This is a genomic window from Anabaena sp. AL93, assembly GCF_001672085.1.
In the GTDB taxonomy this organism is placed as follows: Bacteria; Cyanobacteriota; Cyanobacteriia; order Cyanobacteriales; family Nostocaceae; genus Dolichospermum; species Dolichospermum heterosporum.
Window position 1 is genome coordinate 1 of sequence record NZ_LJOU01000041.1, and the last position, 46972, is coordinate 46972.

At 38.8% G+C, this 46972-nt stretch carries 37 protein-coding genes and 1 pseudogene; 23 read left to right on the forward strand and 15 right to left on the reverse strand.

The genetic code is table 11. The features are described from left to right. Positions 1 to 399: 399 nt before the first annotated feature. Both AN486_RS12405 and AN486_RS12410 read left to right on the forward strand, forming a co-directional pair. Positions 400 to 708 carry a hypothetical protein gene (locus AN486_RS12405; protein WP_290600877.1) on the forward strand — a complete coding sequence of 103 codons (309 nt, stop codon included), beginning with the start codon at positions 400 to 402 and terminating at the stop codon, positions 706 to 708. Positions 709 to 781: 73 nt separating this feature from the next. Beyond that, positions 782 to 1141, forward strand: coding sequence for a hypothetical protein (locus AN486_RS12410; RefSeq protein ID WP_053540561.1), 360 nt, complete (start codon positions 782 to 784; stop codon positions 1139 to 1141). 182 nt (positions 1142 to 1323) lie between these two features. On the opposite strand, the gene AN486_RS12415 is transcribed toward AN486_RS12410, so the two are convergent. After that, on the reverse strand, positions 1324 to 3414 hold the full coding sequence (locus AN486_RS12415) for a serine/threonine-protein kinase (RefSeq protein ID WP_290600880.1): 2091 nt from the start codon (positions 3412 to 3414) through the stop codon (positions 1324 to 1326). A gap of 20 nt (positions 3415 to 3434) precedes the next feature. Here AN486_RS12415 and AN486_RS12420 point away from each other — a divergent pair, with 20 nt between their 5' ends. Beyond that, the gene (locus tag AN486_RS12420; protein WP_290600882.1) at positions 3435 to 3560 is read left to right on the forward strand and encodes a hypothetical protein; all 126 of its coding nucleotides are present in this window, start codon (positions 3435 to 3437) and stop codon (positions 3558 to 3560) included. 32 nt (positions 3561 to 3592) lie between these two features. Here AN486_RS12420 and AN486_RS12425 read toward each other — a convergent pair whose 3' ends face one another. Beyond that, on the reverse strand, positions 3593 to 5302 hold the full coding sequence (locus AN486_RS12425; protein WP_053540563.1) for a serine/threonine-protein kinase: 1710 nt from the start codon (positions 5300 to 5302) through the stop codon (positions 3593 to 3595). A gap of 478 nt (positions 5303 to 5780) precedes the next feature. Here AN486_RS12425 and AN486_RS12430 point away from each other — a divergent pair, with 478 nt between their 5' ends. Then, positions 5781 to 7283: a phenylacetate--CoA ligase family protein gene (locus AN486_RS12430; protein ID WP_053540564.1), complete on the forward strand. Its 1503-nt coding sequence runs from the start codon at positions 5781 to 5783 to the stop codon at positions 7281 to 7283. A 161-nt stretch (positions 7284 to 7444) separates the two neighbouring features. On the opposite strand, the gene AN486_RS12435 is transcribed toward AN486_RS12430, so the two are convergent. The 3 genes from AN486_RS12435 to AN486_RS12445 all read right to left on the reverse strand — a co-directional run bounded on the left by AN486_RS12435 (position 7445) and on the right by AN486_RS12445 (position 9475). Continuing rightward, on the reverse strand, positions 7445 to 8377 hold the full coding sequence (locus AN486_RS12435) for a cobalamin-binding protein (RefSeq protein ID WP_053540565.1): 933 nt from the start codon (positions 8375 to 8377) through the stop codon (positions 7445 to 7447). 374 nt (positions 8378 to 8751) lie between these two features. Continuing rightward, a complete protein-coding gene (locus tag AN486_RS12440) occupies positions 8752 to 9276 on the reverse strand; it encodes a hypothetical protein (protein ID WP_290600885.1) in 525 nt (174 codons plus the stop codon). Beyond that, positions 9266 to 9475 (reverse strand): hypothetical protein, encoded by a 210-nt coding sequence (locus tag AN486_RS12445; protein ID WP_053540567.1) that lies wholly within the window; start codon positions 9473 to 9475, stop codon positions 9266 to 9268. The genes AN486_RS12440 and AN486_RS12445 overlap by 11 nt, the downstream gene beginning before the upstream one ends. Before the next feature lie 204 nt (positions 9476 to 9679). Between AN486_RS12445 and AN486_RS12450 the strand changes: the two genes are divergently transcribed. Continuing rightward, a complete protein-coding gene (locus tag AN486_RS12450) occupies positions 9680 to 10021 on the forward strand; it encodes a hypothetical protein (protein WP_081424301.1) in 342 nt (113 codons plus the stop codon). Between the two features lie 56 nt (positions 10022 to 10077). Here the strand turns inward: AN486_RS12450 and pruA are convergent, their stop codons facing one another. After that, positions 10078 to 13056: an L-glutamate gamma-semialdehyde dehydrogenase gene (gene pruA / locus AN486_RS12455; protein ID WP_053540568.1), complete on the reverse strand. Its 2979-nt coding sequence runs from the start codon at positions 13054 to 13056 to the stop codon at positions 10078 to 10080. A gap of 246 nt (positions 13057 to 13302) precedes the next feature. Between pruA and AN486_RS12460 the strand changes: the two genes are divergently transcribed. Further along, positions 13303 to 13521 (forward strand): hypothetical protein, encoded by a 219-nt coding sequence (locus tag AN486_RS12460; RefSeq protein WP_053540569.1) that lies wholly within the window; start codon positions 13303 to 13305, stop codon positions 13519 to 13521. An 806-nt stretch (positions 13522 to 14327) separates the two neighbouring features. Here AN486_RS12460 and hisIE read toward each other — a convergent pair. Then, positions 14328 to 14978, reverse strand: a complete 651-nt coding sequence (gene hisIE, locus AN486_RS12465) for a bifunctional phosphoribosyl-AMP cyclohydrolase/phosphoribosyl-ATP diphosphatase HisIE (RefSeq protein ID WP_053540570.1) — start codon at positions 14976 to 14978, stop codon at positions 14328 to 14330. 137 nt (positions 14979 to 15115) lie between these two features. Here hisIE and hemL point away from each other — a divergent pair, with 137 nt between their 5' ends. The 4 genes from hemL to devC all read left to right on the forward strand — a co-directional run bounded on the left by hemL (position 15116) and on the right by devC (position 21533). Beyond that, a complete protein-coding gene (gene hemL / locus AN486_RS12470; protein ID WP_053540571.1) occupies positions 15116 to 16414 on the forward strand; it encodes a glutamate-1-semialdehyde 2,1-aminomutase in 1299 nt (432 codons plus the stop codon). 293 nt (positions 16415 to 16707) lie between these two features. Next, positions 16708 to 18315 carry a serine/threonine-protein kinase gene (locus tag AN486_RS12475; RefSeq protein WP_053540573.1) on the forward strand — a complete coding sequence of 536 codons (1608 nt, stop codon included), beginning with the start codon at positions 16708 to 16710 and terminating at the stop codon, positions 18313 to 18315. Between the two features lie 788 nt (positions 18316 to 19103). Beyond that, positions 19104 to 20321: an ABC exporter membrane fusion protein gene (locus AN486_RS12480; RefSeq protein WP_053540574.1), complete on the forward strand. Its 1218-nt coding sequence runs from the start codon at positions 19104 to 19106 to the stop codon at positions 20319 to 20321. A gap of 36 nt (positions 20322 to 20357) precedes the next feature. Next, positions 20358 to 21533 (forward strand): ABC transporter permease DevC, encoded by a 1176-nt coding sequence (gene devC, locus AN486_RS12485; protein ID WP_199924318.1) that lies wholly within the window; start codon positions 20358 to 20360, stop codon positions 21531 to 21533. A gap of 76 nt (positions 21534 to 21609) precedes the next feature. Here devC and AN486_RS12490 read toward each other — a convergent pair whose 3' ends face one another. Next, the gene (locus tag AN486_RS12490; protein ID WP_290600893.1) at positions 21610 to 22221 is read right to left on the reverse strand and encodes a hypothetical protein; all 612 of its coding nucleotides are present in this window, start codon (positions 22219 to 22221) and stop codon (positions 21610 to 21612) included. Between the two features lie 382 nt (positions 22222 to 22603). Here AN486_RS12490 and AN486_RS12495 point away from each other — a divergent pair. Next, a pseudogene (locus AN486_RS12495) lies at positions 22604 to 22756 on the forward strand (ABC transporter); the annotation flags it as partial. A gap of 25 nt (positions 22757 to 22781) precedes the next feature. Here AN486_RS12495 and AN486_RS12500 read toward each other — a convergent pair. From AN486_RS12500 to AN486_RS12515, 4 genes are all read right to left on the reverse strand, one after another. Further along, positions 22782 to 22967 carry a hypothetical protein gene (locus AN486_RS12500; protein WP_053540576.1) on the reverse strand — a complete coding sequence of 62 codons (186 nt, stop codon included), beginning with the start codon at positions 22965 to 22967 and terminating at the stop codon, positions 22782 to 22784. Positions 22968 to 22971: 4 nt separating this feature from the next. After that, positions 22972 to 23574 carry a hypothetical protein gene (locus AN486_RS12505; RefSeq protein ID WP_053540577.1) on the reverse strand — a complete coding sequence of 201 codons (603 nt, stop codon included), beginning with the start codon at positions 23572 to 23574 and terminating at the stop codon, positions 22972 to 22974. Positions 23575 to 23783: 209 nt separating this feature from the next. Beyond that, a complete protein-coding gene (locus AN486_RS12510) occupies positions 23784 to 24398 on the reverse strand; it encodes a hypothetical protein (protein WP_081424302.1) in 615 nt (204 codons plus the stop codon). 108 nt (positions 24399 to 24506) lie between these two features. Beyond that, a complete protein-coding gene (locus AN486_RS12515) occupies positions 24507 to 25034 on the reverse strand; it encodes a hypothetical protein (protein WP_290600896.1) in 528 nt (175 codons plus the stop codon). A gap of 495 nt (positions 25035 to 25529) precedes the next feature. On the opposite strand from AN486_RS12515, the gene AN486_RS12520 reads away from it, so the two are divergent. Then, the gene (locus tag AN486_RS12520; RefSeq protein WP_290600898.1) at positions 25530 to 26564 is read left to right on the forward strand and encodes a LuxR C-terminal-related transcriptional regulator; all 1035 of its coding nucleotides are present in this window, start codon (positions 25530 to 25532) and stop codon (positions 26562 to 26564) included. 11 nt (positions 26565 to 26575) lie between these two features. On the opposite strand, the gene AN486_RS12525 is transcribed toward AN486_RS12520, so the two are convergent. Further along, a complete protein-coding gene (locus AN486_RS12525; RefSeq protein WP_290600900.1) occupies positions 26576 to 26746 on the reverse strand; it encodes a hypothetical protein in 171 nt (56 codons plus the stop codon). Positions 26747 to 26910: 164 nt separating this feature from the next. On the opposite strand from AN486_RS12525, the gene AN486_RS12530 reads away from it, so the two are divergent. Genes AN486_RS12530 through tilS form a run of 4 tightly spaced genes read left to right on the forward strand, consistent with a single transcriptional unit; the run spans position 26911 to position 31643 of the window. Next, entirely contained in the window at positions 26911 to 28224 is a 1314-nt protein-coding gene (locus AN486_RS12530) for an ATP-binding protein (RefSeq protein ID WP_290600902.1), read from the forward strand. A gap of 20 nt (positions 28225 to 28244) precedes the next feature. Further along, positions 28245 to 29807, forward strand: coding sequence for an ABC transporter substrate-binding protein (locus tag AN486_RS12535; protein ID WP_290600904.1), 1563 nt, complete (start codon positions 28245 to 28247; stop codon positions 29805 to 29807). Positions 29808 to 29841: 34 nt separating this feature from the next. Beyond that, entirely contained in the window at positions 29842 to 30618 is a 777-nt protein-coding gene (locus tag AN486_RS12540; RefSeq protein WP_290600906.1) for a protein kinase, read from the forward strand. After that, entirely contained in the window at positions 30615 to 31643 is a 1029-nt protein-coding gene (tilS, locus tag AN486_RS12545) for a tRNA lysidine(34) synthetase TilS (RefSeq protein WP_290600908.1), read from the forward strand. Before AN486_RS12540 ends, tilS begins: the two co-directional genes overlap by 4 nt. 399 nt (positions 31644 to 32042) lie before the next feature. On the opposite strand, the gene hmpF is transcribed toward tilS, so the two are convergent. Continuing rightward, positions 32043 to 33797: a pilus motility taxis protein HmpF gene (hmpF, locus tag AN486_RS12550; RefSeq protein WP_053540584.1), complete on the reverse strand. Its 1755-nt coding sequence runs from the start codon at positions 33795 to 33797 to the stop codon at positions 32043 to 32045. A gap of 1050 nt (positions 33798 to 34847) precedes the next feature. Between hmpF and AN486_RS12555 the strand changes: the two genes are divergently transcribed. From AN486_RS12555 to AN486_RS12580, 6 genes are all read left to right on the forward strand, one after another. Continuing rightward, positions 34848 to 36071, forward strand: a complete 1224-nt coding sequence (locus AN486_RS12555; RefSeq protein WP_053540585.1) for a response regulator — start codon at positions 34848 to 34850, stop codon at positions 36069 to 36071. 178 nt (positions 36072 to 36249) lie between these two features. After that, positions 36250 to 36621 (forward strand): response regulator, encoded by a 372-nt coding sequence (locus AN486_RS12560; protein ID WP_027404669.1) that lies wholly within the window; start codon positions 36250 to 36252, stop codon positions 36619 to 36621. 7 nt (positions 36622 to 36628) lie between these two features. After that, positions 36629 to 37162: a chemotaxis protein CheW gene (locus AN486_RS12565; RefSeq protein WP_027404670.1), complete on the forward strand. Its 534-nt coding sequence runs from the start codon at positions 36629 to 36631 to the stop codon at positions 37160 to 37162. A 31-nt stretch (positions 37163 to 37193) separates the two neighbouring features. Beyond that, positions 37194 to 40088 (forward strand): methyl-accepting chemotaxis protein, encoded by a 2895-nt coding sequence (locus AN486_RS12570; protein WP_053540586.1) that lies wholly within the window; start codon positions 37194 to 37196, stop codon positions 40086 to 40088. A gap of 457 nt (positions 40089 to 40545) precedes the next feature. Continuing rightward, positions 40546 to 45237, forward strand: coding sequence for a response regulator (locus tag AN486_RS12575; protein ID WP_290600913.1), 4692 nt, complete (start codon positions 40546 to 40548; stop codon positions 45235 to 45237). A 342-nt stretch (positions 45238 to 45579) separates the two neighbouring features. Further along, positions 45580 to 46449 carry a branched-chain amino acid ABC transporter permease gene (locus AN486_RS12580; RefSeq protein WP_039201322.1) on the forward strand — a complete coding sequence of 290 codons (870 nt, stop codon included), beginning with the start codon at positions 45580 to 45582 and terminating at the stop codon, positions 46447 to 46449. A gap of 21 nt (positions 46450 to 46470) precedes the next feature. Here the strand turns inward: AN486_RS12580 and psaX are convergent, their stop codons facing one another. After that, entirely contained in the window at positions 46471 to 46590 is a 120-nt protein-coding gene (psaX, locus tag AN486_RS12585; RefSeq protein WP_028083170.1) for a photosystem I protein PsaX, read from the reverse strand. 156 nt (positions 46591 to 46746) lie between these two features. Between psaX and AN486_RS12590 the strand changes: the two genes are divergently transcribed. Next, positions 46747 to 46929 carry a hypothetical protein gene (locus tag AN486_RS12590; protein ID WP_152608850.1) on the forward strand — a complete coding sequence of 61 codons (183 nt, stop codon included), beginning with the start codon at positions 46747 to 46749 and terminating at the stop codon, positions 46927 to 46929. Positions 46930 to 46972 lie beyond the last annotated feature (43 nt).

Sequence of the window (46972 nt, forward strand, 5' to 3'; positions counted from 1 at the left end):
CAGATGGCTTATTTGTTGGCTTCCACACCCACCCAGAAATGAATTTCCGGGCTAATAGCGAAAGTAAACTAAAGTTTACTCAAAAATTTCTGGGTTATTTAGTCATCAAAAGACAACTTCTGCTATTAAGTAGGTGAACACAATAAAACCAAACTGTGTAAAGAAATGTAAAATCGCCCAAACCCTCTTCACTCTTGCCTCTTGCCTCTTGCCTTTTGCCTTGCCATAACGACAATTTTCAACGCTCACCTACTTAGACTGGGAATTCATTCCCAGGCGGGCTATGGGTTTTACGTTAAGTTGACACCAATGAAGCTCTTGCTTTACCCCTACGTTTAGAATCAAACAATCAAGCCGTTTTGAGTATAATACACAAATTAAAGACTGAAATCCTACTTAATGAACAACACACCAATTATTCTTTATAGACAAGGAAATGCCAATTCCCCCAGAATGGATAATGTTCGCCCTGATAAAGATATTGCTTGCTATGATCAGGATGGGGAAGTATGGGTTATGACTACTTTAGCAGATGGGGAATCAACAGGGGGAATATCAACATTTGCTAATCCAGGTTATGGTAAAAATTGGTGGCAATTACAAGCAGGAACAAAAATACCAAAACAGCTAGAATTATTTAATGACTATTATAATCGCTGGCTGTGGAAACCCATTCAAGATATGCCATTGGAGGATTATAAAAAATAATTACAACAGATAGGTACGTATTTCTCTAAAGTTAATTAATAATAGTTACAGTCATCATTGGAAGGAATTAGCTATGGATTTATCATTTAAAGATATCAAGTTCATGATCGAAGCTGTTGATAATTTGATGGTAAAATACCAAGAAAGAATCAATCAAATTGAAGACTCGGATGAATATGAAGATGAAGTTTCTGATCTAGGAAATGATATAATGTTTTTATCATCTCTTCGCAAAAAAATAGATGATAGTCTAAACGATAGTGTTAGTCCGCAAGTAAATACTTCTATTTTCACACCACTTTCTATTGGGAGGAGAAAATACAGTAAAGAGGAAATCCTAAAAGCCGACTCAAAGCAGTTAGAAGCAATAATAAAGGCATCAACCAATCACCCCACCGCACATATAAAGTCTGGGTTTGATGAGGATAAATAGCTTCACTCTTTCTTGGTAAGCCATACTCTTAGACCTCACAGATACAGCACTTCCCCATGTTATGAGGTACAAGAACCCCACCCCCAACCCCCTCCCCGCAAGCGATGAGGGGGTTATGATATACGTCATATAATTGGAAACGGCTGTAATTTTTATGGCTTACGCTACGCTATCCGTAAGTCCTAATTATTTTCAGGTGTGGGTGTTTCTGTGAGAGTTGGTTCTTCTGTTGGTTCTTCTGTTGGTTCGGGTTCTGGGGGATTTTCTGCGGTTAGGGTGAGTTGATAATCTACGGATTCTGAGGCTGTGGAAACAACAACAAATTCATAAAATCCTTTTTCTGGTAATGTTGCAGATATCGTCCGTGTTTGAGAGTCTTGTAGTAATGGGTTTTTCCCAGAGGGGGAATAAATTGAGAGTAAAACTTTTGAATTTGCTTCTAGTTTCACTTCCATATTTTGATCTTTGGCTAGTCCAACAATAAAAACTTTACCTTTTCCTGGTTGGAGAGTTCCACTCACTGTTTTACCTGTAGTGCCTTCAGGAAAGACTATTGTTTCCAATATGCTTTTGTCAAGAATGGCGTTAAGTTGATCATTGACAAATGCGTACCAAACTTGTCCAATGGGTTGGTTAATAAAACTTTTACTCTTTTGTTCGGGAAATTCACTGAAAAAAGCGGCATCACCTAAATCATATAAAGACCGACTACCAACGTTGATTTGATTGATTTGAGCTTTCCAGGTGGCACGTTCATCCCCAGTATAATTTCCCAGTTGACGGCGGGAGTCAGCAGTGATGGCTGTTAGCTTTTCTAGGACTTCGGCGGCGGTTTTATCCCATTCAGCTCGTAAATTTTCATCTTCTGGATTATCACTAAGAATACGCCCCTTTAAATTGGGATATTTTTCCCGGAAAAGTTGGTTTACTAGCTTAACATAAAATTGATAATTTATATCTAATTCTTCACGGCGATCGCTCAATTTTTGTTTGCGTTGTCTTTCTTCCGGTGAAAAAGTTACTTCTGTTTTTGCTGTTTCGGTGGAATGGGGACTGGGTAAAATTATCGGGTTATTTCCCTGTAAATTGTTGGTAGGGGTTTTAAGTTTTTGCCAATATAAATAACTCCCAATAGTCAGGAAAAAAACGAGAATCAAAACATTTTTTCCTGTCCAAATACCTGGTTGGGGAGGAGTGGGAATCATCACGGGTTCAGGAACGGGGATTTTCGGGGGAGAAATAGCAACTGTAGCAGATGTGGGGGGTTGAGTTTGCGGATAGCTAACAGATTGAGGGTTGAGGACTTGGAGAAGTTGACGGGCTGTTTGATAGCGTTGGTGTAACCCGCCGTAGGCATCGCTCGCAATTGGTGATAACATTTTGTCTATGATTTGTCCAAGTGCGGAACTGAGGCTGATTTCCCGTCGCCATTGCCAACTACAATTATAAGTATCAATTAATTCTTGGGGTTGTTTACCTGTCAGTAAAACTAACGTTGTGACGGCTAAAGCATATAAGTCACTGTGGGTGGACACCATACCAGTTTGCATCTGTTCTGGGGGTGCAAATCCTATTTTTCCTAACAAAGTGCCATTTGTGGGAGATGCTATTCCCCCTGTTTGGTAATATTGAGAGGCGACGGTGGCGGCTACTTGTTTAACACCTCCAAAATCAATTAATACTGGTAATTTATCACTACTCCGAAGCATTAAATTATCAGGAGAAATATCACGATGAATAACCCCCAGGGCGTGAATATATTCTAATACTGGTAAAATTTGCTGTAATAATTGGCGGATTTCTATTTCTGTAAATTTTAAACCCTGTTTTTGCCGACTATTTAATAAGGAATTATAAGTTTCACCATCTATATAATCTTGAACTAGAAAAAGACTTTCTTTCCCTTGTAAGTTGATCCGTAATAGTTCCCGAAATCGGGGAATTTGAGGATGTTGTAATTTGTAAAGTACACTTGCTTCTCGCTGAAAAAGTTCTTCGGCTTTTTGGACAATGTAGGGAGTTTGTACCTGGGGAAAAAATTCTTTTAAAACACAAGCTTCTCGAAAGCGGTTAAGGTCTTCTGCTAAGTAGGTTTTGCCAAATCCTCCTTGACCAATTTGCCGAATAATAACATAGCGATCGCCTAAAGTTTGTCCCGCTTGAATACCTTGATTTCTAGATGTCAGTACGCTGCCAATTCTGTCTCCACATTGGAGACAAAACCTACTACCCGACGGATTTTTATGCCCTTGAGAACAGTATATATTAGTCATTAGTCATTGGTCATTGGTCATTGGTCATTGGTCATTGGTCATTGGTCATTGGTCATTGGTCATTGGTCATTGGTCATTGGTCATTGGTCATTGGTCATTGGTCATTGGTCATTGGTCATTGGTCATTGGTCATTGGTCAGTTCTGACAAATTACCTATTACCCATTACCCATTACCCATTACTTATTTTCTACTTTATCAGATGCGATCGCATACCAGATTTGCAGAAAAGTTTTTTGATTTAGTTTCCCGCGTTCCTGACCAGGAAACAACGGGTCAAAGGTCTGATATGTATCTGCACGTAAATCCTGAAAAGATTTATAATTACCTAATTTTCCCGCTTTGGCTAACTGTTCCCAGCGTTGGGAATCCTGTTGACTATAACTACCTATTTTCTTTCTAGCAGGTTCACTTAAATTAGCCTTTTCTAGATTATTTAATAACTTATTAGCGATCGCATTCCATTGTGATCTCAAAGCTGCGTCTTCGGGGTTTTGAGTTAACTTGCGGTTGTTTAATTCTGGTTTTTCGGCATAAAAAACTTCATTAACGGTATTAGTAAAAAATGCCGGAGAAATTTCTAACTGTTGTAGACGACTAAACACCTGTTGAATAGTGCGATTAGTTTGATTTTTTTCATCTTTAGAATCATGCTTAGATGGGATTTTGGGAAGTTCAACTTGCGGAACTTTAATTGAGGTTATTCCCTTAACTGCAAAATTTCCTAAAGCAAACATACCCGCACCTGTTGACAACATTACCGTAGTCATAATAAAGCTAACCATAAAAGGACGCAACCATTTTGGCATGGGTATTTTCTGAACAAACAAACTTGTCTGATTGTGGACACCACCATGAATACTGCGAACCCGCTTTATTCCTGGTGCTACCACCTGTGTTTTCAACTTAGTAATATAGGGATTGGGATTATTGTTAGAAGTTTGCATAATCTGTGGTGTAGATGAGGTAGATGGTAAAGGTAAATCTTTAATAACTTGTTCGGCTTTTTGATAGCGATCGCTCGGCTTATATGCCAACATCTTTTTTAAGACAGTCTCTAATTTGGGACTAACCTTAATTTCCTTACCCCAAAGCCAAACCCCATTAAAGCTATCATAAAGTAAATGTGGTTCTTTCCCCGTCATTAATACCAAAGCCGTCACCCCTAACGCATAAAAGTCACTGTTCTTATAAACTTTTCCCTGAAGTAACTGTTCCTCTGGTGCGTATCCCTTCTTACCTAACAAAGTCGCATTGACAGCCAATTGTGTCCGCCAAAAACCCTGAGAAGCTGGTAACTGTTTAACCCCTCCAAAATCAATCAATACGGGCAAATTATCACTTTGGCGCAAAATCAAATTATCCGGGGAAATATCGCGGTGAACTATATCTAAAGAATGAATATAAGTTAGCACAGGCAGAACATTATGTAGTAAATTAATTACCTCCTCCTCACTAAAAGACTGTCCTTGACCCCGACGCTGTTCAAATAATTGGTCATAATTATCACCCTCAATATAATCTTGCACCAAAAAGAAAAAATCCTTAGTCCCAATTTTGGCGGAAAAAGAAGCATGAAACCGGGGAATTTGGGGATGTTGGATTTTTTTGAGGACACTTGCTTCCCGTTCAAACAGTTCCTTAGCCTTTTGTAACTCCTGGGGTTTAACAACATTGGGGGCAAATTCCTTTAAAACGCAAGTTTTTCGAGATTTTTGCCGATCAATCGCTAAATAACTGCGGCCAAAACCACCTTGTCCTAATATCCGCGCAATTTCATAACGATTATCAATAACTTGTCCCACCGTCAAAGGTAATGCTTCACCGCACTGGGTACAAAAACGATGACCGCCATTATTTATGTGTTGTTGACTGCAATATATTTGCATGATCCGGGGAGATAAATGGAGAGTTATCAATGGCTACAAAAGCAACGAGGTAATTTACAGGAATATCCGGTAAGCGTAAAGCTCAGTGAGAGTGTCAAGTTCCCGCAGCCTCTAACAGCTAAAATTTTTCTTTAAAACTCAAACCTCAGTGCGTCTTTGCGCCTTTGCGTGAGACTAAAATTCATACCCTTAATCAGCAAGGACGGGCAGGATGCCCATCCCACAAAATTGGGTAATTTATTTTTTGGTGTTCCCTTGTCTCTTGTAGAGTGCGTCAGACCCGATAATTTTGTAAAAAACAGATTTCCTTTATCTGACGCACCCTACTCTTATTCCCAAAGCCGAAAACGACGCAATTTCGTTTATTGATATGATGGTAAGTTTGTACAGTGGGTAAATCCCATAGGTTACTAAAAAATTGCATTTATAGATAGAATTCTGAGAAAGAACAACCAGATTTTTTGGACAAACCAGCTTTATGAAACCACAAATATCAACACCAAGGGCAATCTTAGGATTAGAATATTTTATCTCAACTCCCTTAACAGACAAACTAAAACAGCACCTGAATATTGACAGTCAAGAAATAGCTTTGAGATTATTTCAAGATGTAGCTGCTAGTGTACCCGCTTATCAGGCATTTTTAGCAGAACGAGGCATAAATCCTCAAAATATTCAAACATTAGCAGATTTCCAAAACTTACCAAAAATTAATAAAGAAAATTATATTTCCCGTTATTCTTTGCCCCAATTGTGTAATAATGGAAAAGTAGGAAGCTGTGATATGATTGCCGCTTCCTCTGGCTCAACGGGTAAACCTACATTTTGGCCACGTTTCATCACCGACGAACTAGAAATAGCTACCCGCTTTGAACAAATTTTTCATGATAGTTTTCATGCCGATACTAAACCCAGTTTAGCAGTAATTTGTTTTACCTTGGGAACTTGGGTGGGTGGAATGTTTACCACTAATTGCTGTCGTCATTTAGCCGCTAAAGGTTATCCGATTACCGTCATTACCCCAGGGAATAATAAAACAGAAATTTTGCGAATTGTCCAAGAATTAGGCGGTAATTTTGAGCAAGTTGTTCTATTAGGATATCCACCATTTCTCAAAGATGTGATTGATACGGGTATTGCCAATGGAATGCAGTGGGGACAATATCACATTAAATTAGTCATGGCAGGGGAAGTATTCAGTGAAGAATGGCGCAATTTAGTTGGAGAAAGAATAGGTTCTCAAAATCCCTATGATGATTTTGCTTCCATGTATGGAACAGCAGACGCAGGAGTTTTAGGGAATGAAACCCCTTTAAGTATTTGTATTCGGCGGTTTTTAGCAGCCACACCTGCCGCAGCTAAAGCATTATTTGGAGAATCCCGATTACCTACTTTAGTTCAATATGATCCTTGCAGTCGTTTTTTTGAAGTAGAAGATGGAAATTTACTATTTTCTGGGAATAATGGTGTGCCTTTAATTAGATATAGCATTTTTGATCAAGGTGGCTTAATTACCTACACAGAAATGCTAGAATTCTTAGCAGAATGGGGTTTTAATCCTATTACAGAATTAAAAAATCATCGCGGAATTCACCAATTACCTTTTGTCTATGTTTTTGGACGTTCTAACTTTACAGTTTCCTATTTTGGCGCAAATATTTATCCAGAAAATGTCACAGTCGGACTAGAACAACCAATCATTAGAGAATGGGTAACGGGTAAGTTTGTTATCCAGGTAAAAGAAGATGCCGATAAAAATCGCTTTTTATCTGTAGTAGTAGAATTAGCACCAGGAATTGAAAATCAAGAGGAAAAAAGATTATCTATTACTGCGGCTATTCTTGCCCAATTATTGCGTTTAAATAGTGAATTTGCGAATTATGTTCCTCTACAATATCAAACTCCTGTAGTAGAATTAAAACCCATTGGTGATACTGAATATTTTCCTATAGGTGTCAAACACAGATACAGCAGAAGCTAGTGTCAACTTAAGGCTTGGCGAATGGAATTCGCTGCTATACAAACAAAGTCCGCCTGCGCGGACTAACGAAAAAACCAAGGATTTGAAACCCACGCAGGTGGGTTTTGCTTGTGTAGACGCGGTTTCTAACCGCCCGTTTAACTTACCCTTGATGGCAATAATTACAAAATTTGCCAAGCACTACCCTTATAACCATAGTCAAAAATATCTGGGTGCAATATTTCTGCTAAAATTTCCACAGAATCTACTAATCGCGGACCAGGACGGTTAAAGTAAGCGTTACCGTCGGTAATAAATACTCTTCCTGTTTGAGCAGCGTGGAGTTTTTTCCATTCTGGACGTTGAGTTAATAATTCTGCTTCTTGCTGAGTTCGTTGCAAATCAAAGCCACAGGGCATGAAAATAATCACATCTGGATTACTATCTACTAATGTTTCCCATTTGACATGAGCAGCAGGTTTACCAGTGATGCTAAATAATGGTCTTCCTCCTGCTAAGTTAATTAATTCAGGAACCCAATTTGCAGCAGTCATCAAAGGATCAGTCCATTCAATGCACACGACTTTAGGCAGTTCGGCGGTGGAAAGTCCTTGTAGTCTACGCTTGCAAATTCTGACACGGGCTTCTAGATTCTCCAGTATTTCTACTGAATCTACACCAAATGCGTGGCTAACCCGTTCAATATCACCCCAAGTATCCTGTAATGTATTGGGTTGTAGAGAAATAATGTGTGGCGAACTGTGGGTAAGTTGGGCAACTGCTTTTTCTACCTCCGGTAAACTGACGGCGCAGACATCACATTGATCTTGAGTGATAATATGGGTAGGGTGCAGTTTCTCTAAAACATCCACTTTGATTTTGTAAATACCCAAGGCAGATTGTAATAGATTGTCGGCTTCTTTGTGAATAGAATGGCTATTAGCGTCACCATTCAAACGCGCTTGGGTACAAACTGGAAGATTGACGATTTCGGGAGGATAGTCACATTCATGCGATCGCCCTACCATAGCATTAAACAAGCCCAGTTTGGCCACAATTTCCGTAGCACTAGGAACTAAAGAAATAATTCTTATATCGTTACTTGTATCAATCATAGTCTCACCCCCCTGGGAATAGGAGTCAGGAGTCAAAAATAGAGAATGGTGTTAAGTTGTTTTTAACAGATATTTCTACCTTCATTCTTGCATATTTTTAGAGAGATGGTATCTATCTTAAGGATGTTACTATTTGGATTTTGCGCTAATACGAAAACAAAAGTGTTTGTTTTAAGCAAGGCACGCAGTTATACATTATTAATTAGTAATTATAATTTGAAACGGAAATTGTATCTGGATCTAAGTAGGTGAACACAATAAAACCAATCTATGTAAAGAAAAGTAAAATCGCCCAAACCCTCTTCACTCTTGCCTCTTGCCTCTTGCCTTGCCATAACGAAGATTTTCAATGCTAACCTACTTAAATATCCAGACTAATAAGGTTCATGAATTGATTTACATTCCCAAAACATTCCCGGACCAACGGTTAAAATTTGCTCATTTGGCATCATTAATTCCCAATAAGCAAGCCCAGAATCATCTTCTAAATCCGGTTCTAAAATTAGTTCGTAATTAAAATCACCCTGAAATGATAAAGTAATTTTCATCTCATTACTCTTAGCAAGAGTGACAAAATTAGTCAGTTTCGTGTTTTCCAAACACTGTAACTGTATTTTAGCAAATTCCACAGCATTTTGATTATTTACTAACATAGATAAACTCCAGAAAGAACCCTTCCTTATCCTTAAATACCAAGGTGTAGCCCTAGTGCTAAGTTGCCAGCTTCCTTTGCGTAAATGTGCTAATTTAGGATGATTGTAGGCAGTCATTTCACCAAAATGTAACTGTAATTCATCCCCATAACTAAATGTAATTTGATGGCAAGTTTCGCCAATAATTGGTTGAATAATTTGATTTAGATTTAGTATGGAATTAGCAAGAGATGTTTTAGGAGTCATAATTAATATCCTCTAAAAATTCTTTAGCTTTCTGACGGAGTTCTGAATAGGTAAAATCACCTCTATCGTTTAAAGTTCCACCATAACCATTTCTTTTTTCTTCCTCCAGAAATATACCAAAAGCATTTCTTAATTCTGCTGACATCCGAAATTCTCTAGCAATTGAATTAACTTGTTTAATATCATCTTTTTTACCCATAAATATAGAGAAACCCTGATTTCATATTTTAACATCAAAATATCATAATTTGTCAGAATCAGGATTTCCAGGATTTAAGGATTAACAGGATAAAAAAGATCCCCGACTCATGTCATAAAATTGATGGTATGAATAACATTTTTATTTTGCGCTTAGATGAAAATGTGCATGATTTTATTCTAGACATAGACACACAGTTACGCTATGCTGGAAATACAAACAATGATTGGTGTGTCTATGAAAATAAGTCAACTATTAAAAATAGCCCTAGTTCCCATCTTGGCTATATCTACCCTTCTATCTATATCAAATACAGCACTAGCAGACTATTTGAGAGGTGAAGGTAGAGGAGGTGACTATATTTACGAATTATGGTCTACTGATGATGGTAGCAGTTACTACTTAAAAATTTGGTCTGATAAAGCAAATCCCAAAAAAGATCCAGCCTCTAAAACTAGAGACTTTAAATCTAGTAGAGAAGCATTAATTTATTTTGATTGTAACTACGCTGGTAAAAGCTTACCTGAGTGTCCCAAAAATAGATAATTAGTTTGAGATCCCCGACTTCTCAAAGAAGTCGGGGATCTTTGTGTATTATAAAGTTAGTCTGCACCCTCAATTGGGGCAAAACCTTGACGCTGGATGTTTTCTGTGATGTGGCGTGGTTCTAGGAATTGCAAGAGGTAATCTGGTCCGCCGGCTTTGGAACCGACTCCAGAAAGTTTGAAACCGCCGAAAGGTTGACGGGAAACGATCGCTCCAGTAATATTTCGGTTAATGTATAAATTCCCCACTTCAAATTCCGCTTGTGCTTGTTCAATGTGGGAAGGTGTGCGAGAATAAAGACCACCAGTTAAAGCGTAGTTTGTACCATTGGCAACGTCTATTGCTTCTTGAAAATCTTTCACCCGAATTACCGCTAAGACAGGGCCAAATATTTCCTGCTGGGCGATAACTCCATTTGCGGGTACTTCCGAAAAAATCACCGGACCGATAAAATAACCTTGACTGGGTGCGGGTAATTCTAAGGCGACTTTTGCTTCTTGTTTACCTTTTTGAATATAATCCAAAATGCGATCGCGCGAAATAGCATCAATCACCGGACCAACTTGGGTACTGGGTAATTCCGTTTCTCCAATATTCAAAGATTTAGTTGCTTCTACCAACCTTTCCACAAAAGCATCATAAATAGGTTCAAGCACAATCACCCGTGAACAAGCAGAACATTTTTGTCCACTATAACCAAAAGCAGATTGCACAACGCCGACAACAGCCTGGTCTAAATCAGCACTTTCATCTACAATAATGCCATTCTTGCCACCCATTTCGGCAATTACCTTTTTGAGATGCTTTTGACCAGGTTTGAGAATTGCGGCTTCTGCGTAAATTCTACAACCTACTTCCTGAGAACCAGTAAAAGCAATCACATGAGTATCAGGATGATTAACCAAATAAGCGCCGACTTGAGAACCCTTACCAGGAACGTATTGAAAAACACCTTTAGGGATTCCAGCTTCTATGAGTATTTCCGTCAACTTTGCAGTAATCACAGAAGAAGTTTCTGCCGGTTTGAGTAAAGTACAATTTCCTGAAACCAAAGCCGCAACAGTCATACCGCAAGCGATAGCCAAAGGAAAATTCCAGGGAGAAATCACAATAGCGATACCTTTCGGCTGGTAAATATAACGATTGGTTTCCCCAACCACATCATAAATTACACCCTTATCCAACCGTTCCATTTCCGCAGCATAATAAAGACAAAAATCAATAGCTTCCGAAACCTCCGCGTCAGCTTCCTTAACAGGTTTTCCCACCTCCAAAACTATCCAAGCCGAAAGTTCAGCGCGTCGTTCCTCCATTAACTTCCCTGCTTGACGCAAAATATCAGCCCGTTGCTTGACTGGAGTTTTCTTCCAAGCAGGAAAAGCAGCCTTAGCAAACTTCATTGCTTCCTCAGCCTGTTCAACACTCAGCAAACCCACCTTACCAACAACCTGACTAAAATTAGAAGGATTAAGAGAATCAACAAACGTTGTAGTATTCACATATTCCCCATTTAGTAAGGGTAAATAAGTTTTCCCCAACTGCTGACGGACATTTTCAAAAGCTAAACTCGACTTATTCCTTCTTTCCTCTTCCGCAAAATCTGTATCCGCAACACCAACAAAACCTTCCTTCTCCTCTTGGCGACTTTGCGCCTTTGCGTGAGATATAATTGGTGCTGCTAACAACTCCTCAACGGGACGATTTTCCAGATTTTGCCGGAGAAAAGAACTATTTGCGGTGTTTTCTAATAAACGACGGATTAAATAAGACATTCCTGGTAACAAGTCACCGTAGGGACAATAAACCCGCACGCGATAACCTTTATCTACCAAAGCTTTGGCGATTTTATCACCCATGCCGTACAGAACTTGCATTTCAAAACGACGACGGGGAACATTGAGATTTTCCGCAATTGCTATGGCGCGAGATTGCGATCGCACATTATGACTACCTATGGCAGAATAGACATACTGATGATTTTCTAGCAATAGCTGAGTTATCGCCTCAAAATTGGCATCGGTGGCGACTTTATCATTATAAACTGGTTGTGGCCAATGCTTTTGAGTAGCTTTGATGGTTTCTTGGTCCCAATACGCACCTTTAACTAGACGAATGGTGAGAGGATAACCCCGTTGTTTTAACCAAGCAATAATATCTCTAGCGTCTTGTTCACTATCCCGCAGATATGCTTGTATTGTCATCCCGATATCAGTACGTTGACGAAATTCCTCTTCCAGTAATAGCTTTTTGAGAATATTGAATGTGATATTTTTATAGGCGTATTGTTCCATGTCAAAATGGACTGCTGCACCTAATTCTTGAGCGCGACGGAGTAAAGTCCGAATATGATTGCTGACTCGTGCTTCACTACCTTGGGCATCCAAAGGATCAAATTGGGAATAAAACGCCGTTAATTTGACAGAAACCTGGACTTTGGGGATATTTTCGCCGTCAGCTTCATCAATAGCCGGAATTTTCCCCCAATTTTTGGATGCTTCCACCAACTGCTGCATCAATTCCAGGTATCTTTCTAAATAAGATTGCGCTTCTAATTCAGTAATTACCGCTTCACCGAGGAGGTCAATGGTGAAAGCCATTTTGTCTTTTCGCAGTCTCTCAACGGTTTTGATGACTTGCTTGATATTTTCCCCAGAAATATATTTATGTGCTAAAGTTTCTACCGCAGTTCCCACTGTTGTCGCGGCTACCTGTGCGGGCATAGAATCAGGGTTAGCAAAGTTTAAGATTCCTTTCAAAGCTGCGGGTAGTTCTACTGAATCATCTCCCAAATATTCTTGCAAATGGGAGGCAATTTCTGATTTACTATGTAAAGCGGGCAAGGTGTCTATGAACCGAAATAATTGTACCCGTAAACCTGGATTACTCATAGCCCAATCGAGCAATTTATCATCCCAGCGCATTTGATCCCGTAAAGCAGCCAAAAATGAGCGATTTTCCTGGGTAGCAGCTAGAACTTGTTTAGCAATTTCTTGGGTTTTCGCTTCGTAAGTGTTGTTTTCTACTTGTAATACCATAAATTTTTTAGTTGTCAGTTGACGGTTGAGGGTTGACGGTTGTTTCCAAACGAAATTTTTCTGGAGTAATGTTGAATGATTGCGTAATAACAAACTATGGTGTTACTTGTAACTTAGTAAACACCATTTTGTAAACCTTCCTAGTAATTTTGAATGTGATTTTATTGAATATTTAGAAAAATTGGACTTTAGCAACCTTGGGAATAGGGATAGTTTGTTTGACAGGTGGTACAAAAAAGCCGACAAATGCACAATAAGAAAGATGGCGGAAAGAAGCAAGCGCTGCTGCAAGCAATTCGCAATGCGGAAATTCTAGCAGATAAAACTAAGAAAAACCCAGAGCAGCAATGGAATTTAGTTATTCATTGTGAAACAGCAGATCATAAATCAGATACCTTGAGTTGGTCGGAGTTGCTTAAATTAGCTACAACTAATGTTAATACAATTATATTTAGGGCTTGCTGAATAAGTTGTCTGCGAGGACAGGGAACTCTTAACTTTTAACTGGGAACAGTTTTAACTGTCTGGATATCCTCATGACTAAACAGCTTGTTTCATAGGGGATAGAGCCTGAAAGCCACGTTGAAAAAAGAGGTGCTTATTGCCATCATTGAGGTGACAGGTTTAACTGGTACTTTAGGACTCAATAACGTTACAACTACCTTGGTGTAGCTTCTGGTATCCTTTAGGCAAACCACGTTGTAGAGACGTTTCATGAAAAATCTCTACATCAGCATTAAACCATCCTGTAATTGATGAGATATGTAAGGGTAAAGCAGTGCTAAACCCCTAGGATATATCTAAGTTCAGGAGTATGGCTAACGCCACGCTGCGCTATCAGGGGGTAGGGGAGAATTAGCATTTTTTTTAAATTCATCTAAGATTGTATTAATAGTTATTTGGTTCTTCGGTTATTTTTATGGAAACCCTGGTTCAAAATCATTGAAAGCCCTATTGTGTAGGCATTTCATTGAAAATATGGAAATAATTGTTTATAACCCTTGTCCCGTAAGGGTTTTGTTATCATCAATCCTCAATCACCATAAAAGAGACGCAAGAGCCAGTTATTTTTAGGTTTTCTATTTTGTCTGAATCAGGATTAAAGGATTTTTAGGATTGTGATTTGTGGATTGTTGGTGAATTTTGTAATTCATTTTTTGTCTGAATCAGGATTTTCAGATTTCATTCTACCCAACCTACAATTTTAATTATCATCCTGTACATCCTCTAATCCTGGTTATCCTGATTCTGACAGTTATTAATAAATTAGCCTATTTCCTTCTTTCTTGTAACTTGCGATAAACTGCTTTTAAATCAACCTGATGATGAGCCAAAGCTACAAGAGTATGATAAAATAAATCCGCAACTTCGCCAGCGATCGCATCAGCATCATCATCTTTACAAGCCATAACTACCTCCGCACTTTCCTCACCAATCTTTTTCAAAATCTTATTATCACCACCAGCCAATAACTTACAGGTATAAGAATCTTCATTGGGGCGATCGCGGCGATCGCAAATTACCGCAAACAATTGTGATAAACTATCACCTGGTGGTGGTGTCACCGTGCCATCAACCTGATGAAAACAACTACGTTCTCCAGTATGACAAGCTACATCACCCAACTGCTCCACCCCGATTAACAGAGCATCACTATCACAGTCATAACGAATAGTTTGTACCTTCTGAATATGTCCAGAAGTTGCGCCCTTGTGCCAAAATTCCTGCCGGGAACGACTCCAAAACCAAGTTTCCCCAGTGTCCAAAGTCATTTGCAACGATTCCCGATTCATCCAAGCCATCATTAACACAGTTCCATCCAAATAATCTTGGATAATTGCCGGCACTAAACCCTTGTCATCGTAGCGAATTTTTTCCACAGGGATAGCAGATGAAAGCGATTTCAGTTCAGAAGAAGACATACCAGTTAATTTACAATAATTCTTTGACTCAAGATACCATTTTCAGCTAATCCCATACCAGAGAAATTCACAAGCAACTTTTCACCCTATCCTAAGATAGAAGCTCAATTTTAATCACCACCTCATAGGAGATACCCTTGGTAAACACCACAATTAAAACCACAAAATCACAAGAAATCTTTGCTGCTGCTCAAAACCTGATGCCCGGAGGAGTCAGTTCTCCCGTTCGCGCTTTTAAATCCGTCGGTGGACAACCCATCGTATTTGATCGTGTTAATGGCGCTTATATTTGGGACGTAGACGGCAACAAATACATTGACTATGTTGGGACTTGGGGACCAGCCATTTGTGGTCATGCTCATCCAGAAGTAATATCCGCACTACACACAGCCCTAGATAAAGGCACAAGTTTTGGCGCTCCCTGCGCTCTCGAAAACGTTTTAGCCGAAATGGTCATTGATGCTGTTCCTAGCGTCGAAATGGTCAGATTCGTCAACTCTGGAACAGAAGCTTGTATGGCGGTATTACGCCTAATGCGAGCCTTTACAAATCGAGAAAAAGTTATCAAATTTGAAGGCTGCTATCACGGACACGCAGATATGTTCCTGGTTAAAGCCGGTTCTGGTGTCGCTACCCTGGGTTTACCCGACTCACCAGGAGTACCCAAATCCGTCACCGCCAGCACCTTAACCGCGCCTTTCAATGATTTGGAAGCCGTAAAAGCTCTATTTGAACAAAACCCCCAGGAAATCGCCGGTGTGATTCTTGAACCCGTAGTTGGTAACGCGGGCTTTATTACCCCTGATGCTGGTTTCCTAGAAGGACTACGGGAACTTACCCAAGAGCATGGTGCATTACTGGTATTTGATGAAGTGATGACAGGCTTCCGTATTGCCTACGGTGGCGCACAAGCCAAATTTGGTGTTACCCCCGACTTAACCACAATGGGTAAAGTCATTGGTGGTGGTTTACCAGTCGGCGCTTACGGTGGTCGTCGTGAGATTATGTCTATGGTTGCCCCCGCAGGACCAGTTTATCAAGCTGGGACTCTTTCTGGTAATCCTTTAGCCATGACAGCGGGAATTAAAACCCTGGAACTCCTCGGTAAACCCGGTACTTATGAGTATTTAGAAAAAATTACTAAACAGTTAACTGATGGATTGCTAAAAATCTGCTCAGATACAGGTCATGCTGCCTGTGGTGGTCATATTAGTGCCATGTTTGGGCTATTCTTCACCGCAGGTCCTGTACATAACTATGAAGATGCCAAAAAGGCGGATACAGGTAAATTTGGTCGTTTCCATCGCGGAATGTTAGAGCATGGTATTTATCTAGCCCCATCTCAATTTGAAGCTGGTTTTACTTCTTTAGCACATACTTCCGAAGATATTGAACAGACATTAGCTGCTGCTAAAGAGGTACTGTCTAGTCTGTAAATAGGTAATGGGTAATGGGTAATGGGTAATGGGTAATAAATTCCTTGTTTCCTGTTGCCTATTACCTGCCTAAGGGAACACCAAAAAATAAATTACCCAATTTTGTAGGATGGGCATACTATGGCTAACGCCACGAGAAATTTTTGGGTATTTTTTTAATTGGAAGTCCCTTAGGGGAATCAAAAAATAAATTCCCGCTTCATATAACCTGGTGTAAATTTGAATTTGCTCTCCATAATGTAATAAGAGCATCATTATTCCCCTGAAGCTGTTACGCAGCGAGTTTACATTGCATGAGCTATTGCGTAAATCCCACCTGTTCCCATCCTATAAATTCAGCATCTAGTCTAATATGTCAGGCTTGTGGCTCGAAATTACTGTTGCGCGATCGCTTTTGCGTAGTTAAACCCATCGGTAAAGGTGGTTTTGGGGCAACATTTTTAGCAGTAGAGCAAAATCTACCTGGCAAACCGCTTTGTGTAATTAAACAATTACGTCCAGCAAGTACAACTCCGTACATATTAAAAATGGCACGGGAGTTATTCTCCAGAGAAGCAGAAACTCTTGGTAAAATCGGTAATCATCCCCAAATACCCAGACTACTGGACTATTTTGAAGATAACAATCAATTTTACTTAGTGCAAGAATATGTAAGCGGTTTGACTCTCCAACAAGAAGTGAAAAAAAATGGAGTTTATAGTGAAACCGCAGTCAGACAATTTTTAAGTGAAATCATGCCCCTGCTCCAATATATCCACGAGCAACAGGTAATTCATCGTGATATTAAGCCAGCTAACTTAATTCGTCGTTCTCAAGATGCCAGATTCGTACTAATTGATTTTGGTGCTGTCAAAAATAAAGTTAGTCAAGTCATAACCAATCAATCCGAACAATCAGCCTTAACAGCCTATGCAATTGGTACTGCTGGTTTTGCACCTCCCGAACAAATGGCTATGCGTCCAGTTTATGCCAGTGATATCTATGCAGTAGGAGTAACTTGTGTTTATTTATTAACTGGGAAAATTCCTAAAGACTTAGAATACAATCCCACCACAGGGGAAATGATGTGGGAACATCTGGTACAAGCCAGTGACCATTTTATTAAGGTCTTGAGAAAAATGTTGGACGTATCCGTCCGCAATCGCTATCAATCCGCACAAGACGTACTTACAGCTTTAGACATGGAGCCATATTTAGATAGTTTAGCCCAAGGCTTACTCTCTAAACCCTCTGAACCTACTCAGAATCATTCTTCAAATGCTGGGATTGATTCTATTAGTTATACTCGTGGTAACAATGATAATGTTGCGAAACTAGCGGCATCTATTCGAGCCAGAAAAGACAAGACACCAGCACCAGCAGACACAGAATGGAAACATGGACGCAATCAGGGACGCAATCAGGGTAGAGAATTGGCATCTAAATCAGCCGCTAGAGGTGTAAATAACGCTGATGATCCATTCTCTGTGCGGAAATTAGATTCCCCAGGTCTTCTAGCAGCTTATGAAAAAGGAAGACGGGATTTTGCGGGCTATAATTTTATCCGGTTGAGTGTATCTAGTGCTAACTTATCAGGAAGCAATTTCCATGCTGCTCAATTTCAGAAACCTAATTTTCAAGCAGCTAATCTTCACAATACTGACTTTGGTAGGGCAAGTTTACAACAAGCAAATTTCAAAGATGCGGATTTAAGTAAGGCTTATTTTAGTAATGCTGATTTAGAAGGTGCGGACTTCAGAGGTGCAAACCTCAGTCAAGCTTATCTAAGTCAAGCTAATCTACGAGGGGCTAATTTATCCGGTGCTAATCTCACTGGTGCTAAGGTGACTGACGAACAATTGGCTGTAGCTAAAATGAATTGGTTAACGGTACGTCCGAATGGTAAGCGCGGTTTATTTTAATTAAAGAAATTGATGAGTTATAGCAAATTGTAGATTAATGAGGTAAATGATCTAAATTCAAAGCCAGACAGCAAGCCAGTTTTACTCCTGACTCCTGCTGTATAAGTATTCATATTTCTATCTCATTTTGTCTAAGGGAACACCAAAAAATAAATTACCCAATTTTGTGGGATGGGCATCCTGCCCGTCCTTGATGATTAGCGGGCAATTCGGCCCGCACCACAAGAAATTTTTGGGTATTTTTTTAATTGGAAGTCCCTAAAATCAGTACGCAAGCAAAATTAATTAAGTAGGTTGACGTTGAAAATTGTCGTTATAGCAAGGCAAGAGGCAAGAGGCAATAGTAAAGAAGTTTTCAGCGATTTTACGTTTCTTTACACAGTTTGGTTTTATTGTGTTCACCTACTTATATAAAAAATTTGGATTTAATGTAGGGGTAGCGCCCCCGTGCCTACCCCGATATTTGCGGCAACCACAGGGGGTTGGCCTCCTACAAAATTGATTGGTTTAGGAATTTTAAAATGTTCAATTAATTTTGCACAGGTACATATACTAATTTTACGAAAACTGTCATCTGTTAACCATCTGACTTTCTATTCTGGGATATTATCTCTAAATGTTCGTTTCTGTTAAAAATTTAGAATTGATTTGTCATTTCTAATGCAATAAATTGACTAAATTACCTCGTTGAGTATAGGAACTACATTTTAAGATTTTCTAGGATTTCGTTTTCTACCAGATATTTTTCATTAACTAATTTTGAAACAGCACTGAAAAGGTATGCAGTTGTGCAAAACCGCAAGCGACAAGGTTCATTATCTTCTCAGTTTATTCTCCGATTAGCGATAGCGAAGCGCTCCGCAGGAATCGCTATTGCCATGCTGGCATCTTTATCTATGGCTAGTATTAGTGTTTTTATTGTCCTCAAATCTCGGGATATAGATAATCAAAAACCAGCCAATCCTGTGGTAGCAGTACCAGAGATAAAAACCGTCACAGCACTGGGTAGAATTGAACCAGAAGGGGAAGTGATTAAATTATCAGCAGCGATATCTGGAGAAGGAAGTCGAGTTGAGAAGATATTAGTCAAAGAGGGGGATATGGTAAAAACAGGACAGGTAATTGCTATTTTAGATAATAGCGATCGCTTGCAAGCGGAATTAACTGAAGCCACAGCCGAAGTAAACATAATTAAAGCTAAAATTGCCCAAATTCAAGCAGGTGCTAAACCTGGAGAAATTACCGCCCAAAAAGCCATCATTGACAGATTAGCAGCCGAAAGTCAAGGTGATATTAATACTCAAAAAGCAACTTTAGAAAAATTGCAATCTGAATTACTCAATGCTGAAGCCGAAAATCACCGTTATCAAGAATTATATACAGTAGGGGCAATTTCCGCATCTCAAAGAGATAGTAAAAACTTGAATGTAGAAACTGCTAAAAAAAGTCTTCAAGCCGCACAGTCACAGTTAAAAAAGCTCGAATTAAGTAGTCAACAAAAAATCAAAGAAGCTTCCGCAACCCTAAACCAAATTTCTGAAGTTAGGAAGGTAGATGTACAAGCAGCAATAGCCGAATTAAATCAAGCAGATGCAGTAGTAAAAAAAGCCACTATCAATCTTCAAAAAGCCTATGTCAAATCTCCTCAAAATGGACAAGTATTTGAAATCTACACTCACCCAGGAGAATTAATTTCTAGTAATGGCATTGCTGACATTGGTAAAACCAGTCAGATGTACGTAGTTGCTGAAGTTTACGAAAGTGATATTACAAAAATTATCCAAGGAAAACAGGTGCGGATAGTTAGCGATACTTTTTCTCAAGAATTACAAGGAAAAGTAGAACGAATCGGTTTACAAGTAAGAAAGCAAAACCTCACCAATACAGATCCTTCCAGCAATATTGATAACAGAATAATAAAAGTCCACATCCGACTAAACAAAGCCTCTAGCCACCAAGCAGCTAAATTTACCAATATGCAAGTTAAGGCAATTATTAGTCTTTAGTCAGTTGTCAGTTGTTAGTTGTCAATTATCATTTCTATGATTAGTATTTTTCAAAAATTGTGCCGACGAACTCCTTTGGGTTGGTTACAACTTACCCATGAAAAAAGCCGTTTATTGGTAGCAGTATCCGGTATTGCTTTTGCCGATGTTCTTATGTTTATGCAGTCAGGGTTTCAAACTGCTTTATATGATAGTAATACTAGATTACATCGGAGTTTACAAGCTGATATTATTCTCATTAGTCCCCAAGCTCGTAGTTTACAAAGTATGTCTATTTTTTCTCGTAGACGACTTTATCAAGCAATGGATGTACCAGGGGTAAAATCGGCTGAAGCTATGTATTGTAACCATATTATTTGGAAAAATCCGCAAACACGATTAGAAACAGGAGTGTTAATTATTGGCATTAATCCAGATCAACCAGCTTTTGATTTACCAGAAATTAATCAACAATTACAAAAAATTAAATTACCAAATACAGTCTTATTTGATCGGGCAGCCAGAGGAGAATATCAACAAGCAATTCAGCAAATTCAACAAGGTAAAACTGTCACAACTGAAATTAATGGTAATACAATTACTATTGGTGGCTTATTTAAACTTGGTGCTTCCTTTGCGGCAGATGGGAGCTTGATTACCAGTGCCAATAACTTCTCTCAAATCTTTGCCAGACAGCCTACAAGTAGTGTGAGTATCGGTTTAGTTAAAATCAAACCTGGTTATCAAACCGATCAAGTTGTTGCCCAATTAAAAGCTTATTTAAAAGATGATGTTAAAGTTCTTACTCATCAAGAATTTATTGAATTTGAAAATAACTTTTGGAGTAGTAACTCTCCCATTGGCTTTATTTTCAACCTTGGTGTATCAATGGGATTTGTCATAGGAATAATTATTGTTTACCAAGTTCTTTCCACCGATGTTAATGCCCATTTGCGAGAATATGCAACTTTAAAAGCCATAGGATATCGTCATGATTATTTGCTAACTATAGTTTTTGAAGAAGCTTTAATTTTAGCAGCTTTGGGATTTTTTCCAGGGGTAGCTGTATCTTTAGGACTTTACCAACTAACCCGAACAGCGACAAATTTGCCCATGTATATGACGATAATTCGTGGTATACAAGTCCTACTTTTAACTATAATTATGTGTGCTATTTCTGGAGCGATCGCTACTAACAAACTCCAATCTGCTGATCCTGCGGATATGTTTTAAGAACTATGTATAGGACTTTCTACTGTTATCAAATAACGTTTTTACCACCAAGGGCGGGGAAACCCCGCCCTTGATTCTAATTAACAATCTTAGTCGGATACACCCTAAAAGAATCGAAAAAATTAATCGCTTCTGTAGTTAATTCATCCTTTGCCCTAGCTCCGATTAAATAAAGTCGTCGTTTGACCACATATCCTTGATATTGTCCTAGACTACCATCAGAATGTTGTACTAGCAACTCAATACCTGGATATCCTTCAATTACCATATTTGTGCTTTTCACAACTTTACCTTTTATATCCAGGTTTTGCCTCAGAGAGGTTTGTAAAACTTCTCGAATCCCTTCCGAATTTAAATAATCAACATCCGTCGGTAGATCTCCATGAAAGATCATATATACTGTTTCTGTTGCCTTATTTTCTGTTACCCGCAGTTTCTTATTATTCTCTACTTCATCTCCAGGCATCAAAATTTGAAAATCTCCTTGTGGTCCCCAAAATTCGTCATTTTCAGCTATTTGAATTGGTTGTTTTTTGGTAAATTCTTTGGTTATATTCAGTCCTAAATTAATTGAAGAATTTCCTAATTTACCTTGATTTACCGATGCAATTGCTGGATTTTGTATGGACAACAAAGCTAGTGAGAATAGAGAACTTATAATTGGCTTTAAGTTGGGATTCAATTTCATAGTTTATGGCTTCTGATAGTAAAATGTCCTTAATTTTGAACCTGAAAAACGGAATTATTTTGAGTTAGAGACTGTGTAAAATTGACCTTGCTGCGATACCAGTAAAGTCTGTCCAGAATTTAACTGGTTTTGGTTATAAAAACATTGCTTCCCACCCCAGGTACGTCACAAAATTTGATATTGCTATTCAGTGGCATATCTCTCAAACGCAAATATGACATATTTACCTTAGTGGTGTCAACCCCATAACAAATGTCACTATTACACAAGTTGTAATAGTGACAAGCGTAATTGATATTAACTTACTGTAAAATAGCCACAAAGGTTAATATACAACCAATACAATTAAAATCAAGGATGAATAAACAAGAGTTTGAGCGCTTACCAACTAACCCGAACAGCGACAAATTTGCCCATGTATATGACGATAATTCGTGGTATACAAGTCCTACTTTTAACTATAATTATGTGTGCTATTTCTGGGGCGATCGCTACTAACAAACTCCAATCTGCTGATCCTGCGGATATGTTTTAAGAAGTATGTATAGCACTTTCTACTGTTATGAGATAACGTTTTTACAACCAAGTAGGGGCAGGGTTTCCCCGCCCTCAATTGCTATAAAGAAAGCGGTATAACCTAAACCACCTGAGAGAGTATCTTTGCCGATTCCAGCAATGATGATATCATTACTGGCACTACCGGATAAATAATCATCTCCCAAACCACCATTAATAGTGTCATGCAAGTTATTACCTTCTCAAGTATAGAATGATGGGGCTGGTGACAGTTTGGGCTTGGTTGAAGGATTTTTGGAGGTCAGTGATGATGTCATCAATTGACATATCAGCAGTATCCCGTAAAATTCTGGCATCGATCAATCCCAAGGCAATTGCTAGTTGAGGATCAACACCAAAACGGGTATTAACCATATTCTTCACATCGTCAATGTTTCTGGTTGGCCAAATATGCCCTTGAAATCCAGAGGTATTCAGTCCGGCCTTTTCCAGAGCTTTCCAAGTAAAGTCAATGCAACTGTTGTTAAGTACGTTGTAAGATGTGCTGAAACCAAAATCCTGTGGTCTATCGCCGAAATTTCTCATCGCCTCATATTGCGCTTGCGTGATCTCTATAGTTTTAGAGTATTCGCGGCTCTGGTAGTTGGTGTTATCGCTGGTATAAACCTTGCCTGGAGCAAAAGGCGAACCGTGGTGTTGTTCGTCTGGCGCAAATCCATAGCTTTTAGCACTGCCACTGACATCTGTTAACGAGTACCACATATGACCTCGAGACGATGTTGTTCCATCTGCAAGAGGAGTTCCACGTCCTGCAATGTTGATAGTTACGGTTTGCATATTTGACCTCTCATTTATCTAAATAGGTAATAGGACTTCTAGAATGTTTGACAGACGGGATATTGAAGATGCGATCGCACAGTCAGTCCACTCTTTTCCAAAATGAGCTATACAGAGCGATCTATTTGATGCAGATTACTCAAATTGATGGGAATTTGCGATCGCGGAGAAATGAAGTACATAGGCTTATCAGTACAAAATCAGTAATTCTAATAACTAACAATCCGAGTTGGATAAACTCTAAAAGAATCGAAAAAGTTAGCCACTTCTGTAGTTAATTCATTAGAAGTTATAGCTCCCAATATATAAAATCGTCGTCGCACTAAATATCCTTGGTATTGTCCTTGAGTGCCATCGGCATATTGCACCAGTAATTCAATACCTGGATATCCTTTCAATACCATATTTGTGCTTTTTACAACTTTATCATTGGGAGAAATGGTTGCTCTTAAAGCAACTTGTAAAACTTCTCGAATCTCTTCCGAACCTAAATACGACGTTTCTGGAGGCATATCTTTATGGGATATTAAATACACTGTTTGTGTCGCTGCATTCATTGATCTTAGAGTTTCATCTGTGTTCTTTATTAATTCTCCAGGCATCCAAATGTTAAAATCTCGTTGTGATCCCCAATAATAGTCATCTATGGCAAGTTGAATAGGTGGCTTTTTGCTAAATCTTTCGCTGGTATTTAACTCTAAATTAATCGAAAAATCGCCAAATTTTTCTTGATTTATTAATGCACTTGCTGGATTTTGTACTTGTAAAAATGCTAGTGTAAATAGTGAAATGAAAGTTGCCTCTAAGTTACAATTGAACTTCATAATTTATTGATCCCGATAGTAAAACCTTATTGATTAGAAAGTTTTTTGACTACTAATAATAGTCTTGAGCGATAATTTACTTAAATGTGGTAAGATTTTTCCTGAACCTCATTTCAAAAATTCCATATCAACAGACGAACACCGCTTTTCATCATCACAAGTAGCAGCCACTAATGAACCATCAGGCTGAACTGCAAATACAAAATTATCAGCAGCATAAGTAGGATGTGAAATAGACGTTCCAGCATAAACAGGGTTATATCCTAATAAAACCAATCCCTGTGATGAAGACATCAGTTTCATTCTTTGATCTATAGTCGCTTTCTTTCTTATCTCAGGATCAAAGTAACTAACTCTTAAATCTCCATAATACCCTTTCATAATTAGATAACCTTTATAAACAGTTCCATTGACACTAAATGTTAATTTCCATGAGCCATAAAGAGGGTAACTAGCTTCTGTTATTTGGGCAATTGTGAATGATGAAGATGCAGTATTTTGTGTGGAATCAGTAGTAAGAGGTGCTTTTGTGGAAGCATTTTTGGCCCCTACCGATTTGATGTCAAATACTCCTATTCCTACAACTAAAACTAATACAGAAGTAGCTTGCTTCAAATTCATATCTTTTAGACCCACTTTTTTATTGCTCTTGAATCTGAAAAGCTTTGCTTTTACAAGTAATTTTTCCCCCTATATGTGTCACAAAAATTAATAAATTTATTTTGTGACACACATTTTGATAGAAATTGTGACATACTTACTTACAGATGTCAACCCCAGGAGAGAGATTGAGATTTTCAGATTACTTACGTAATAGTTGGCATTGCCAAAGTCATAATAGTGACATAGGATAATTGATGTTGACTTACTGTAAAATAGTCGCAAAAGTGAATATATAGGATTCCTATTTGATTTTTGATAGCTTGCGTGGCGTAGCCATACAAAACTCGGTACACCTTTATATTCTCGAATCCTCTTGCATGATTGCCTCTTGCCTTCCTACATAGGAAAATATGGCTAACGCCACGCTATGCCTGATGGCTCCGGCTCCCGCAGGGATACGGCACACTACGTGAACGCTATCAGGAATCAAATCGGATGCCTATATAACTGATGCAACTTAAACCGAAAATGAATCAACAAGAGTTTAATCGCATATTTGATAACCTCACAGAAAACCGCAAAAATGTATTGCAGAAAATACTTGCAGGCCACACAGATCCGGCTATAGCTGAAGCCATGAACATTTCAGAAGTATCTGTCAGAAAATATGTTGAAAGAATATGTGATGAATTTAAACCGAAGAATGAATCGGCTGATCATCGTCGTTACAAACGCTCAGACTTAGTTGTATTGTTTGCTAAATACAAACCAGAGTTATTAACTGATAGTTCATCTAAATTAACAAAAGAACTAGAAAAAGCAGTAGATAAAGATAATGAAGATATTACTAAATCTATCTTGTATCTACTATCAATTAGTAAACCTGTTCCAGAGGAATTTAAAAAAGTGCTAAGACGTATTGATTTCAGTGAAAAAGAAAAAAAAGAAATTGCTAGATCTCTAAATAAGTTAGGACATGAAAGCTATCTAAACAATGATTTTGCACTTGCTGCATCTTATCTAGAATTAGCAGTTGAATTAAACCAAAACTATGGTTCTGCTCACTATAATCTGGGAGCAACTTACGAAAAATTAGACAATTTAGATGATGCTTGTCATCACTATCAGATTGCCATTAAATATCAAAATCGCGCTGCGGATGCTGCTATTAATAACTTAGCTCGGTTGCAAATTCTCCAAGGAAATAGTGCAGATGCTATCAAAATGATTGAAGCAACTTTATCAAGGATAAAAGATCATACAGTTAAAGTTGCATTACACAAAAATCTTGCTTGGGCATATTTTCAGCAAAATTCTTATGAACAAGCACACCAGCATTTACTTATCTGTCTGGAATTAGACAGCAATTATACTCCAGCTTATTGTTTATTAGCACAAGTCCAAGCAGCACAAGGAAATCAGCAAGCTGCTAGAGAATCATGGCGAAGTTTCCTAGAATTTTATTCCCATGATCAAGAACTTAAAAAAGCCCATTGTAAATTACCAGAATTAGAAATTTGCAAGTTGGAAGCGATGAGAATTATTAATTCTTCAGACAAATAATATCCGCTCAATTAATTAGGAGGAACTATAGGATCATCATCCTCATCTCCTTGATAACTCTGTATAAACCAACTACTTTGTACTTGCAGTAATTGTACTGAGAATGACTGCAAAATATGCTCTTGTCCGTTGGTATTCACAAACTCTGACAGTGAAATTACTGAATTATCAATGCTATTCATATCAACCTCTTTTTTGTCCTTACACAACCAAGTATCTCGGAGGTCAATGTGATTGTAAATACTAATTGTTAACCAGTATTTTAGTTAATAAAACTAATAAAACTAATAAAGTTATGGCAAATTAAGATACAATCCAGAACAGGATATCAGGGGAAAACTAGACTATGGATGCGAAACAGATAATTAGAGGACTGAAGGATTGGGTAAAGCGTGAGAAAGCAATAGATTTGAACTTGAGTGATTGTCAAGAGGCGATTTTAGAATATTCTTTGCAAAATATCGCCTATGCCAATATGGAGAATCTCGGTTATGCTGTTGACACCATCAAAAATAATACCGGTCCTGAGTTATTCCAATACCTCAGTCAAGTTACGGGTAGGACAGTTAGCAAAAAGAATTGCTTGGTAACTCTTTCACGACTTTTAGAGCATCTAGGTGGTGAAAAAGATCCAGAACACAATTCATTACGGTTAGATTTGCTAGAAGCACCAAATCTTCAAGATTTTTATGGACGTGAACAAGAACTATCTCAATTAGAAACATGGATAGTTACAGAATCCCGTGCTTTGTTGGGTGTCTTTGGTATACCTGGGATTGGGAAAACACAACTATTAAGAAAGTTTGTTGATCAAGTTAAAGATAAATTTGATTATGTCATTTGGAAGGATCTTACATATTGCCCTTTATTGGCAGATTTTCTCACTGATATAGAATCATATTTTTCCGCTAGAAGAAATATACCTCTACCTCAGATACGTCAAAGAATTATCAGCCTAATTCCTTTCTTAAATCAACATCGTTGCTTACTGATTTTTGATCATTGTGAACAACTAATAGAAACTGATGAAATATCAGCAGACCAGCAAAAAATCAACTATTCTAACTATGGACTATTTTTGAAGTCTGTTTCAGAATTAGAACATCAAAGCTGTGTAGTATTTGTCGGTTTAGAAAAACATCGGCAAATGGATATTGCCGACAAATCCAGATTTAGAGAATTAACCGTAGCTGGTTTAAAAACTCAAGATGCTCAATATTATCAATACCTATTGGATAATTTTCAGTTGTCAGGTCAGGGAATAGGAACACTGATTAAAAAATATCAAGGACATCCATTGGCTTTAAAATTGGCTGCTCCATATATTAATGAGCATCATCAAGGTAAAATTGATGAATTCCTGGAAGGAACATTGTTTATTCATAATGCCATAACTGAGATATTTGATAAACATCTTTTACGTTTATCAAATACAGAAATTAATATTGTACGAAAATTAGCTTATGAAACAGAACCAATATCACTCCCTGAACTTTATAGATTTTTTCCTTCTATTTCCCAAACAGAAATTAGGCAATCTATGCATAGATTATGTACAACTGGGTTAGTCGAAAATAATGATAGCCAAAATTTGGTAACTTTTGGCCTTTTCCATCCTTTACTTACCAAGTACATTAAAAACCGTTTTCCAGAAATTTAATCACTTAAAAGGAAACTGATATGAGAAATTTTGCTAAAAGCCCCCTCCTAGCTAAACGGTTATTTTTAATAACCTTCATCTTCTTCTGTGTATCATGTGTATGTACAATAGCTTGGCCTTTTGTATATGGAAGTTACACTCTAATTTTCTCTCAAAATTGGTGTGAAAACTATGCGTTAGGTGATAATATTTCTTGTGGGGAGGAAAGTCTCTTGCGATCTGAATCTCTTAACAATACTAACTCTGAATTTGAAAAGGCTTTCGCATCTTGGAACGTGGGTAAATTTAAAGAGGCTGTCGATTTTTTTGATGAGCATAGAAAACAGAATAAAAATGACGGAGAAGCTCTAATCTACCTCAACAATGCCAAATTAATGGCAGCACGTAGAAAAAGTTACACTATTGCTGTTATTGTTCCTGCTAATATTGGTATCTCAGAAGCTATGTTAAGAGGTGCGGCTCAGGTTCAAGATGATTTTAACAATGATCCGAAAAATCCTGGTTTAAAAATTATTATCGTTAATGATAGCAATGACAATGACCCTGGAAACGCTAAACAGTTAACAAACAAACTGCTCTCTAAACAAGACATAATTGCAGTTATTGGACATTATGCCTCTGATGTCGTTAAAGAAGCTTTACCTGTTTATCAACACAGAAAAGTAGTTCTTATTTCTGCTGTTTCGGCTACTAGACAATATATTTTAGCTGATCGTAAATATCCAGACAATTTTTTATTTAAGACTAATACTGATGTTACCCATCAGATGAATAAACTAGTTGACACATTGAAAACATTAGGAATTAATATTCCTCAAGACAAAGTAGCTATTTTTTACAACAAAGAAAGCACTTTTAGTAAATCTGCTTTTGAATACTTGAAAAGCAAATTTGGTCAAAATGCTCACAATAAGATAATTGAAAAACAAATTTCTTATCTACCGAAGGTTGATAATGAATTAAATGATGTTAAGCAGCAAGGAGCTAAAGCACTGATTCTTATTCCTGATGGTCAAATTGCTAATAAGGGAAAAACTTCCAACGGTTTCAAGAATGCTAAGGATTTGATTAGAGCGAATAAAGATCAACTGCCAGTGGTAGGACAAACTGTTCTATATAATCTCGACATATTGAAATCGCTTGCAGACACTAAATATATCGACAAATTTCGGATTATCACTACTTGGAGTCCTGTAAGCAGTCCTAACAAAAATGTTGTTAAAAGAGCTGAAGAACTCTGGGGAACTAGTGATATAGGTGTTCAAGCCGGATGGTTTTATGATGCTACCGTAGTCTCGACAAAGGCTCTAACAAACGCTCTAAAAGATAAGTCATTTATGAATGATTCTGTGGAACATCAAAGATTGGCTATACAGCAGCAATTAAAATCGGATAGTTTCCAGGTCATGGAAGGAGCTTCAGGAACTATTTCCTTTGATCAGGACGGAGATAGGAAAGAAGACACTTCCCAAATATTCAAGGTTGGGCTTGTCCCCACCGATTGCCGCACAGAAGGAGCTATGTTTTTACCTGTTGACTATGATTACCAAAAGTTAGGTTGTCCAAATAAACCACAAAAGTAAATCAGTATTTTATTAACACAAGAGGGAGAAAATTATGATTCAACCTGGAGATATTATCATTGATCGTTATCGTGTCCTTGAAGACTTAAAAGGTCAATTTTCTAAAACTTTTGAGGTAGAAGATATGTTTAAAAATGATCATAAAGTTATGAAAGTTTTAATTGAATCTAGTAATCCAAAGTTAAAACATCTTTTTCAAAGAGAATTTGCAGCTTTAACAAGATTAGAGCATCCGGGAATTCCCAAGGGAGAGGAATATGGTTATTTTATATTTCGCTGTCCTCACACCCAAGAAATCTTACGTGGTTTTGTGATGGAAAAAATTGACGGACAGGATTTGGGTAAATGGCTGGAAGACAATCAAAGAATTGCTAATACAGCACAAGCTATTGAATGGCTAGAACAATTGATTACTATCTTGTCTTATGTTCATGGTCAAAAATATTTACATCGGGATATTAAACCAAGGAACATCATGTTAAAAGATGATGGTAAACTAGTATTAATTGATTTTGGGATTGTTAAAGAACTTATCGAACCAATTGATCCTCTTGCTCCTGCGACAATAATAGGAACACCACAAAATACACAAAAAATTTTGCGGTTGATCGACAGAATCAAACATGGTCCACGTGAGTTCCGTCCCCTCTTTGTTTTCTCCAGCGTTGCTTTCAATTTTGTTTTTCTGACTTTACTAGCTAGGGGAGTCAGATTAGAAGAGATACCGGGCTTACAAGTTTTCTTCGTCGTTATTATATGTGTGATTAGTGGTTTTCTTGTTGTCCCTTGGATTAAATATTATTTATTATGACATGGACACCCCTCCACGCTCACATACATCGTACCATCCACACCCGTAATCTACTCCCACCCAAACAACATCTATTAGTTGCAGTATCCGGTGGACAAGATTCCCTATGTTTAATTAAATTACTATTAGACTTACAACCCAAATGGGAATGGAACATAGCCATAGCCCATTGTGATCATTGTTGGCGCGAAGACTCCCAAGCAAATGCTCACCACGTCGCCAATTTAGCAAAAACTTGGCACACACCCTTTTATTTAGAAACAGCCAATCAACCCGTCAAAAGTGAAGCCACAGCCAGAAATTGGCGATATCAAGCCTTAACAAAAATTGCCCAATGTTATAACTATCAATATATTATTACCGGACATACCGCCAGCGATCGCGCCGAAACCTTACTATACAATTTAATTCGTGGTACTGGCACAGACGGTTTACAAGCATTAACTTGGCAACGTCCACTCACCGAAAATATTACCCTAATCCGTCCACTCCTAGAAATCACCCGTTCCCAAACAGAACAATTTTGCCAAAAATTTCATCTGCCAATATGGGAAGACTCCACCAATCAAAACCTCAAACATCCCCGTAACCGCATTCGTCAACAACTAATTCCATATCTCAGAGAAAATTTCAATCCCCAAGTAGAAGCAAACCTAGCCCAAACAGCAGAACTACTTCAAGCAGACGTAGAATTTCTCGAACAAACAGCCCTTCAGTGGCGGCTAGAAGCCTCAGCAAAGGGTGATAAAGACAATTTACAAATAAACAGGCGAATATTACAAAAAGCACCCCTAGCAGTCCAACGTCGAGTCATGCGTCAGATCCTCCAAGAAATACTTCCCCATGCACCCAACTTTGAACACATTGACAAACTCACAGCCCTAATCACAGCCCCCAATCGCTCCCAAACAGATCCTTTCCCCGGTGGTTTGACAGCCATAGTCCAAGGTGACTGGATTAACCTGAGTTCGGTGTTAGGAGTTCGGAGTTTCTCCTTCGGAGACGCTACGCGAACAGAGTTATGATTTTTTCAACGAGATCATAAGGGTTTGAGACTCATATTTGGGGCAGTTTTCCAAAAATTATCTTATGTCGAACTCGGGTTCACGTGAGTTCGGAGTTAGGAGTTCGGAGTTTCTCCTTCGCAGACGCTACGCGAACGGAGTTATGATTTTTTCAACGAGATCATAAGGGCTTGAGACTCCTACGTGGGGTGAGTTTTCCAAAAATTATCGTTATGTCGAACTCACGTAGGTTCAATTAATTATTTTCGGCGATTACATTATTGCCTCTTGCCTCTTGCCCCTTGCCTCTTGCCCCTTGCCTCTTGCCTCTTGCCCCTTGCCCCTTGCCCCTTGCCTATTCCCTGTTCCCTGTTCCCTGTTCCCTTTTTTTTGTAATAAATTAGACTTTTCAAACACCCTCTAAGAAACCAACACCTCCGGTAGATTTATAAAACTCTCAATCACCTGACGCAGATCAAAAACAACCTGAAGCTGAGAATCACCAAATGCTTGCACTTGAGTTAAAGATTCACAAATCTTTTTTAACTGCTCCTGTAACCTATCAAGCTCATCCTGAATAGGTTGCAAAGCTTCCTGATAAAGATTCACTCTCCCCCAACATTCAGCAGTTGCAGTTCGTAAATTCAGTAATTGCTCCTGAATAGAATCAACTTCCTGACGCTTTACTTCTACCTCCTGAGTTTGATGATCAATAGCCCCTTGATCTGCTGCAATAGTAGCAAGTATCAAAGCTATATCACTTTCTAGCTTCTCAATTTCCGCAGATTTTCGCTGTTTCTCGGCTGCAAATTGGGAAACCAGTAATTCTAAATCACTAGATTCCCCCTTAATCTCCACCGAAATCCCTTGTCTTTGCCACAAGACCACTTGATTCCGCTGGAGAGTTTTTTGTTGTCCAATCAAATTGCGTCTTTGTCCCACCAAACTCTCGTTCAGCATCTGATAAAGATCCTGTTCATCCACTAATTCTAACTCTAAATTTACTAGTTCTTCCCCAGTGGCATGAACAATTTTTTGTTGAAGTTCTTCTATAAGTTCTTGCTTGTATTCAAGCTCCTGCTCCTGTTCCTGCACAAAATTAGAATCCCTATCTAACTTCTCCTGCCAATCTTGCACCATTTTCTCCAATTCTTTCAGAGGCATTTGTTGCAAAGCCGTCACATCAACTTCCGGTTTAGCTACCTCAGCAACAGTCTTAGTCGCCAAAAGATGCAGCTTTTGGTAAAATTCCTCCTCAGTTTCTAAATACTGTTTGAGTATGGAAGTTAATTCCTGTTTACTATTAACTATTGTTATTTGTGATTGTAACTGGGTGATTTCTTGTGCTAGAGAATCCTGTGCCTGTTGCAATTCATTTTGGCGATCGCCCAAAGTTTGCACCAGTTCCTCTCCCTCCCTTTGCTGCTGATTAGCTGCATGACGTTGGATATCCAACTTTTGCCAATGCAAGTTCAAAACATCCTGCTGCTTATTGGCAAATTCAGAAGCGTAATCAAGACTTTCCTTAACTATATTAATAGGAGCAGATGTAGCAGATAAACGATTAAGCAAATCACTTAACTTTTGACCACGCTCATTATCCACAGATTGAGACTGCTGAAGATTTAATCTGATCTCCTCTAAACAGCGCTGCTCAACGCGCAGATGTTCCCAAGCACCTTCTAAATCCCGGCGATTACGTTCAACTTCTGCCCGTAACCGCTCAACTTCCGTGCGAGACGTATTAATCAAGTGTTGTTGTGTATCTATCCGTTTAGAGTCATCCTCCAGTTTTTGTACCTCGTCCCACCGGGATTCCATTTCTATTTCCCGACGATTCAGTTCCTGAATTTGTAGCTTCAGCGACTGTTTCCACTGGTCAATTTCCTCCTCCTTAAATTTAAACTTTTCCACCTGTCGGGAAAAATTTTGCAAAATATTCACCAATGGACGACCAGCATCTTGAATCCGCTGTACTTGACGATTTGGACTCAAATCCACCAGTACCAATGCACCATCATTCAATTTACTTGCTTCATCAGTAACAATCATTTCGTCCGGGACTGGACTCCAATTTTGATCAGCACGTTGACAAGCGATCAATTTTAGTTCGCTTTTGCCACCGCCACTAAGTAAGCCACCTTTCTGTTTTTGTACTTCTGCTAAATACAGCACACCGTCAATCCTTTTGATGTACTTTGTGTCCGTGTTCTAGGATATACCGTAGATGATTCTGTCAACTTGGTTTTGTTCAACATTAGTCTAGCAGCACAAGGAAGATAAAACTATTTTCTTAGATATCATGTATATTAATACTTGCTGATACTTAATTAAAATCATTCTTACTAACCCCCCCCGATTATATATTCTCAACCAATAGTCTGAGAGGTTGTTTGAAAAGTATTAGATGAAACCGATAATCTCCAGAAACCTAACCCCCCTTCCCTACCTCTACCTAACTCTCTCCTCAGAGGCTATCACACACAAGTCAAATTACCCCCCTTAATCCCCCCAAAGCATCGGGGGAAAAACGGAAAAATTAGTTCCCTCCCCTCCTTGCAAAGGGGAGGGTTAGGGTGGGGTAATTTGAGGAATAATGGTGATTCGATAACTTGTGTGTACACCGTAGCCTCTATAAGGGGGGAGGGAAAAGGAATAACATTTAATACTGGAGAGGTTTACCAGAAGGGTTTATTTATACATTAAAAACTTTTCAAACATCCTCTGAGGATAACTATCATAAGAATACCCGGTAAGTGGGAAACGAGCGCGTCTTTAGACCTGAGAGGGAAACGACACGAGCGGTTTTAACCGCTGTGGATATTAAAATTAAAACCAGATTTTTGATTGGAACCTGGAAACCAACTCCCATTTCTGGGGTAATGTTAGCTAGATGCCTCCGGCACGCTGGCGCGAACGACCTGTTATAAGAGCTTTTTAGACTTAGGACTTACCCAGTACCCACCCTCAATTAGTTTTAGTAAGCATTGCTACTTTATACTACTTAATATCATTCAGAAATCATGGACAGTCAAAATCAGAAAGCAAAGAGTAAGCTGTAGGAGAAGCCTATCAAGAAATTTATGAGACTCGGAAATTTTATTTATTAATTTAGACTGAGTTTAACCTATAGAAATAAACATTGTGCCGTTGCGAGGTATGAAACAGCTAGTCAAAATCCCTCAAATAATAACACTGGAACATCAAGGAGTGCTTTGTAGCTAAATGCAGGGAAACTTAAATGAGATTGATATTTGCAGTATTCTCCAACTAATTGAGTTAGGACAACGGACTGGACAATTATGGGTAGAAGCCCGCACATCATATCCAAGTCACCAACTCAGTGGAGAAGAAACCTTCAAAAATCGGCAAGGAGGAGAAAATACACCACAATCATGGTTTGTATTTTTTCTCAACGGTCAAATCGTCTATTGCCAAGCAGATGACACTAGCTTATCGCGGATTGACGATTATCTCCGTTATTACCGAGTCGAACAGCCGCTTGAATCTAAACAACTGGCATCTCTAGCAGTCACTAATTCTCCAGAATATGCTTATATTTGGGCGCTTTTGGAGCAAAATATTATCACTCCGAAAATTGCTCGGACAATCATTTATGGCTTAGTCCAAGAAACTTTATTTGATCTGTTGAGCTTGCACCAAGGCAGTTTCATCTTTGAATTAGGGACAGCAATAGTACCACAATTAACCACCTTAGAAATTGCTCCATTAGTTGCCAAAATCACCAAACAAGTGCAAGAATGGAAGCAATTATACCCACATATTCAATCTACAGAACAATTACCCATTTTAGCCGATATGGCTAAATTAAGTGCCTCCTTACCAGAAGATACAGTCAAAAAATTACATAAATGGGCTGATGGAAAAACTTCTCTACGCCAACTAGCTCGCTATCTCAACCGTGATATTTTAACTTTAGCAAAAGCTATATATCCTTATGTGCAAGAGGGTTGGCTACATTTAGTATATTCAGACACATATAAACTTAGCAAAGAAAAACAAAACCTAGAAACAAAAAAACATAAAGGGCGGGTAGTATGTATTGAAGATACATTAGTGATTTGTGAGACGATAGAATCTATTCTAAAATTGCAAGGTTATGAAGTGATTTCCATCACTCATCCCTTACAAGCTTTGAGTCTCGTCTTTCAACTCCAGCCAGATCTAATTCTCTGCGATATTGCCATGCCAGTATTAGATGGTTACGAGATTTGTGCCATGTTACGGCACTCCACAGTATTTCGGTCTGTGCCAATTGTTATGCTGACTGGCAAAGACGGATTTATTGATCGCGTTCGTGCCAGCATGGTAGGGGCAACTGATTATCTGACTAAGCCTTTTACAGATCAAGAATTGCTCATGCTAGTAGCACAATATCTCAACTTAGATCATTGTCCAAGTGTGCAAATAGGAGATAAGACTTGTTGATTGAGGACAAGATAGGGTAAAAGATGTGATCACAGGAATAAAATTTAGTTGTTTAACTCTCTTCCATACACAGTAAAGTAGGGAAATAATAGACTTAATTTATACAGTTAATCTTTGCCATCACCGCAAATTATTTTCCTCAACGGAAAATCTAAATCAGGAGGCTAAATAGACATTTATGAGCACAATTCTCATTGTTGAAGACAGTATTGCCCAGAGGGAGATGATTACAGACCTACTGAAAGCTAGTGGCTTAAAAGTTACTCATGCCAGCGATGGTGCAGAAGCTTTAGAAGCGATTCAAACCACACCTCCCGATTTGGTGGTTTTGGATATTGTCATGCCCCGCATGAACGGCTATGAACTCTGCCGACGATTAAAATCTGATCCTAAAACCCAAAATGTTCCTGTTGTCATGTGTTCTTCTAAAGGTGAAGAATTTGATCGCTATTGGGGAATGAAACAAGGGGCAGATGCTTATATAGCAAAACCTTTCCAACCAACTGAATTGGTAGGAACAGTCAAACAACTCCTGCGAGGACAAGGATGAAAATAATATGGTTAGTAAACCAGATTTTTTAAGTGGTACAGGGCAAGATCAATTTCGTCCCGAATTACAACTAGAAAGTCCTGAAGGTGAGTTGCATTTGCGGTTTTATCTGCCCTCACGTCAGGAGTTTGCCCTGCAAGCCACGGGAATTCGGGAAGTAATTGAACTTAGTCCTGATCAGATTACACCAATTCCTAACACATCGCCCTTACTATTAGGTACGCTAAACTTACGGGGGCGCTTGATTTGGGTGGCTGATTTGGGTCAATTTCTGGGGGAAACAACGCCATTAAACACGGATTGCTCAGAAATTCCAGTCATTGCCATTGAAGATCAAGATACGATAGTAGGCTTAGGGGTAGAAGAAATTTGTGGGATGGACTGGCTTGATGTACAGTATCTAATGCCACAAAATAACGTACCAGATGCAATGGCTCCGTTTTTGCGTGGAGAATGGTTATTTGATACAGAAAAAGAAAAAAAATATTTGCGACTACTGGATCAGATAGCAATTTTGCGAAGTGCGCGGTGGGCAGGGTGAAATTAGTCGGAATTCAATTGGGAGGGAGGAAATGGAAACACGTATAAATTCTCAAGAAATAACTTATGATAGAGCTAGAACAGCCTATGAGCAGCAAGATTATGAATTAGCTGCGATAGTGATTAATCAGTTGATGCAGAATTCACCAGATGACCCTGATTCACATTTGCTAAAGGGACACATCTACTATATGTTGCAACAATATGATGTAGCTAGGAGTGAGTATCAAATAGTATTGCGTCTAACAGATGATCAAGAAAGTGTTAGTCTTGTTCATAATTGTCTAGCAACTATAGATCAGTTTACACAGCCTTTTGGTGATGATGAATCTCTGTCTCAGGGGACAACTGAAGTATCTTTAGATTCAGGAGTTATGGGGAATTGGCATGGTAGCAACCTGGAAATGAACTCCTTTGAAGAATACGAATCACCCCTGGATATTCAAGAACATAATCCGTTTAGTGATCCAGATAGTCTAGAATTTGATAGCGATTCATTGGATACTGCCACGACTGATAATCCCTTTGGCTTATCTAGTGAATATCTCGCGGATAATCCGATATCAGATCAATTAGAATTATCACCTTTTTGGCAAGAAGGAAGTTCTGCCGGTCATAATCATGGGGATATTAATAACAATCTAGCTAATGGCAGTTCAGTCATGAGTAATGGTGAGGAGAGCTATTCACCTTTTGCAGAAACTAAATTGTCGGTTGATGATGATTCTGAAAATCAGACTGAGCTATTCATGGGGGAAGATGAAGATATAGATAAATTGATGGATGATAATTCTCCAGACTTAACCACTAGTGTAAAAAATACATATTTGGAGATTAATGAACAGGCTATCAACAACGATAATAATATAGGAAATAATTGGCAAAATAGCCAGGAAGAGGACTTTTCTCTCAGTAGCCAAGATAGTTTACTGCATAATATATCCGGGGAATCTGCACCTAGATCACAGACCCAACTTAATCAGCAATCAGGATCATTTATCAACGATTCTGTACTACCACAACGGCAGTTTAATTTCAACTCCTCGTCAGGAAAAAATAATTTTGATGATGATAGCTTTGATTTAGATGCGTTTGAATCGGCTTTTGGGTCAGAGGCTGAAGTAGATTCGGGGATTGAAACCTTCGTTTCCACTCAAGATACCAGTAATATCTCTAGTGGAAATATTCGCAAGAACAAAGATTTTCTCAACGACTTTGATGAATTTGATGATCTAGGTGATATCCCCGGCTTTGAACTCACTGAAGATGATAGTTTTGATGATAGGCGAATGCTGTCAGAATCCCTGGATAGTCAGGTAAATTCCCAAGCTCAATTTGTGAATAACTCATTCGCTAATGAAAGAGGGGATGCTTATCAGGATCTCAGTCATCGTGATGAAGAACTATTCACAATTACAGGTGATCAAGAAGCATCTCGTATATTTACTCAATCAGACCTTGCGAGGACAGAACCAATTGTCACCTCAGAACAAGGGCTATTTGGACATTTTGAAAATGCCTCCTTAGACCATAAACAATGGTGGATAGCTGGCAGCGTCGGTTTGGTATCAATGTTGGGTGTAGCTCTGGTTAGTGCTTTGGCAATTTCCATTTCACCGGCTCAACAACGGGAATCCGTGAGAAATACAGGGTTGTTAATGGCTTTGGCTGCGGGAGCTACAGGTGCAGCTACTGCCGGGTTTATGGGGAATCTCACGCTTAAACAAATTCGCCGGACTACAAAGGACTTACAAGCTCAGTTTGATTCTGTGCGTCAAGGTAATTTGAATGTGGAAGCTACTGTTTATTCACAAGATGAATTAGGCTACTTGGCTACTGGCTTTAATGATATGGCTAGGGTAATTTTCACAACTACCAATGAGGCGCAACGTAAAGCCATTGAGATGGAAGAAGCGAAGGAAAACCTTCAACGTCAGGTAATTCGCCTTCTGGATGACGTAGAAGGAGCAGCTAGGGGAGATTTGACGGTTCAAGCTGAAGTCACAGCCGACGTACTGGGAGCGGTAGCGGATGCCTTTAACCTGACAATTCAAAACCTGCGGGATATTGTCCAACAGGTGAAAGTGGCGGCACGGGATGTGACTAAAGGTTCAACTAATTCAGAAACCTTTGCGAGAGCTTTATCTGGGGATGCTTTGCGACAGGCAGAAGAGTTGGCTGTGACTTTGAATTCTGTACAGGTAATGACATATTCCATTCAACGGGTAGCAGAGGCGGCCAGGGAAGCGGAAACTGTAGCCCGTGATGCTAGTAAAATTGCTCAGAAAGGGGGCGAAGCGGTAGAAAATACGGTGGCAGGGATTTTGGAAATTCGGGAAACTGTGGCAGAAACTACTCGCAAAGTGAAACGTTTGGCGGAATCTTCCCAGGAAATTAACTCTATTGTTGCCATAGTTTCACAGATTGCTTCTCGAACTAATTTATTGGCTCTTAATGCCAGTATTGAAGCGGCGAGAGCAGGAGAAGCGGGTCGAGGGTTCGCTATTGTGGCTGATGAAGTGCGACAGTTGGCTGATCGATCTGCGAAGTCTTTAAAAGAAATTGAGCAAATCGTGATGCAAATTCAGAGCGAAACTAGCTCAGTGATGACAGCTATGGAGGAAGGGACACAACAGGTAATTCATCAGACTAAATTAGCAGAAGAAGCCAAGCGATCGCTAGATAATATCATCCAGGTAGCCGATCACATTGATATTTTAGTACGATCAATTACCAGTGATACCGTAGAACAAACGGAAACCTCCCGTGCTGTCGCCCAAGTCATGCAATCTGTGGAATTAACAGCCCAAGAAACCTCTCAAGAAGCACAGCGGGTTTCTGGAGCTTTGCAACACTTAGTGGGAGTGTCCCGGGATTTAATTGCCTCCGTGGAACGCTTCCGAGTGGAAACTATCGAATCTAGGTAAGAGGCAAAAGTCAAAAGGCAAAAGGAACAATTAATGTCTACCTCTATGCCTAGTAGTCTGTCAACCCGAAAATGACGGGTGAAGGCAAGCAGGGGGAGAATAGAGGCAGGGGGGGCAGGGGAGAGAAGAACAGAAGTTTTTTCCGATCATTACCCGTCAAAATAAATTTGACAGACCACTAGTACAACGCGGTGTAAATAAACCAACCATTCTAAATCGTTAAAAAGCCTATAAGTAGTCGGACAAAATTAAATTCACTCGTTGAGAGAGGGAACAGGGAACTTTTAACTGGGAACAGAAAAATCAATTGTGTAATTAATTCTGTCCCATTACTTACTGTCTTCGTTTTGACTTTTGACTTTTGACTTCCGCCCTGCGGTACTAGTCTGTTAACTTTTTTGTTTGCCATGCGCCTTTTCTTGCACCTTTTACCTGTAGTAAGCCGATTTAATTAACTATGCAGCCGGAACAACAACAACGGATTTTAGGTTACTTTCTCGAAGAAGCCAGAGAACACCTAAACACTATTGAACAAGGATTACTGAATCTTCAAGGAACCCTGGAAGATTCAGAAATGATTAATGAAGTCTTCCGTGCAGCCCACTCTATCAAAGGTGGTGCGGCTATGTTAGGTCTGAGTAGTATTCAGCACACGTCCCACCGTCTTGAGGATTGCTTCAAAATTCTTAAAGAACATCCTATTCAAGTAGACCAAAGATTAGAGTCTTTGCTACTGGACATCTGTGATACATTAAAAGCCTTGATAGACAATCTTGGCAATCCCTTTGGGTTATCAGAGGAAAAAGCTCAAGCTTTGATGTCAAAAACTGAACCAGTCATGCAATGGCTGAATGAGCATATAGAACTACTGCTAAAACAGGGTAATAATCAAGTATTAAACCCTAGTAGCGCATCTCCTACCCGGTTGCACATAGAGCCACCTGTTTCCCCACAGATACAAAATTCACCGATACCAAGTAAACAAAATCAGGATTGGACAGAGTTTCAAGCACAGGTGTTACAAGTTCTGCGGGAAATGTTGCAACAGTTTAAAAAAACTAACATAGAGACTTCCCGTAACAATTTACAAGAATGCTGTCATCAATTAGTAAAAATTGGTAGAGAATTAAATTTATCAAATTGGTGCAATCTGTGTGAATCAGCAGCCCTGGCTATATCCAATCCCGATAATAGTTATTTAACTTTAGCCAAAATAATTATTACTGAAATTAAGCAAGCGCAAGAATTAGTTCTCCAACATAGAGATGGGGAAATTACTATTAGTCAACAATTAGAAAATCTGTTTCCTCTTGTACAACTGGAGTTATTAGAATTTGCAGAAACGGAAACTGGGGAAACTTTATTTACAGATACGACAGAAATAAATTTAGAACCCAACATCAATGGATTTACCGATCCAGCTTTGTTTGATCATCAATCAACTGTGACTGAGAAATCTCCAGAAATAGGAATCTCTGAGTTAAACACTCTGGCTGATTTATTTGAAGGCGATACCCCCGATTTAGAAAATAATTGGCAACAAGAAGAAATATTAGAAGATATCACCAACTATCAGTTACCAATTACCAATAGTGAAGTTGAAGAGAATAATTACAATTTAGCTGATTTACTGTTCTTTGAAGATGACAATATACATAAGATAACTGCAAATAATCATGAGGATTTAAGTCTCTTATTTGATGATAGTTTATTAGAATCAGGGGATATAGCGGAAACAGTTAGTTCTCAACCGATAGAACCTAGTAATCTGTTGTCAAATCATACAGATTTACAATTTCCATCAGATGATGTGTTGCTAGAATTAATCTCAATTTCTAGACAATCTCGGCAGCCTAATTCTGAAAATGAGACAAATAGCAGTAATAATTTAGAAGAATTATTGACCTTCATAGCCGATGATGAATTAATATTTACAGATGAAACAACTGAATCAGAAAATACTGCGATAGCAGAAATAGCTACAGAACCTCAAATCAATTTTGATAATTCCTTTTTATCGGCAAATACAGATGCCAATTTTCCAGTAGAAGTTATTCCTACCAATGTAAAAACATCAAAAATAAAACCATCGGCACCAGAAAGTTTATCATTAGATAATTTATTTACAGCGGTAAAACCCCAGCCACCCCTGGTCAATGAAATTGATGATTTATTCAGTACACCAGAAATAACAACTAATCTTGCTAATTCAGTAGATGATCCAGATAACTTCTGGGATGATCTAGGCATAAGTGACTCAGAAAACACCTCTGTAATTAGTCAAGATATAGCTAAAGAACTAGAGGAGAGTTTATTTAGTGCATCTCTTGAAATTGGCACAAAATATCAGCAATTAACGACAAATAATCATGTAGATAAAAAAGGGTTTAATCCAACTTCCCAAGAGGAATATTTTGATTTATTCTTCACGTCAGATAGCGATACTGGGGCGGAAGCCATAGATAATTTATTTGATGATTTTATAGATGCCAACTCTAACAATGTTTCCCAATCTAGAGAATTATTTCTACCAGAAATTAATAGTTTTTCTCAACCTCCAGAAGTAACAGCAGATCAAGAAATTTTTGAGCCTGTTGAAGATGGCAATGATGACGGTTTGATTTTGTTTGAAGAGGAAATAACATCTTCTAAATCCGACACTAATCTAGATTTTACCTCTAATTTTGCAGATTTCAACTTAGAATTAGACTCAATTTTGCTAACAGCAATAACTACAGATAGTGCCGTAGTGGATGAAACTTACTCAGAATTAGAGTTAGACAACCCATTACAATCATCTTCAATAGATGATTTTGCGGCAATAGAAGCATTATTGGATGAACCTGTAGAAGATATAGTAGAAGCATCTTCAATAGATGATTTTGCGGCGATAGAAGCACTCTTATCCACAGCATTAGGAGAAATTACTAATCAGGAGTCAGAATCTATCCCAGGGGAAGATTTGGCAGCATTAGAAGCATTGTTGGATGAGGTGGGAGACAAAGAAGCACAGATAATTATTGGACAGACACCAGTAATTGTTCGACCTGTAGTAACGAACTCTCAAAATACTTTTTCTTCCTTGGGATTAGAAGATGAATTTAGTGAATTAGAGGATTTATTAGAACAGGCTGATAAAACAATATCTGGCTCGTCTGCCGCATCAGGAAAAACTTCTACTAGCAAAATCCCCATCCCCCGTCCGACAACTCGACGAACGATAAGAGAAGAAAGTATGAAAATTCCAGTTAAGCAACTGGATGATATGAGTAACTTAGTCGGGGAGTTGGTGGTAAATCGGAATACATTAGAGCAGGATCATGAACGTCTGCGACAGTCTCTAGATAGTCTTTTGGTTCAGGTACAGCATCTATCAGATGTGGGAGTGAGGATGCAGGAATACTACGAGCGATCGCTCTTAGAAGCCTCTCTCCTATCCAGTCGCCGTTATCGAGAACATGATGGACCACCATCAGGAAATTCCCATAATCGCGGCTTTAGCGAAATTGAAATGGATCGGTTTACGCCCTTCCATATCCTGGCACAAGAAATGATTGAGTTCATCGTGCGAGTCCGGGAGTCAGCCAGTGATATTGACTTTGTTACCGAAGAAACAGAACAGGTAGCAAGACAGTTACGCCAAGCAACTAGTCAACTACAAGAAGGATTGACAAAAGCCCGAATGGTTCCATTTACCCAAGCTGTTGATCGTTTGCGGCGAGGGGTGCGGGATAATGCCATTAGATATGGTAAACAAGTAGAATTAGTCACAGAAGGAGTGGATACCTTAGTTGACAAGATGATTTTGGATCGTCTCACAGATCCATTGACTCACATGGTCAATAATGCGATCTCTCACGGCATTGAAACCCCAGAAGTTCGGGAAGCCGCAGGTAAATCACCCGTAGGTATCATTAATATTCGCGCCCTACAACAAGGAAACCAAACCATTATTTCTGTTAGTGACGACGGTGCAGGTATTGATCATCAAAAAGTTAAAAACAAAGCCGTTAAAAAAGGTATCCTTACCCCCGAACAGGCAAAAACCATGTCTCGGATTGATACCTACGAACTTTTATTCCTCCCCAGCTTTAGTACCGCCGATGAAGTAGACGATATCAAAGGTAGGGGTGTGGGCATGAACGTCGTCCATAACGATATCAGCGAAATTCGCGGTACTGTTGGTACTGACTCCACACTAGGTCAAGGAACGATCTTTACCATTCGTCTACCACTGACCCTAAGTATTTGTAAAGCCCTATTCTGCATTTGCGATCGCACCAGAATCGCTTTTCCAATGGATGGTGTGGAAGATACCCTAAATATTCCCAGCAAAAACATTCAGCAAGATGCTGACGGAGAATCATTTATCGTCTGGAGAGAGATTATTCTGCCCTTCAAGCCTTTAAAAGATATCTTAGTTTTTAACCGTCAACTTAGTCGTGGCAACATCTATGGGACTAAAAAAAATGATGACATGATTTCTGTCATCGTTATCCGTTCAGGCAATACAATGATCGCTTTACAAGTTGATCAAGTCCTCAGTGAACAAGAAATTGTAATTAAGCAATTTGAAGGACCAGCACCTAAACCAAGTGGCGTAGCTGGTGCTACAGTTCTTGGTGACGGTATGATCATGCCCATTGCTGACGTACTAGAAATCATTGACATCTTCCAAGGCAAGATGTCTAAACATATCGGTGGCAATTGGCAGCAAACAAATTCACCATCAGTAAACACCATCTCCGCTGACAAAGTAGAAACAACAGTATTAATCGTTGATGACTCCATCACAGTTCGAGAACTTCTATCTCTTACCTTCAGCAAAGCTGGTTATCGGGTAGAACAAGCCCGTGATGGGCAAGAGGCATGGGATAAACTTCGTTCCGGTTTACATTGCGATATCGTTTTCTGTGACATTGAAATGCCTCGTTGTGATGGATTAGAACTGCTGTCTCGAATGCAGAAAGATGGTTCTTTTGGCAACTTACCTATCGCCATGCTTACCTCTCGTGGTGCAGATAAACATAGACAAATGGCAATACAACTTGGTGCTAGTGGCTACTTTACTAAACCCTATTTAGAAGAAGCACTTTTAGAAGCAGCCTCGCGGATGCTAAAAGGAGAAAACGTCGTAGTTACAGCTTAATGAAGAATACTAGGGTAAAAAGTATCCTCCAGTAATTTACAGTCGGGTAAAAAATTGCTGGTGCTGATGATTAACCACGCTTTTATTCCTTAAAACCAAACTGTGTAAAGAAACGTAAAATCGCCCAAACCCTCTTCACTCTTGCCTCTTGCCTCTTGCCTTTTGCCTTGCCATAACGACAATTTTCAACGCCAACCTACTTATTAACCTGCAAGTGCTTTTTTAGATGACCCATAAACGGCATTTCTGAATGTGACGGAGATCCTAAAGATGATTGGATACAATCATTTACTGAATAACAACTTCAAAAATTCACAATAATTTCACCATAACTTCATATTTATGGATATTACACAATTTGCTCAATTAATTATCAACGGTATCGCTGTCGGTAGCATTATCGCCTTAGCAGCAGTAGGACTGACCTTAACCTATGGGATTTTGCGGTTGTCTAATTTTGCCCACGGTGATTTTCTCACATTAGGAGCTTATTTGACTCTCATGGTCAATGCTATGGGTCTAAATATTTGGTTGTCAATGATTGTGGCTACCGTGGGAACTGTGGGAGGAATGTTACTAGCAGAAAAATTGCTATGGTCAAAAATGCGGTCTATCCGTGCTAGTTCGACAACACTGATTATTATCTCTATCGGTCTAGCTTTATTTCTCCGCAATGGGATTATTTTTCTCTGGGGAGGTAAAAACCAAAATTATAATTTGCCCGTGATTCCGGCTTTAGAATTTGGGACTTTAAAAGTACCGCAAAATCAATTATTGGTACTGGGATTAGCTATTTTGGCGATTTTATCGCTACACTACTTGCTACAAAATACGAAAATTGGTAAGGCAATGCGGGCAGTAGCTGATGATTTAGATTTAGCTAGAGTATCTGGTATTAATGTTGATAGGGTAATTTTGTGGACTTGGGTAATTGCTGGGACATTCACTTCTTTAGGTGGGAGTATGTACGGGCTAATTACAGCAGTGCGTCCAAATATGGGTTGGTTTTTGATTTTACCTTTGTTTGCTTCAGTGATTTTGGGGGGAATTGGTAATCCTTATGGAGCGATCGCCGCCGCCTTTATTATTGGTATTGCCCAAGAAGTTAGCACCCCTTGGCTAGGTTCACAGTACAAGCAAGGTATAGCTCTACTAATCATGATTGTGGTGCTGCTTATTCGTCCCAAAGGTTTATTTAAAGGCACGATTTAAACAGCACCGATCTAGTTCTAACTATTCAATGATGTGGAAGTAGTAAGCTGCTACCAAAAAGTTAACAGCCAAAAGTAACAACGCCCAGCCAGTACGGAAAGCGTAGGAAGGTTTAGCAGCGGGTTTGCCTTTAGCAGTCATAAGCGGTTCTCCTAATTTAGTGACTTTTTAAGAAATAGCAAACTCACGCGCCAATTTTGCAAATTCTTTAAAAATATTTTTGTAACCCACATTCCGCAGGTGTTTTTTGAATTTTCGGAATTATCCATAACCCAATGATAACAAGGCTTTCAGACAATGACACGCAATTCTATATTAGAGCGATGCCTTCGGCGCGGCGTAGCCATCGCCGATATATTTAAAGCTCGAATCAAGTTTATTGAGAATAATGTCAATAAATTAGTTGGTTTGAGATTAAATTCATTGAATACCGACCTAGATAGCAAAAAGCATGAACTGGTTATTATGATTGGGTTTTAGCTGTTTTATGAAATTCTTTTTTTGACAAAATAACCTGCTGGGA

Bases quoted from the DNA above. Each gene is read 5' to 3' on its own strand.
- AN486_RS12405 (WP_290600877.1), top strand. From the start codon at position 400: ATGAACAACACACCAATTATTCTTTATAGACAAGGAAATGCCAATTCC.
- AN486_RS12410 (WP_053540561.1), top strand. From the start codon at position 782: ATGGATTTATCATTTAAAGATATCAAGTTCATGATCGAAGCTGTTGAT.
- AN486_RS12415 (WP_290600880.1), bottom strand. From the start codon at position 3,414: ATGACTAATATATACTGTTCTCAAGGGCATAAAAATCCGTCGGGTAGT.
- AN486_RS12425 (WP_053540563.1), bottom strand. From the start codon at position 5,302: ATGCAAATATATTGCAGTCAACAACACATAAATAATGGCGGTCATCGT.
- AN486_RS12430 (WP_053540564.1), top strand. From the start codon at position 5,781: ATGAAACCACAAATATCAACACCAAGGGCAATCTTAGGATTAGAATAT.
- AN486_RS12435 (WP_053540565.1), bottom strand. From the start codon at position 8,377: ATGATTGATACAAGTAACGATATAAGAATTATTTCTTTAGTTCCTAGT.
- AN486_RS12440 (WP_290600885.1), bottom strand. From the start codon at position 9,276: ATGACTCCTAAAACATCTCTTGCTAATTCCATACTAAATCTAAATCAA.
- AN486_RS12445 (WP_053540567.1), bottom strand. From the start codon at position 9,475: ATGGGTAAAAAAGATGATATTAAACAAGTTAATTCAATTGCTAGAGAA.
- AN486_RS12450 (WP_081424301.1), top strand. From the start codon at position 9,680: ATGCTGGAAATACAAACAATGATTGGTGTGTCTATGAAAATAAGTCAA.
- pruA (WP_053540568.1), bottom strand. From the start codon at position 13,056: ATGGTATTACAAGTAGAAAACAACACTTACGAAGCGAAAACCCAAGAA.
- AN486_RS12460 (WP_053540569.1), top strand. From the start codon at position 13,303: ATGCACAATAAGAAAGATGGCGGAAAGAAGCAAGCGCTGCTGCAAGCA.
- hisIE (WP_053540570.1), bottom strand. From the start codon at position 14,978: ATGTCTTCTTCTGAACTGAAATCGCTTTCATCTGCTATCCCTGTGGAA.
- AN486_RS12475 (WP_053540573.1), top strand. From the start codon at position 16,708: ATGAGCTATTGCGTAAATCCCACCTGTTCCCATCCTATAAATTCAGCA.
- devC (WP_199924318.1), top strand. From the start codon at position 20,358: ATGATTAGTATTTTTCAAAAATTGTGCCGACGAACTCCTTTGGGTTGG.
- AN486_RS12490 (WP_290600893.1), bottom strand. From the start codon at position 22,221: ATGAAATTGAATCCCAACTTAAAGCCAATTATAAGTTCTCTATTCTCA.
- AN486_RS12505 (WP_053540577.1), bottom strand. From the start codon at position 23,574: ATGCAAACCGTAACTATCAACATTGCAGGACGTGGAACTCCTCTTGCA.
- AN486_RS12510 (WP_081424302.1), bottom strand. From the start codon at position 24,398: ATGAAGTTCAATTGTAACTTAGAGGCAACTTTCATTTCACTATTTACA.
- AN486_RS12520 (WP_290600898.1), top strand. From the start codon at position 25,530: ATGAATCAACAAGAGTTTAATCGCATATTTGATAACCTCACAGAAAAC.
- AN486_RS12525 (WP_290600900.1), bottom strand. From the start codon at position 26,746: ATGAATAGCATTGATAATTCAGTAATTTCACTGTCAGAGTTTGTGAAT.
- AN486_RS12530 (WP_290600902.1), top strand. From the start codon at position 26,911: ATGGATGCGAAACAGATAATTAGAGGACTGAAGGATTGGGTAAAGCGT.
- AN486_RS12535 (WP_290600904.1), top strand. From the start codon at position 28,245: ATGAGAAATTTTGCTAAAAGCCCCCTCCTAGCTAAACGGTTATTTTTA.
- AN486_RS12540 (WP_290600906.1), top strand. From the start codon at position 29,842: ATGATTCAACCTGGAGATATTATCATTGATCGTTATCGTGTCCTTGAA.
- tilS (WP_290600908.1), top strand. From the start codon at position 30,615: ATGACATGGACACCCCTCCACGCTCACATACATCGTACCATCCACACC.
- AN486_RS12555 (WP_053540585.1), top strand. From the start codon at position 34,848: ATGCAGGGAAACTTAAATGAGATTGATATTTGCAGTATTCTCCAACTA.
- AN486_RS12560 (WP_027404669.1), top strand. From the start codon at position 36,250: ATGAGCACAATTCTCATTGTTGAAGACAGTATTGCCCAGAGGGAGATG.
- AN486_RS12565 (WP_027404670.1), top strand. From the start codon at position 36,629: ATGGTTAGTAAACCAGATTTTTTAAGTGGTACAGGGCAAGATCAATTT.
- AN486_RS12570 (WP_053540586.1), top strand. From the start codon at position 37,194: ATGGAAACACGTATAAATTCTCAAGAAATAACTTATGATAGAGCTAGA.
- AN486_RS12575 (WP_290600913.1), top strand. From the start codon at position 40,546: ATGCAGCCGGAACAACAACAACGGATTTTAGGTTACTTTCTCGAAGAA.
- AN486_RS12580 (WP_039201322.1), top strand. From the start codon at position 45,580: ATGGATATTACACAATTTGCTCAATTAATTATCAACGGTATCGCTGTC.
- psaX (WP_028083170.1), bottom strand. From the start codon at position 46,590: ATGACTGCTAAAGGCAAACCCGCTGCTAAACCTTCCTACGCTTTCCGT.
- AN486_RS12590 (WP_152608850.1), top strand. From the start codon at position 46,747: ATGACACGCAATTCTATATTAGAGCGATGCCTTCGGCGCGGCGTAGCC.